The following is a 56,226-nucleotide window of genomic DNA, read 5'->3' on the forward strand; positions in this document are numbered from 1 at the left end:
GGCACGCAGGGCCCACAGGCCCCGGCCGACCTCGCCTGGCTGCGAGGCGTGGACGCCTACACGATGGGCGCCTATCCGCAGGCGGAGGAGGAGTTCCGCGCCGCGGTGCGGATCGATCCGGGGATGGCCGACGGCTGGCTCGGACTGCACGCACTGCGCGTCGACACGACGACCGCGCTGCTCAGGATGTTCCGGCACCGTGATCGCTTCGGCGAGCAGCGCACCCGGCACCGCCGCACGCTGAACTCCTGGTACTGGCTCGGCTGGTGGGTGCAACCGGTGCTGGAGAGTCCCCGTGACCTGCTCCTCGCCCACGCCTCGCACTGGCTGGACGGCCGGCACGTGCCCGAGCTGGACCGGGCGCTCGCCGGGCTCCCGCCGGTCGACACCGACCACCAGGTCCGCTTCCTGCACGCCTGCCGCGCCTACCTGGTCAAGGACTGGGAACGGCTGGTCCGGCACACCGACCCACTGCTCGACGATCCGCTGCTCGGCATCGAGGCGGGACTGTTCGGCGGCATGGCCCGGGTCCGGCTGGAGATGTACGGGCAGGCCGAACCGCTGCTGTCGACGGCGTTGATGCGCTGCCGCAGCGAGCAGCCGCAGCGCAAGGAACTGCGGTACTGGCTGGCCCGTGCCCACGAGGGCACGGGCCGTTCCGCGGCCGCGCTCCCCCTGTACCGGGCCGTCCACCGCGTCGACCCCGCCTTCATGGACACCTCGGCCCGGCTCGCCGCCATCGCCGAGGGCGACGGTTACGACGACCCCGCGGACCTCGCCGCCATCGCCCTCGGCGGGACCGGCCAGGACACCGTGGACGGGCCGGACGTCCTGGACCCGCTGTTCGGCACCGAGGGGCGGGACCTGAAGCTCACCGATCCGGCCGACCCGCCGCCCGTCGGCCCCCTGCCCTCGGGGACCGGCCCGGCCGTGCGCGAGAAGACGTCGGCGCCCCCGGTGCTGCCCGCCGGGCCCACCGACCCCGTCCTGCTGGAGGAGGCGCTCGCCGAACTGGAGCGCATGGTGGGACTGGAACCGGTGAAACGCCAGGTCAAGGCATTGTCGGCGCAGCTGAACATGGCCCGGCTGCGGGCCGGGCAGGGCCTGCCGGTGCAGCCGCCCAAACGGCACTTCGTCTTCTCCGGTCCGTCCGGCACCGGCAAGACCACGGTGGCCCGCATCCTCGGCCGCGTCTTCTACGCGCTCGGCCTGCTCGGCGGCGACCATCTCGTGGAGGCCCAGCGGGCCGACCTGGTCGGCGAGTACCTCGGCCAGACGGCGGTGAAGGCCAACGAGCTGATCGACTCCGCGCTGGGCGGTGTGCTCTTCGTGGACGAGGCGTACTCCCTGTCCAACTCCGGCTACGGCAAGGGCGACGCGTACGGCGACGAGGCCCTTCAGGTGCTGCTGAAGCGGGCCGAGGACAACCGGGACCATCTGGTGGTGATCCTGGCCGGCTATCCGGAGGGCATGGACCGTCTGCTCGCCGCCAACCCCGGCCTGTCCTCCCGCTTCACGACCCGCGTCGACTTCCCCTCGTACCGGCCGCTCGAGCTCACCTCGATCGGCGAGGTGCTCGCCGCGGAGAACGGTGACGTGTGGGACGAGGAGGCCCTGGACGAGCTGCGGTCGATCGCCGGGCACGTGGTGGAACAGGGGTGGATCGACGAGCTGGGGAACGGGCGCTTCCTGCGGACCCTGTACGAGAAGAGCTGTGCCTACCGTGATCTGCGGCTCTCGCTCTGCCCGGGGGTCCTGTCCCGGGACGACCTGTCGACGCTGCGGCTGCCGGACCTGATGCAGGCGTACGGCGAGGTGCTGTCGGGGAGAGGGCCGCGGGATCCGTCGGCGATGTGAGCCCGGTCCTGCCCCGCCCGTGGGGCGGTCCCCCTCCCCGTCGCCCCGTCGCCCCGTCGCCCCGTCGCCCCGGGGACCCGCGCCCCGGGGCGGTCGCCGGCGGCTAGGTGGCCATCGCCCCCTCCGGCGTTCCGGACACCGGTGGCCGGACCGGGGCCGGCCTGACCTCGGCCTGGGGCTTCGGCGCCACCCGGTGCGCCGGATCCCGTACCTCACCCACCAGCAGCTCCAGTACGTCCTCCAGCGCGACCAGGCCCAGCACCCTGCCCGAGCCGTCCGCCACCTGCGCCAGGTGCGTCGCCGCCCTGCGCATGACCGTCAGCGCGTCGTCCAGCGGCAGCTCCGAGCGGAGTGTCGTCATCGGACGCCACACCTGCTGCGGGACCGCCCGGTCGGAGTCCTCCACGTCGAGGACGTCCTTCACGTGCAGGTAGCCCATGAAGGCGCCGTTCTCCGCGGCGACGGGGAAGCGGGAGTAGCCGGTGCGGGCGGTGAGCTCGACGATCCGCCCCGGCGTGACCGACGGCTCCACCGTCACCAGGGACTCGCGCGTCAACAGCACGTCCGTCACCGGGCGGGAGCCCAGCTCCAGCGCGTCCTCCAGCCGCTCCTGCTCCTCGGGGTCGAGCAGGCCGGCCTGGCCGGAGTCCTCCACCAGCCGGTTGAGCTGCTCGCTGGTGAAGACGGCCTCGACCTCGTCCTTGGGCTCGACGCGGAACAGGCGCAGGATGCCCTGGGCGCAGGCGCCGAGGGCGACGGTGACCGGACCGCACAGCCGGGCGAAGGCGACCAGACCGGGGCTGAGCCACAGCGCGGCCTTCTCCGGGGCCGCCATGGCGAGGTTCTTCGGGACCATCTCACCGATGACGAGGTGGAAGAAGACCACGGCCGCCAGGGCGATGACGTAGCCCAGCGGGTGGATCATGCCGTGCGGCAGGTGGATTCCCTCGAAGACCGGCTCCAGCAGGTGCGCGACGGTGGGCTCGGCGACCGCGCCCAGGGTGAGGGAGCAGACGGTGATGCCGAACTGGGCCGCGGCCATCATCTGCGGCAGGCGCTCCAGACCGTGGAGGACCTGGCGGGCCCGCGCGGTGCCGAGCGGTTCGATCTGGCTGCGGCGGACCGAGACCAGGGCGAACTCGGCGCCGACGAAGAAGCCGTTCGCGAGCACGAGGAAGGCGGCGAAGACGAGTTGGAGGACGCTCATCGGGCGACCTCCGCCACGACGCCGGTGCGCACGAGCCGGATCCGTTCGGCCCGGTAGTGGCCGACCCGGCGCACGGCGAGCCGCCAGCCGGGCAGCTCGGCCCGGTCGCCGACGGCCGGGATGCGTCCGAGCAGGTCGGCGACGAGCCCGGCGGCCGTCTCGTACGGCCCCTCGGGCACGTCGAGACCGATGCGCCGGAGCGTGTCGACGCGGCAGCTGCCGTCGACGTCCCAAGCCGGCCGGCCGTCCTCGGGCGGCGCGGCGGCCAGTTCGGGGGTGTCCAGGCCGTCGTGCTCGTCGCGGACCTCGCCGACGATCTCCTCGACGATGTCCTCCAGGGTCACCACGCCGGCCGTGCCGCCGTACTCGTCGACGACGACGGCGATGGGCTGCTCGCTGCGCAGCCGGGCCAGGAGGGGCCGGACGGGCAGCGTCTCGGGGACGAGCAGCGCCGGGCGGGCGATCCGGCCGACCGGTGTGCGCAGCCGTTCGTGGACGGGGACGGCGAGGGCGTCCTTGAGGTGGACCATGCCGACGATCTCGTCGATCTTCTCGTGGTAGACGGGGAAGCGGGACAGGCCGGTGGCGCGGGTCAGGTTGACCACGTCCTCGGCGGTGGCCGACGCCTGGAGGGAACTGACCTTCACGCGCGGGGTCATGACGTGCTGTGCGGTCAGCTCGGCCAGGGAGAGGGTCCGCACGAAGAGGTCGGCCGTGTCCTGTTCGAGGGCGCCGGCCTGGGCGGAGTGGCGGGCCAGGGAGACGAGTTCGCCGGGGGTGCGGGCGGAGGCCAGCTCCTCGGTGGGTTCGACGCCCAGGGCGCGCACGAGACGGTTGGCGACCGCGTTGAGAGCGGCGATGACCGGCCGGAACAGGCGGGCGAAGGCGTACTGCGGGCCGGCGACGAAGCGCGCGACCTGCATCGGCCGGGACACGGCCCAGTTCTTGGGCACCAGCTCGCCGATCACCATCTGCGCGGCGGACGCCAGCAGCATGCCCACGACGACGGCGACACCGGAGACGGCGCCCCCGGGGACGCCGATCACGGTCAACGGGCCGTGCAGCAGCTCGGCGAGCGCCGGTTCGGCGAGCATGCCGACGACGAGGGAGGTGATGGTGATGCCGAGCTGGGTGCCGGAGAGCTGGAAGGACAGCTCCCTCAGCGAGTCGACGACCGTGCGGGCTCGTCGGTCGCCCTCGGCGGCGGCCTTCTCGGCGTCCGGGCGCTCGACCGTGACGAGGCCGAACTCGGCGGCCACGAAGAAGCCGTTGGCCAGGATGAGCAGGAACGCGGCTGCCAGGAGCAGCAGGGGGGTGGTCATGATGCCGCCGCCTCCGGAAGGAAGGGGGCGGCGCAGGTACTACAGGACGAACCGTCCATCGCCGGAGAGGGTCACTCCTCGGATAGCAGGACCCCCTGTGCGCCCGGCAGGGCACGACAGGGGCGGAGGCGCAAGGGGAACGCCTCCGCCACCAGATTAATCAAGACAGGGGCTCCGGCGGCAGGGTGGCGGCCCCGAGTCAGCCCTGATCTTGTCCGGGAGCCGTCTCGGGGTCGTGGGCCGACCTGGCCTCGGCGAGCGCGCGGAGCGTCCGCGCGTCGGTGATGGCCTGCTGTCTGTCGATGCCCGGCTGGATGCCGAGGGCCGGCAGGCTGGTGCCGTCGCTGAGGTCGAGGAACACCCAGGGGTCGCCCGGACGGAGGTTCACCCGGAGGATCTCCGCCCAGTCCAGGCGCCGTTTGCTCGCGATGTTCACCACGGTGACGCCGGACTCGTCGGCGACGACCCGCACCCGGGCGAGCTGGGCGAGCACCCAGAAGACGAGCGCGCCGGTGAGGATGAAGCTGAGCCGCTCCCCCGGACCGAGCTGTTCGAGGAGCAGCGCGATCGCGGAGATCACGACGAGGATGGCCGCCCCGGCCGTGAGCAGCACCACACGGGTGCGGCCGGGCCGGAAGGTGACGGGGAGGGCGGGCAGGTCGGACATCGCTGCGTATCCCCCCGGGTCAGAGGCGGCAGGCGTGGATGGCCGTGGTCAGGATGGCGCGGGCGCCGATGTCGTACAGGTCGTCCATGATCCGCTGGGCCTCCTTGGCGGGGACCATGGCGCGGACGGCGACCCAGCCCTCGTTGTGCAGGGGGGAGACGGTCGGCGACTCCAGGCCGGGGGTGAGCGCGACGGCCTTCTCCAGCTGCTCGACGCGGCAGTCGTAGTCCATCATCACGTAGGTCCGGGCGACCAGGACGCCCTGGAGGCGGCGCAGGAACTGCTGCACCTTCGGCTCGTCGGCGCCGGCGCCGGTGCGGCGGACGACGACGGCCTCGGACTTCATGATCGGCTCGCCGATGACCTCGAGGCCCGCGTTGCGCAGGGAGGTGCCGGTCTCGACGACGTCCGCGATGACCTCGGCGACGCCGAGCTCGATGGCGGTCTCGACGGCGCCGTCGAGGTGGACGACGGAGGCGTCGATGCCGTGGTCGGCGAGGTGCTTGGCGACGATGCCCTCGTAGGAGGTGGCGACCGTCATGCCGCCGAGGTCCTCGACGCCCTTCGCCGCACCGGGCTTGGTGGCGTAGCGGAAGGTGGAGCGGGCGAAGCCGAGCGGGAGGATCTCCTCGGCGTTGGCGCCGGAGTCGATCAGCAGGTCGCGTCCGGTGATGCCGATGTCGAGGCGGCCGGAGGAGACGTAGATCGCGATGTCGCGGGGGCGGAGGTAGAAGAACTCCACCTCGTTCTCCGGGTCGACGATCCGCAGTTCCTTGGACTCCCGGCGCTGCTGGTAGCCGGCCTCATGCAGCATCTCCGCCGCAGGGCCGGACAGTGAACCCTTGTTGGGGACGGCGATGCGCAGCATGAGACGGGCTTCCTTCGTTCGTACGGAAAACAGGTGCGGTTGACGGCTCAGAGGTGGGCGTAGACGTCGTCCAGGGAGATCCCGCGGGCGACCATCATCACCTGGACGTGGTACAGCAGCTGCGAGATCTCCTCGGCCGCCGCGTCCTTGCCCTCGTACTCGGCGGCCATCCAGACCTCGGCGGCCTCCTCGACGACCTTCTTGCCGATGGCATGGACGCCCTTGTCGACCAGTTCGGCGGTGCGGGAGGTGGCGGGGTCGCCGTTGGCGGCCTTCTGCTGGAGCTCGACGAAGAGCTCCTCGAACGTCTTCTTGGACATGGTGACGCCCACTTTACGCGCTGCGCCGGCCGGTCTAACGCCATGGTTCAGATACTGAGCGGAGAGTGGCCGCGGTCGCCACCGCCGCCGTCACCGCCTCGTGCCCCTTGTCCTCGCCGGAGCCCTCCAGGCCGGCCCGGTCCAGTGCCTGCTCCTCGGTGTCGCAGGTGAGGACGCCGAAGCCGACGGGGACGCCGGTCTCGACGGAGACCTGGGTGAGGCCCTGGGTGACGCCCTGGCACACGTAGTCGAAGTGGGGGGTGCCGCCGCGGATGACGACGCCGAGGGCGACGATCGCGTCGTAGCCGCGGCCCGCGAGGACCTTGGCGACGACCGGGAGTTCCCAGCTGCCGGGGACCCGCAGCAGGGTCGGTTCGTCGATGCCCAGGTCGTGCAGGGCGCGCAGGGCGCCGTCGACCAGACCGTCCATCACCTTCTCGTGCCACTGGGCCGCGATGACGGCGACCCGGAGGTCACCCACATTGCGTACGGACAGTTCCGGTGCGCCCTTGCCGCTCACGTCTCTCCTCGGTGCGTTCGTGCCGTCGTGCGGTGGTTACTGGTTGCCGCAGGGGGACACGGGGGCCGTGTCCAGCCAGGGCAGGTCGTGGCCCATCCGGTCCCGCTTGGTGCGCAGGTAGCGGATGTTGTGTTCGCCCGCCTGTACAGGCATCGGCTCGCGTGCGTTGACCTTGAGGCCGTGCCGCAGCAGGGCGTCCGTCTTCTCGGGGTTGTTGGTCATCAGGCGCACGCTGCGCACGCCCAGGTCCTCGAGGATCTGCGCGCCGGCGCCGTAGTCCCGGGCGTCGGCGGGCAGGCCGAGTTCGAGGTTGGCGTCGAGGGTGTCGTGGCCCTGCTCCTGGAGCTCGTAGGCCCGCAGCTTGGACAGCAGGCCGATGCCGCGGCCCTCGTGTCCGCGCAGGTAGACCACCACTCCCCGGCCCTCGGACTGGATGCGCTCCAGGGAGGCGTCGAGCTGGGGGCCGCAGTCGCAGCGCGCGGAGCCGAAGACGTCCCCGGTGAGGCACTCGGAGTGGACGCGGACGAGGACGTCCTCGCCGTCGCCGATCTCGCCGTGCACGAGGGCGACGTGTTCGACGCCGTCCACGGTGGAGCGGTAGCCGTACGCGGTGAAGGCCCCGTGGACGGTGGGCAGGCGGGTCTCGGCCTCGCGGCGGACGGTGGGCTCGGCGCTGCGGCGGTAGGCGATCAGGTCCTCGATGGAGATGATCGTCAGGCCGTGCTTGCGGGCGAACGGGATCAGCTCGGGCAGGCGCAGCATGCCGCCGTCCTCGCCGGCGATCTCGACGATCGCGCCGGCCGGGCGCAGGCCGGCGAGGCGGGCGAGGTCGACGGCGGCCTCGGTGTGGCCGTTGCGGACGAGCACGCCGCCGGGCTTGGCGCGCAGCGGGAAGACGTGGCCGGGGCGGACGAGGTCGGTGGGTTCGGCGGTGCCGCTCGCCAGGAGCCGCAGGGTGGTGGCGCGGTCGGCGGCGGAGATGCCGGTGGTCACGCCGTGCGCGGCGGAGGCGTCGACGGAGACGGTGAACGCGGTCTTCATCGACTCGGTGTTGTCGGCGACCATCTGCGGGAGCCGGAGCCGGTCCAGTTCGTCGCCCTCCATCGGGGCGCAGATCAGGCCGCGGCACTCGCTCATCATGAAGGCGACGATCTCGGGGGTGGCCTTCTCGGCGGCGATGACGAGGTCGCCCTCGTTCTCGCGGTCCTCGTCGTCGACGACCACGACCGGGCGGCCGGCCGCGATGTCGGCGACGGCCTGCTCGACCGGGTCCAGCGCGAAGTCCTCGGTGCTGTACAGGATCGGTGCCGTGCTCATGCCGGCGCTCCTTCCAGAGCGGGCCGCGCCGTGCGGGAGCGCAGCCACCAGTCGCGCATGCCCCACAGGACGAGCGCGCCGTAGATGACGTAGACGAAGCCGGAGAAGGCATAGCCGTTGGCGAAGTTCAGCGGGACGCCGACGAGGTCGACGAGGAGCCAGGCGAACCAGAACTCGACCATGCCGCGGGCCTGGGCGTACATGGCGACGATGGTGCCGACGAAGATGTAGGCGTCCGGCCAGGGGTCCCAGGACAGGGACGGGTGGGCCTTGAAGAGGAGGGCCACGGCGACCGTGCCCGCCGCGGCGGCGCCGAGCATCGCCGCGCGCTCGGTCCACGTGGCGAAGCGCGGGACGATGTGGCCGTCCTCGGACCGGCCCTTGCTGCGGTTCCACTGCCACCAGCCGTACAGGGCGACGACCATGACGACGGCCTGCTTGCCCGCGCTGCCGGTCAGGTGGCCGAAGAAGGCGCCGAAGAGGACCAGGCCGGAGAGGAACTGCACGGGCCAGCTCGCGATGGACCGGCGCCAGCCGAGGGCGAGGGCGGCCAGGCCGAGGATGTTGCCGATCATGTCCGACCAGAGGATGTGCTGGTCGAAGAGGACGAACGCCTCCGAGTTGAGCGAGTTCACTGCGCTGCTCCCTGGCTGCTCGCGAGCAGGCGCTCGACGTACTTGGCGACGACGTCCACCTCGAGGTTGACCGGGTCGCCGGGCTGCTTGAGCCCGAGGGTGGTCAGCGCGAGGGTGGTGGGGATGAGGCTCACGGTGAAGTGGTCGGCACCGGCGTCGACGACGGTGAGGCTGATGCCGTCGACGGTGATGGAGCCCTTCTCGACGACGTACCGGGAGAGGTCGGCGGGCAGCGAGATCTTGACGATCTCCCAGTGCTCGGACGGCTTGCGCTCCAGTACCCGGCCGGTGCCGTCGACGTGTCCCTGGACGATGTGGCCGCCGAGGCGGGCGCCGACGGCGGTGGGCCGTTCGAGGTTGACGCGGGATCCGACGGTGAGGGCGCCGAGGCTGGAGCGGTTCAGGGTCTCCGCCATGACGTCGGCGGTGAACTCGTCGCCCTCGTGCTCGACGACGGTGAGACAGACCCCGTTCACGGCGATGGAGTCGCCGTGCTTCGCGCCGTCGGTCACGACGGGGCCGCGCAGCCGGAAGCGGGAGGCGTCGCCGAGGTTCTCGACGGCGGTGACCTCACCCAGCTCTTCGACGATTCCGGTGAACACTTCCCGGGTCCTCCTGCCTCTTTCGGGCACGGACTCCGGGGCCTGTCGATGACGACAGAAAGTACGGGCGAGGACACCGGGGGCGACGCCGGACAGACTCGTCCGCGGACGAGCACGTATACGGCGGCGCGCACGAATGCCCGCCCGCCGCGCACTGCCTCCCATCCGGACTTTAACCGTCGGTCCAGGAATTTCACCTGGTCAACCGGCCGCTGGAAGCGACCGGGTCGCGGACTGTAACCGCCGGTTCGGACTTTCACCGACCCCGGAGTGCGCTGCTTTAGGTACAGGGTCAGTGTGCCACGCCCGATCGGCGCCCATACGGGTGAGCGGTGTGGGGTGGCTCACAGGCCGCCCCGGTGCGCCTCCCGGACGCCCGGCGCCGGGCCCGACTCCCCCTCGCCGAGCCCGACTTGAGATTGGTCCATACCTATTGACGTGCTGGTCTAGTCCTCTTTAGGGTCTGCGCAGCCCACCTGGAGAGGGGCCACCCGCGCCGCCCCGCCCACGACCGCGGGCGAGCCCCGCGCTGCTCGCGGCCGTCACCGCGGTCGCGGGCGTCGCCGCCGGCGGGCACACGCGGACGACGAGGCGGTGGAGGAAGGGCGAGGAGCCCGGAACCACCGGTGAAGGGGGTGCGGCAAGACCTCGGAACCTGCCGCCCCCGGCCGGACCGGCCCGGCGGCGGTGACGACGGCCCTTGCCCGCCGCCGGGCCTCCCAGCGGGCACGCGGGGGGCGTCACACCGCGGTGCCGCCCGTGCCGAACAGCTCCGCCTGGGCGGACTCGCGGGCCGTGAGCAGCGCCCCGCGCAGCACCGCGTCGCCGCCCAGGCTGCTCGGCCGCACCTCCGTGGGCAGGGGCGCCATCCGCCGCAGCCGTTCCCGCACCCGGGCCGCGAGCACCTCCCCGCCGGCCCGGCCGACCTCGCCGCCGAGGACCACGCATCCGGGGTCGAGGACGGCGACGACGGAGGCGGCTCCCACGGCGAGGCGTTCGGCGAGGGCGTCGAGGAAGCCGTCGGCGCCGCCGGGGCGCGCCTCGACCGGCTCCGCCGCCTCCACCGCGCCTCCCGGCTCCGCCGCCTCCACCGCCTCCACCGCCTCGCGCACGACCGACGCCGCCCCGGGTCCGTCGGACGTCGAGGGCCTGCCCAGGCCGTACTCCCCCGCGAGGCCCACGATCGCCGCCGCCCCGGCCAGGGAGTGGAAGCCGCCCTCGCAGTCCGTCGCCGAGGGCAGCCCGCGCGTCCCGGGCACCGGCAGGAAACCGATCTCACCGGTGCCGCCGGAGGCGCCCCGGCGCAGGGAACCGTCGAGGACGACCGCGGCGCCGGTGCCGTGACCGAGCCAGAGCAGGACGAAGGTGTCGCGGTCCCGGGCGGCGCCCTCGCGCTGCTCGGCCAGCGCGGCGAGGTTGGTCTCGTTCTCGACGCTGACCCTGGCCTCGGGCAGCCGTTCCTGGAGGGCGGCGACCAGACGGCGGTGCCAGGCGGGCAGGCCGGTGGAGTCGCGCAGTTCGCCGCTCGCCGGGTCGATCAGGCCGGGCGCGCCGATGCCGACCGTGTGCGGCCGGTCGACGCCGGCCTCCTCGACGACCCGTTCGACCAGCGTCACCGCCTGCTCGACGGCGGAGCCGGTGCCGGTGTCGCCGCCGATCGGCGCGGACGCCTCGGCGAGCACCCGGCCGAGCAGGTCGGACACCCGTACGGCGACGCCCTCCGTGCGCACGTCCAGGGCGGCCAGGTGGGCGCGGTCGGCGACGATGCCGTACAGCCTGGCGTTCGGGCCGCGCCGCCGTGCGCCCGCTTCCCCGACGACCTCGATCAGACCGGAGGCGCCGAGCCGCTCCACGAGGTCGGCGACGGTCGGCCTGGACAGTCCGGTGAGCTGTTTCAACTGCCCCGCCGTCAGGGGGCCTTCGTCCTGCAGCAGCCGCAGGGCGAGCCGGTCGTTGATGGCCCGGGCGGTGCTCGGGGATGCGGGCATGCGGGGAATCCTCCCACGGGGGCGCCGGTGCGCGACTCCGGCGCCTCTATTTATCAGGCAGGGTTCCTGATAGTTTACGTCGACGGGCGCGCCGCGCCGAGGGAACGGCGCCCCGCACGACACCGCACACCTGTCCGACGGACCGGAAGGGACGGCAATGAGCGAAGTGGCCCCCGCACTGCCGGACGTACGGCGAGCCCGCTACGCCGTGGCGGCCGTGTTCACCGTGCACGGCGCCGTCACCGGCTCGTTCGCCACCCGGGTCCCGTGGATCCAGGACCACGCCTCGGTGAGCGCCGGGCAGCTGGGGCTCGCCCTCGCCTTCCCGGCGTTCGGCGCCTCGGTCGCGATGCCCCTCGCCGGCCGGATCAGCCACCGGTTCGGCGCGCGGAGCGCCCTGCGCGGCCTGGTGGCCCTGTGGACGCTGTCGCTGGTCCTGCCGTCACTCGCCCCGAACCTGCTGACGCTCTGCCTGGCCCTCTTCGTCTACGGCGCCACGGCGGGCATGTCGGACGTGGCGATGAACGCGCTCGGGGTGGAGGTCGAGAACCGGCTCGGCCGGTCGATCATGTCCGGTCTGCACGGCATGTGGAGCGCGGGCGCGCTGATCGGCTCGGCCGGCGGGACGCTCGCCGCCCACCTCGGCGCGGACGCCCGGCTGCACCACGTCCTGGCGGCGGCGGTGCTGACCGCGGTGGGCGTGGCGGCGTGCGCCTGGGTGCTCGACCTGCAGCCCGCCGAGGACGAGGAGCCGCCTCCGCGGTTCGCCCTGCCGCCCAGGTCGGCGCTGCTCATCGGCGCCGTCGGGTTCTGCGCGGTGTTCGCGGAGGGTGCGAGCCTGGACTGGTCGGCGGTCTATCTGCGCGACCGGCTCGAGTCCTCGGCGGGCCTCGCCGCGGCCTGCACGACCGGCTTCACGCTCACCATGGCGATCGCCCGGATCGCCGGCGACAGGGTGGTGGACCGGTTCGGGTCCGTGAAGACGGTCCGCGTCGGCGGCGTCCTCGCGATCGCCGGCGGGCTGCTCATCGTCACGGCGGGCCATCCGGCCGTGGCGATGGCCGGGTTCGCCCTCATGGGACTGGGGATCGCCGTCGTGGTCCCGCTCTGCTTCGCGGCGGCGGGCCGCAGCGGCCCCCACCCCAGTCAGGCCATCGCGGGCGTCGCGACCATCACGTACACCTCCGGTCTGGTCGCGCCGAGCGCCATCGGCGGTCTGGCCCAGGCGACCAGTCTGACGGTGTCGTTCTGGCTGGTGACGCTGCTGGCCTGTGGGCTGGTGGGCTTCGCGGGGGTGCTGCGCGCGGGCGACCGCGACCGGCCGCGGGTCAGCCGGCCGGGCGAAGCAGTTCCCGGCCCGCGGACCTGAGGGTCTCGCTCCACGGCGCGGGACGCAGGGTCGCCGCGTCCAGCCGGACGAGCACCCGGGTGCCCTGCGCGTACGTCACCGCGCCGTCGGCCGAGCAGAACCGGAAGCCGTAGGTCAGACCGGTGGTGCCGAGCCGCTCCAGCCACAGGTGGACGGCGTAGACGCCCGGCTTGGTGACCGGGGCCTCGTAGGTGATGCGCAGTTCCTTGACGGCGTTGCAGGCGTCCCCGGCCGCCGCCCAGTCGCCCTCGAAACGCACGCCGTGCCCCTGCCACAGCTCGGTCCAGGCGCGCTCGACCATCAGCGGGTAGCGGGCGTTGTGCAGCAGTCCGAGCGCGTCCAGGTCGTCGAAGTGCACGGTGACGGGGATGAGCCGACCGTGGGACAGGGCGGGGGCGGTCGGGGCTTCGGCGGTCACGGTGGGCGCTCCTGGGGCTGCGGATACGGATGCATGGGACAACCATCCCTATCCTAAGCGGTCGCTCATCCTCCTGTTTCACGCGACAATGGGCCGGACATCGCACGGCACGAACGAAAGCGAAACCGCACCATGGATCTTGGCGTCCGCTGGAAACTGCACGGCGACGGACGCACCCCGGCGCCCGGCGCCGTGGTCCGCCCCGACGAGCGGCTCTCCTGGCCCCGTACGTTCGGGCTCGGCGCGCAGCACGTGGTGGCCATGTTCGGGGCGTCCTTCGTCGCGCCGGTCCTGATGGGCCTGGATCCGAACCTGGCGATCATGATGTCGGGCGTCGCGACCGCCGTCTTCCTGCTCGCCACCCGCGGCCGGGTGCCCAGCTACCTCGGCTGCTCCCTCTCCTTCGTGGGCGTCGCCGCGGTCATCCGCGCGCAGGGCGGCACCAGCGCCACGGTCACCGGCGCCGTCCTGGTCGTGGGGGTGGCGCTGTTCCTGGTCGGGCTGGCCGTGCAGCGCTTCGGCGCGCGGATCATCCACGCCACCATGCCGCCGATCGTGACGGGCGCGGTCGTGATGCTGATCGGCTTCAACCTCGCCCCGGTCACCGCCTCCACCTACTGGCCCCAGGACCAGTGGACGGCCCTGCTGGTCATGCTGTTCACCGGTCTGGCGGTGGTCTGCCTGCGCGGTTTCTGGTCGCGGATCGCGATCTTCCTGGGCCTGGTCTTCGGCTACGGCCTGTCGTGGGCGTCCGACCGGATCTTCGGCCGGATCCACTCGGCGGACGCGAGCGGCAAGGTCACCGACCACTGGCGGCTGGACTTCTCCGCCGTGGGCCGGGCCGACTGGATCGGTCTCCCCTCCTTCCACGCCCCGTCCTTCGAGTGGTCCGCGATCCTCGTGGCCCTGCCCGTCGTGATCGCCCTGGTCGCGGAGAACGCGGGTCACGTCAAGGCGGTCGGCGAGATGACCGGCACCCAGCTCGACGACAAGCTGGGCACGGCGATCGCGGCCGACGGCGTCGGCTCGGTGTTCTCCACCGCGGTGGGCGGCCCGCCCAACACCACCTACTCCGAGAACATCGGCGTGATGGCCGCGACCCGCGTGTACTCCACGGCCGCCTACTGGGCCGCCGCCGGCTTCGCGCTGCTGTTCGGCCTGTGCCCCAAGTTCGGCGCGGTGGTGGCCGCGATCCCGGGCGGTGTCCTCGGCGGCATCACCGTCATCCTCTACGGCATGATCGGCCTGCTGGGCGCCCAGATCTGGACCAACGCCGGGGTCGACCTGCGCAACCCGCTCAACCTGGTGCCGGCCGCCGCGGGCATCATCATCGGCGTCGGCAACGTCTCCCTGGAGTTCACCGACACCTTCTCCCTCAGCGGCATCGCCCTGGGCACCCTGGTCGTCATCACCGGGTACCACACGCTGCGCGCCTTCGCCCCCGGCCACCTCAAGCCGCAGGAACCCCTGCTGGACGAGGGCACGTCCTCGTACGACACGGAGGGCGGGCCCGGGGACGACCGGGGGCAGCACGGGGGTCACCGGGCGAGCTCATAGGCGTACGACGGGCTGAAGGCGCCCGCCGCCCCCTTGCAGCCGTCGGACTCGCCCGGCAGCTTCACCCACAGGTAGCCGTCGATGCGGGCCTCGCCGGTGTCGAGGGTGGGGGCCCGGCCGATCCTGCGCCCGTCCGGGTCGCACCACCGGCCGTCGGCGGGCGGGCCGGCGCCGTTGCGGCTGGTGTCGATGACGGCCCCCAGTCCGGCCCGGCCGCCGAGCGCGACGAGGGCGTCGAGGACCTTCCGGTCGTAGGCGACCTCGTCGGACGTGCGGCGGAAGTTGGAGACGTTGCTGAAGATCCCGGCGGAGGCGGCGGAGCCGGCGCCGGCCCGTTCCAGCAGGGCGGCCTGGTGCGCGGGGGCGTTCCAGTGCGAGTGGCCGGCGTCGTAGTACACGCGCGCCCTCGGGTTCGCCGCCGTCAGGACGCGGCCGGCTCGGGCCAGCGCGGCGAGACGCTCGGCGCGCGGGCCCTCCGGGAGACAGTCCGACTGGGCGATCGCGTCCGGCTCCAGGATCACGACGACCTCCCCGGAGCCGAGCCCGGCGGCGAACCGGTCGATCCAGCCGCCGTAGGCGGCGAGGTCGGGCGCCCCGCCGGCGGAGGCCCCGCCGCAGTCGCGGTCCGGGACCGCGTACGCCACGAGGACCGGCACCCGGCCCTCCGCGGCGGCGCCCGAGGTGACCGCGCGGACCCGGGAGGTGATCGTCTCCGGCGCGTACTCGGTGAACCACACGGCGGCCGGCCGGTGCGCGATGCGGGACTCGATGACGGCGCGGCGCCAGTCGCCCGGGTTGTCCCGGATCCAGTCCCGGACCTGGGACTCGGGATGGAGGTAGAGGGGAGCGCTCCGTCGCTGCTCCCGCAGGGGCGTCGACGGGGCCGTCGTCCGGACGACGGAGGGGACGGCGGAGGGCGAGGCCGGGGGCGAGGGCGTGGGGGACGCCGGGAGCGAGGACGGCGGTCGCGGGACCGGCACGCGGCTCGTCCCCGACCGGGCCCGGTCGGCGTCCGGTCCGCCCGCCGGGCCGTCCCCCTCGCCGGGCGCCGTGAACAGCCCGACCGCGACGGCCAGGGCGACCACGGCCGAGGCGACGGCCACCGCCGCTCCCCGCTTCTCCTGCAAGCCTCGCACCGTACGGTTCTTCCCTTCCCGCGCGACGGGCGCGTTCCCCCGTTCCGGGGAAGCACCGGGCCCGTCGGCCCGCGGGTCAGCCTAGGGCTGCGACTCTTCCCCCATGCCGCACTCGGAACAGTTCGCCCCTCCCCCGGACACTTCCGGCACCGCCCTCGACGGAGTGCTCGGCCGTCTGCGCGCCCTCGACGCGGCCCTGCCGCCCCGGGACGGGATCGCGGTCTTCAACCGCGTCTACCTCGCCGTCACGGAGGAGGTCGGCCGGCGTGTCGGCGCGGGCCGGTTCACCGACGCCCGCGCCGCGATCACGCTGGACGTCCGGTTCGCGGAGCGGTACCTCGCGGCGGTGGACGCGGCGGCCCGCGACCGCCGTCCGCCCGCCTGCTGGCGTCCGCTGTTCCTGTTCCGCCGCCATCCCGGCGTACGCCCGCTGCAGTTCGCGCTCGCGGGCGTCAACGCGCACATCGGTCACGACCTCGCGCTCGCCGTCGTGGACGCCTGCCGTAGCCTCGGCTGCGAACCGGACGACCTGGAGGACGAGTTCGACCGCGTGGGCGACCTCCTCGTCGCGCTGGAGGAGGCCATCCGCGAAGAGCTGATGCCGGGCCCCGACCTGCTCCAGATCGCCGATCCGCTCACCCATCTCCTCGGCTCCTGGAGCCTGGAGCGCGCCCGGGACGCCGCCTGGTCGGCCGCCCGCGCCCTGTGGGCGCTGCGCCGGCTCCCGGACCTCGCCGAGGAGTTCACCGACCGCCTCGACGCGGCGGTCGGCTTCGCGGGACGCATGCTGCTGACGCCGCTGCCCGCCCGGCCCGGAGCGCCCGGGTGAGCGCCGTCAGTCCTCCGGCAGCTCCACCGGCGCGATCTCGTCGTACACGTCGCCCGGCCCCGGGTTGGTCGCGTCGGTCGAGCCGCCGAAGTGGTGCATGACCCCCCACACCGCGTTCAGCGCGGTCTGCACGGCGCCCTCGGCCCAGCCGGCCGTCCAGGAGACGTCGTCGCCGGCGAGGAAGATGCCCCGCTTGTCCGCGGGCAGCCGGTCCTGCATGAAGTGCGTGAACAGGCGCCGCTGGTAGCGGTAGTGGCCGGGCAGGTTGGCCTTGAACGCGCCCATGAAGTAGGGCTCGTTCTCCCAGGAGACCGTCACCGGGTTGCCGATGATGTGCTTCCTGATGTCGACCTTCGGGTAGATCTCGCCGAGCGACTTCAGCATGACCTCCATCCGCTCGTTCGCGGACAGCGGCAGCCACTTCAGGCTGTCGTCGCACCAGGTGTAGGAGAGGCAGATGACGGCGGGCCTGTCGGGGCCGTCGTCGAGGAGGTAGGTCCCGCGGGTCATGCGGTCGGTGAGCGTCATCGACATGACGTCCCGGCCCGTCTCCTCGTCCTTGTCGAGCCAGAACGGCCGGTCGACCGGGACGAACAGCTTCGAGGACTCCATGTAGTGGGTGCGCTCGATGGCGGTCCAGTGGTCGATCGGGAAGAGCGAGTCGTCGCAGGCGATCTTGGAGAGCAGCATCCAGGACTGGGCGGTGAAGACGGCCGCCCGGTAGGTGCGGATGTCCCCGTCGGCGTCCGTCACCGTGATGCGGTTGCCGGCGGTGCGGTCGAGCCGGGTGACCGCCGGGCGGGGCTCGCCGTCCGCGTGGAGGGACTTCAGCGAGGTGCCGTACGGCCAGTGGACGATCTTCTCCGGCTCGCGCTCCCAGAGCCTGAGCGGCAGCTGCTGGGAGCCGCCGACGATGCCGCGGTGGTGGTCGTCGGCCTCGGTGTAGACGACGCGCAGGATCTCCAGGATGGAGTTGGGGAAGTCGGTGTCCCAGCCGCCGGTGCCGAAGCCGACCTGGCCGAAGATCTCGCGGTGCCGGAAGGACCTGAAGGCCTCGGAGTCGCAGAGGAAGCCGTAGAAGGTCTGGTTGTCGAGCTTCTCGACCAGCTTCGCCCAGATCTCGCGGATGCGCGGGACGTCACGCTCGCGCAGGGCGCGGTTCATGTCGGAGAAGTCGGCGCCCTCCTCGAGGCACTCGGCCCAGGCGTCGGCCACGTCGCGGTAGACCTGGGGCAGGTCGTCGAGGGTCTCGGCGTAGTGCGACTCGCCCTTGAGGTCGACGACGGTCGAGGGCGTCGCCTCGGCGAGGGGGTTGGGGAAGGGACGGGTCTGAAGGCCCACCAGGTCGATGTAGTGCTGGAGCGCCGTGGAGGACGGCGGGAAGCGCATCGCGCCCATCTCGGCGGTCAGGGAGTCGTCGCAGCCGTCGAAGCCGACGGTGCGCAGCCGCCCGCCGATCCGGTCGGCCTCGTACACGACCGGCTTCAGGCCCATCTTCATCAGCTCGTACGCGGCCACGATGCCGGACAGGCCGCCGCCGATGACCGCGACCTCGGCGCCGTGCTCGGTCGCCGGTATCTGGCCGAGGCCCGCCGGGTGCGCGAGGTAGTCGTCGTACGCGTACGGGAAGTCCGGGCCGAACATGGTGATCGGCGGCTGCTGCTCGTCGGTGTGCTCGACGGCGTTGGGCACCGTGGACGTCATGGGGTACGGACTCCTTGCGCGGGAAGCGGAAAGGCTGGGTGGGGGCGGGGGACTGTGCCGGGGGCCGGGGTCAGATCAGGGACCCGTAGAGGCCGGGGCGGCGGTCCCGCAGATACGGGTTCGCCTCGCGGGAGCCGGCCAGGAAGGCGGGGTCGGCGTCGGCGAGGACCAGTTCCTCGCCGCGTCCGGCGCGGGCCCGGGCGATGCCGTCCGGGCCCGCCAGCGTCGAGAGCCCGACGAACTCGAACTCGCCTTCGGCACCGACCCGGTTGACGTACGCGACGTACATCTGGTTCTCGAAGGCCCGTACCGGGATCACCGACTCGGCGACGAACTGGAAGGGGTGCATCTGGGCCGTCGGCACGACCAGCAGGTCCGTCCCGGCGAGCGCGTGGACGCGGACGTTCTCCGGGAACTCCACGTCGTAGCAGATCATCAGGCCGACGGTGAGGCCGCCCAGCTCCGCCTGGACGACCGGCTGGTCGCCCGGGGTGAAGTGGTCGCGTTCGAAGCAGCCGAAGAGGTGGGTCTTGCGGTAGTTGGCGAGCCGGGCGCCGTCGGCGGAGATCAGCTGGGCGGAGTTGAAGACCGCCTCGCGGGAGCGCTCCGGGTACCCGTAGGCGACCGCCAGCCCGTGCCGCGAGGCGATCTCGGCGACCGCGTCGGCGGAGTCGCCGTCGGCGGTCTCGGCGAGGCGGGCGATGTCGTCGCCGATCGCGTAGCCGGTGAGGAACATCTCCGGCGCGACGAGCAGCCCGGCGCCCGCGGCGGCCGCCCGGCCCGCGGCCTCGTCGAGGACCTTGAGGTTCTCGGCGACGGAGCCGGGGCGGCCGGAGCTCTGGAGCAGGGCGGTGCGCATGCGTGTTCCTCACCGGTACGGGGGGTTCGGGGGGCCACGTAGACGGTACGGGCGGCTCACCTGGGCGGACAAGAAGGAGCCGTTGCGCGCCGGTGAGCGGATCGTTGCGTCGGCCCGGCGCGCGGCGGCGATTCGTTGCGCGCCGCTCACCGGTGCCGGAGGAGCACCAGTGCCGTCAGCAGGTAGGGCAGGGCGAGCACGGCGAACACCGTGCCGTGCGCCGCCGGTCCGCCGAGCACCGCGTACGCGCCGTACACGGCGACCGTGACCAGTTCGGTGCCCAGGCCGGCGACGGATGTCAGGGTGGCCCGGCGGGAGTCGTCGATGCGGTGCTGGAGGCGGACGTCGGCGAGTACTCCCGCCAGCTGGAAGCAGCCGAAGGCCAGGCCCACGAGGGCGATGCCGGCCGGGGTCCGTGCCGCCGCGCCCACGGCCAGGGCGAGCGCGCCGCCGGCGAGCAGGACCGCCAGTCCGGTCGTGCCCAGGCGTTCGGCGGGGCCCGCCAGCAGGCTGCCGGCCGTGACCGGGACCCAGACCAGCAGGAGCAGATACGGCACCGTCCCGTCCGCCACACCGGTGTCGCGGATCAGGAGCGGGGTGTACTCGTCGAGCGCGCCCCACACCGCGGCGACGGCCGGCACCAGCAGCAGCGCGCCGCGCACGGACCCGTCCCGGTGGGCCCCGGCCAGTCCGGACCGCAGGGTCGCCGCCCGTCCCCCGCCCTCCCCGTCGGCCGTCGGCCGCACCCGGTGCTCCGGGAAGCACGTCGCCACCGCGGCGGCCGCCAGACAGGCCAGCACGCTCGCCGCGCCCACGACCGGGTAGCCGCCCTGGGCGAACACCGGACCGGCGAGGCCCATCGCGGCCGTCACGGCCACCAGCCCGGCGGCCCGGGCCCGGCCCATGACGCGCGCGTACCGGTCGGCGGCGCCCATCCGGTCCAACTCGTCGTAGACCAGCGCCTCCAGGGCGCCGGAGCCGAGGGCGCCGGCGACCCCGTACAGGACGAAGCCGACCGCGAAGGCCCCGTACGACGGGACGGTCACCCACAGGGCGAAGCCGGTGGCGGTGAGCAGCGGGCCGAGCCACAGCAGCGTCCGCCGGGAGACGGCGTCGGCCCACGCGCCGGAGGGGACCTCCAGCAGCACGCCGGTGACCGACCAGAGGGCGAACAGGGAGGAGATCTGCCAGAGGGACAGACCGGCGTCGCTGAACAGCAGCGCGTACACCGGGTAGAGCAGGACGAATTCGTCGAGGAACGCGTAGGCGTAGAGCGTGGTCGTCAGCCGACGGAGGTCGCCGGCGCGCGCACGCGCAGGTGAGAGAGTCATGGGGCCTTCCCGCAGGGACTGTTCGGACGCCGGGGGCAGGGCGTCCGAGGCGGCCCTCGGGAGGCACGGCTGGTGGATCAATGTCGCCAGGTCATGGCACCGAGCGTAGAGCGTCGCCCGTCCGGGCCACCACCGCTTTGACGCGGGTGGCCCGGACGGACGACGGAGGCCGTGGCGGGCGGCCCGGGGGCCTCAGGCGGGCGATCCGGAGGAGAAGCGCCGCAGCAGGGGCGAGAGCACCAGCACGGACTTCGTCCGCTCCACGAACGGCTCCCCCGCGATCCGCTCCAGCACACGCTCGAAGTGGCGCATGTCGGCGGCGAAGACCTGCGCGATCGCGTCCGCCTCCCCGGTGACGGTGGAGGCGGCGACGACCTCCTGGTAGCGCTCCAGGCCTCGCTGGATGGTGTCCGGCGAGGTGTTGCTGCGGCAGTAGATCTCGACGAAGCCCTCGGTCTCCCAGCCGAGGGCCGCCGGGTCGACGCGCACGGTGAAACCGGTGATGGCGCCGGTGGCGCGCAGCCGGTCCACGCGCCGCTTCACGGCCGGCGCGGAGAGGCCGACGAGCTGCCCGATGTCCGCGTAGGAGCGGCGGGCGTCCTCGGCGAGGGCGTGCACGATGCGTTCGTCGAGATCGTTCAGCACTGCGGTCGGTTCACTTCACTTCTGATGCTGCAGAGGGTGCGAGTCGGGAGCGGCGGTAGCCGTACAGGAAGTAGAACACGAGCCCGACCGCCATCCAGACACCGAAGACCACCCAGGTGACGGCGGACAGGCTGCCCATCATCCAGACGCAGAAGCCGAAGCCCAGCGCGGGCAGCACCGGCGACAGCGGGACGCGGAACGTGCGCGGCATCTCCGGGCGCGTCCGGCGCAGCACCACGACGGCCACGTTGACCAACGCGAAGGCGAAGAGGGTGCCGATGCTGGTGGCGTCGGCGAGCTGACCGAGCGGGACGGCGGCGGCCAGGACGCCGCAGAACAGGGACACGATCAGCGTGTTGGCGCGGGGCGCGCCGGTCTTCGGGTGGACGCGGGAGAAGACCTTGGGCACGAGCCCGTCCCGGGACATCGCGAAGAGGATGCGGGTCTGGCCGTAGAGCACGGTCAGGACGACGCTGGCGATGGCGACGACGGCGCAGAAGGCCAGCAGCGTGCCCCAGAAGCTCTGTCCGGTGACCTCGCGCATGATCTGGGCGAGCGCGGCCTCGGAGTCGGTGAAGCCGCGCCAGGGCTTGGCGCCGATGGCGACCGCGGCGACGAGGACGTACAGCGCGGTGACGATGACCAGCGACAGCATGATCGCGCGGGGCAGGTCGCGCTGCGCGTCCTTCGCCTCCTCGCCGGCGGTGGAGGCGGCGTCGAAACCGATGTACGAGAAGAAGAGCGTCGCCCCGGCGGCGCTGACACCGGCCATGCCGAGCGGCATGAAGTTCTCGTAGTTGCCCGAGCGGAAGCCCTGGACGCCGATCGCGCAGAACAGCACCAGCGCGGCGATCTTGACGACGACCATGACCGTGTTGGCGCGGGCCGACTCGCGGGCCCCACCGAGCAGGAAGGCCATCGCGAGCAGGACGACGATCAGCGCCGGCAGGTTGAAGACCCCTCCGTCACCGGGCGGCGCGGAGAGCGCGTCCGGGATGGTCACGCCGAGGGTCCCGTCGAGCAGCTCGTTGAGGTACTCGCCCCAGCCGACGGCCACCGCGGCCACCGACACGCCGTACTCCAGGACCAGACACCATCCGCAGACCCAGGCGATCAGCTCGCCCATCGTTGCGTACGCATACGAGTACGAGGAGCCGGAGACGGGGATGGTGCCGGCCAGCTCCGCGTAGGACAGGGCCGAGAAGAGCGCCGTGAGTCCGGCGATCACGAAGGAGAGGGTGACGGCGGGGCCGGCCTTCGGCACCGCCTCCCCGAGGACGACGAAGATGCCCGTGCCGAGCGTCGCGCCGATGCTGATCATGGTGAGCTGCCACAGCCCGAGGGAGCGCCTGAGGGATCCTCCCTCGCCCTGTCCACCCTCGGCGACCAGGCGTTCCACGGGCTTGCGCCGCATGAGGCGCGCGACGGGCCCCGGGGACGCGGGGGCGGTCTGACTGCGCTGTTGCGGGGGTGCGCCTTGGTCGAGCACGCGCTGACTCCTTTGTCGCTGCCGATCAGGGCGGCGGGGACCGCACGACAGCCCCGCGCGAGCGGGGGCCCATCGAGCGGGGTCCCTGCCACGCCACGTACAGCGCATGACCCTATGAGGCGGAGCGTTGCCGTTGTAATGCAGCAACCTTGCGCGTCACCGCACGATCGTTGCGTTCCTCACAGGCGGGCGGGTGTTCGTTGCGCGCGGACCGCGGACCGTTGCGCACCGGCCGGTCAGCGCAGTTCCCGGGTGAGGAAGGTGCACGGGTCGACGCATGCGTGCGGCACGCCGTCGACGTCCTCGTACGACCAGCGGTCGAGGTGGTCGGTCAGGGGCTCGTACCCCGGTCGTGCGTAGAGGGCGGCCGCGCGCGGGTTGTCCCTCGCGACGCCGATGCCCACGGCCGTGATCCCCCGTTGCCGGGCCAGGTCCTCGGCGGCGCGCACGGGCGCCGTGCCGATGCCCCGCGAGCGCAGTTCCTCGGGCCGCACGCCGAGCCCGCCGATCTCGGGGCAACCGGGCCGTGCGGCGCGCACGGCCGGGGCGTCGCAGCCGATCCGGCGCGTCTCCGCGTGGCCGACCGGTCGCCCGTCCGGCCAGGCGATCAGGCAGGTGCTCTCGCCCCGCTCCTGGCGTGCGAACCGGCGGGCGGGGAAGGACGTCGCCCCGGGCGCGCCGAGGTACTGGTCGAGGAGCGGCACGTCGGCGGCCCCGCAGACGGAGATCTCCCTGTCCGTGACCGCAGCCGCCCGGGCATGCGCGCGGCCCCCGGTTTTCCCGGTGCCCGGGTCGGCGGGGGCCTCGTGGGGGGCGCCGGATCAGTTCCAGCTGGCGTGCAGCGGCTTGCCCTCCGCGTAGCCGGCGGCGCTCTGGACGCCGACGATGGCCTTCTCGGCGAACTCCTCCAGGGAGGCGGCGCCGGCGTAGGTGCAGGAGGAGCGGACGCCCGCGATGATCGAGTCGACCAGGTCCTCGACGCCCGGCCGGGCCGGGTCGAGGAACATCCGGGAGGTGGAGATGCCCTCCTCGAAGAGGGCCTTGCGGGCGCGGTCGTACGCCGACTCCTCGGCCGTGCGGTTGCGCACGGCGCGCGCGGACGCCATGCCGAACGACTCCTTGTAGAGGCGGCCGCTCGCGTCCTGCTGGAGGTCGCCCGGCGACTCGTAGGTGCCCGCGAACCAGGAGCCGATCATCACGTTGGACGCGCCCGCGGCCAGCGCCATGGCGACGTCGCGCGGGTGACGGACACCGCCGTCGGCCCACACGTGCTTGCCGTACTTCCTGGCCTCGGCGGCGCACTCCAGGACGGCCGAGAACTGCGGCCGGCCGACGCCGGTCATCATGCGGGTGGTGCACATGGCGCCGGGGCCGACGCCGACCTTGATGATGTCGGCGCCCGCGTCGACCAGGTCCTTGACGCCCTCGGCGGAGACGATGTTGCCCGCGGCGATCGGAACCCGCGGGTCGAGGTCGCGGACCAGCTTGATCGCGTTGATCATCGACTCCTGGTGGCCGTGGGCCGTGTCGATGACGAGCGTGTCCACGCCCGCGTCGAGCAGCAGCTTGGCCTTGCCCGCGAAGTCGCCGTTGACACCGACCGCGGCGGCTATCCGCAGACGGCCCCGGGCGTCGGTGGCCGGCGTGTACAGCGTGGCGCGCAGGGCTCCCTTGCGGGTGAGGATGCCGACCAGCTTGCCGTCCGCGTCGACCGCGGGGGCGTAGCGCCGGTTGGCCGCGTCCAGGGTGTTGAAGGCCTCGCGCGGGTCGATGCCGGCGTCGAGGAGCAGCAGGTCCTTGGACATGATCACTTCGAGCTGGGTGAAGCGGTCGACGCCGGTGAGGTCCTCGTCGGTGACGACGCCGACGGGCCGGTGGTCCCCGTCGACGACGACACCCGCGTTGTGCGCGCGCTTGGGCAGCAGCGCCAGCGCGTCGGCGACGGTCTGGTGCGGGGCGAGCACGATCGGCGTGTCCAGCACCAGGTGCCGGCTCTTGACCCAGGAGATGACGTCGGTGACGACGTCGATCGGGATGTCCTGCGGGATCACCACGAGTCCGCCGCGCCGGGCCACGGTCTCGGCCATCCGGCGTCCGGCGACGGCCGTCATGTTGGCGACGACCAGCGGGATCGTCGTGCCCGTGCCGTCCGGGGAGGTGAGGTCCACGCCTTGACGCGACCCGACCGCGCTGCGGCTCGGCACCATGAAGACGTCGTCGTACGTCAGGTCGTACGCGGGCTGGATGTCGTTGAGGAAACGCACGTGCTGCACATCCCAGTCGATCAGAGGTGGCCCCCGGACAGGTCGGCCAGGGGGAAAAGCACGTACTTGATTGTCCCATGAAGACCGTCATGTCCGGCCCGGGGCGATCATCCAGGCCGGTCGGAGGGACCTCGGAGGAACATCCAAGGCCTACCCGCCGCGCAGGGCGGTCAAGCGCCCTGCTCACCCCCGAGAGCGAGCACGACGGAGAGCGCGGGCGCCCGGTCCACCGCCGAGGAGAACACCTCCTGCGCGATCTCCCACTGCTCCGGCCGCCCCTTCGCGTACGGCTGCCAGTTCCGTACGACGACGAGCAGCCCCTCGGTCCCGGGCCGGGCCGGGAGGTCGGTGAGGCTGTCGGCGAGGGCGTCCCAGTTGCGGCCGAACCAGTCGGGCAGCTCCAGGTCCCGGACGCAGCGGTCCATCAGGTCCGCCTTGTCCGCGACCCCGTCGAGGTCCAGCGTGAGTACCCGGTCCGTCATCTCGGCACCGCCTGAGCGAGTCGTGGTTCCGGCGACGGGGACGGCCCGGACGGCCGCCCCCTCTTTCCGACCGTCCGTCAGGCCCCGTCGGGGTCCGCCCGGTTGAGCGCCGGCTTCGGCGTCGGCCCGGCCGTCATCAGGTAGTCCGCGGCCGAGGTGTCCGTCACCAGGCTGGTGACGAGCCCGGACCGCAGCACGGCGTCGATCGCGGCCGCCTTGCGCTGCCCGCCCGCGATCGCGACGACCTCGGGGACGCGGCGGAGCTGGTCGGCCTTGACCGTGATGCACCGCTCGCCCAGGTCGCGCCCGACCCGGCGGCCCTCGGCGTCGAAGAGGTGCGCGGACATCTCGGCGGCGACGCCGAGCGAGGCGTAGTGCGCCCGCTCCTCGTCGCTGAGCATGTCGTGCACCGTCGAGATGCCCGGTTCCCAGGAGCCGATGGAGACACAGGCGACCGTGACCTTGTCGAAGTACTCGAAGGCCCGGGCGATCCCGGTCTGGTGGCGCAGCGCGGCCGCGGTGGCCGCGTCCGGCAGCAGCATCGGCGCGTAGATGGGGTGCGCGTCGCCGCCGGACACCTGGGCGGCGCGGCGGACGGCCTCGACCGAGCCGCGCTCGGCGGTCCCGGCGTCGTACACACCCGTCAGCTGCACCACCGTGCACGGCGGCAGCCGGTCCAGCGCCGCCGCCATGTGGATCGTGGACCGGCCCCAGGCCAGGCCCAGGACGTCCCCCTCGTTGACGAGCTCGCCGAGCAGGTCGGCGGCCACCTCTCCCAGGTTCTCGGGGTCGGGCGACTCCTCGACGTCGGCCGGGGACTCGACCACGACGGCGTGCCGGAGGCCGTAGCGGGCGCGGAGCGCGTCGGAGCGCTCGGCGTCCAGCTCGGCCGGCACGCGGATCTCGATGCGCACGAGATCCCGTTCGAGAGCGGTCTCCAGGACCCGGGCCACCTTGAAGCGGCTGACGCCGAACTCCTCCGCGATCTGGATCTTGGACTTGCCCTCGAGGTAGAAGCGGCGGGCCATGGCCGCCGCCTGCACCAGCTCAGCGGGTCCCATCCGCATGGCTGACCGGCCCGCCGACATACCCGACACGGCGATCTCCTCACTGCTGTTCACACTCTGGATTCGCCGTTCATCCTTGCAGATCCGGCGCGGTCGATCAGCCCTGATGAGAGCCGTTCATGCAGCTGTGGCTCAGTGGTCGCACGCCCACGACGCCTTGGCGGTGGCCGCTTCCGCCTGCGTGCGCAGTACACGGACCGCTTCGGCCGGGTCCTCGGCCCCGTAGACCGCCGATCCGGCCACGAAGACGTCCGCGCCGGCCTCGGCGCACCGCTCGATCGTGGCGGCCGAGACGCCGCCGTCGACCTGGAGCCACAGCTGCAGGCCGTGCTTGCCGATCAGCTCGCGGGTGCGGCGGATCTTGGGGAGCATGATGTCGAGGAAGGCCTGGCCGCCGAAGCCCGGCTCCACCGTCATGATCAGCAGCATGTCGAGCTCGGGCAGCAGGTCCTCGAACGGCTCGATCGGCGTCGCGGGCTTCAGCGCCATGGAGGCACGGGCGCCCTTCGCCCGGATCTCGCGCGCCAGGCGCACCGGCGCCGCGGCCGCCTCGACGTGGAACGTCACGGAGGAGGCGCCCGCCTCGACGTACTGCGGGGCCCACCGGTCGGGGTCCTCGATCATCAGGTGGCAGTCCAGCGGGGTGTCCGTCGCACGGGCCAGCGACTCCACGACCGGCACCCCGAGCGTGAGGTTCGGGACGAAATGGTTGTCCATGACGTCGACGTGGAGCCAGTCGGCTCCCTCGACCGCCTTGGCCTCGTCCGCGAGGCGGGCGAAGTCGGCGGACAGGATGCTGGGGTTGATCTGCGCGGCCATGACCCAAGCCTGCCATGCCCGGTGGGGGTTGGCGGCATCGGTCCCGGATCGGTGCGGCCGGGGAACGGCGCGACCCGTGCGCGGCCGGTCGGGCGGCTGTCCGCGCCCCGGCCACGCGGGTACCGCGCACGGCCGGGGGTCCCGCACCGCGAGGGTCGCGGAACCGCAGGTCAGCCGGTCCGGCGGAGGATCGCCAGATACATCGCGTCGGTCCCGTGCAGATGCGGCCACAGCTGCACGTCGGGCCCCTCGCCGAGGGCCGGTACGCCGGGCAGCAGGGGCCGGGCGTCGATCAGCTCGGCCTCCGGGTGCTGCTTGAGGACGTCGGCGACGACGGCCCGGGTCTCGGCGAGGTGGGGCGAGCAGGTGGCGTATCCGACGACGCCCCCGACCCGTACGGACTCCAGCGCGGTCCGCAGCAGCCCGCGCTGCAGGGGCCCGAAGCCGTCGAGGTCCTCCGGCCGGCGCCGCCAGCGCGCCTCGGGGCGCCGCCGCAGGGCGCCGAGCCCGGTGCAGGGCACGTCCATCAGCACGCGGTCGAAGGAGCCGGGCCGCCACGGCGGACGGGTCCCGTCGGCGGCGATGACCTGGTAGGGCCCGGGGTTGCCGTCGAGGGCCCTGGCCACGAGCCCGGCCCGGTGCGGCTGCTTCTCGGAGGCGAGCAGCACGGCGCCGCGCTGGGCCGCGAGGGCCGCCAGCAGCGCCGCCTTGCCGCCGGGCCCGGCGCATCCGTCGAGCCACCGCTCGTCGGGCCCGTCGAGCGGCGCGCCGGCCAGGGCCAGCGCCACCAGCTGGCTCCCCTCGTCCTGCACCCCCGCGCGTCCCTCCCGCACGGCCTCCACGGCCCCGGGCTCGCCGCCCTCCGTGAGCCGGACCGCGTACGGCGACCAACGCCCCGGCTCGGCGGCCTCCTCGCCCAGCAGTTCGTCGACCGTGGCCCGCCCGGGGCGGGCGACCAGGGTGACCTCCGGCCGCTCGTTGTCCGCCTCCAGCAGGTCCTCGATGCCGGCCCGCCCGCCGCCGAGGGAGTCCCACAGCGCGGAGACGACCCACCGCGGGTGCGAGTGCACCACGGCGAGGTGGTCCTCGGGGTCGTCGTCGTAAGGAGGCGCGACCCGCTCGATCCACGCGTCGAGGTCGTGCTGCGCGATCTTGCGCAGCACGGCGTTGACGAACTTGGCCCGCCCGTCGCCGAGCACCACCCGGGCCAGTTCGACGGAGGCGGAGACGGCGGCGTGCGTGGGGATCCGGGTCCCGAGCAGCTGGTGCGCCCCGAGGCCGAGCACGTCGAGCACGGGCGGGTCGACCTCGCGCAGCGGCCGGTCGACGCACGCGGCGATGATCGCGTCGTACGTCCCCTGCCGCCGCAGCGTGCCGTACACCAGCTCGGTGGCGAGCGCGGCGTCCCGCCCGTCGAAGTCCCCGCTCTCGCGCGCCTTGCGCAGCAGCGGCGGCAGCACCAGGTTGGCGTACGCGTCCCGCTCGTCCACGGCCCGCAGCGCCTCGAAGGCGAGGACGCGGACGGGGTCCTTCTTGGGCCGCCGGTGGGGCTTGCCGGTGGAACGCGGACGGGGAGGGCGGGGCTGGTCGCTCACGAAAAAGGTGCTCCGGATCGCAGGAAGGAAGACGCCCCCAGCGTACGTCGCACGGGTCGGGGGCCGTGCGGGACCGTCACGCCGCGGCTACGCCCCGACGCGCTCGCCGTCCGCGATCCGCACCCCGCGGGCCCAGTCGGCCGCCCGCATCGGCTTCTTGCCCTGCGCCTGCACCCACAGCAGCTCGACGGCGTACGAGCCGGTGCCGACGTGGACGCTGTTCTTGCCGACGGCCAGCGCGCCGGGGGCGAGGTCGTCGCGGCCCGGAACCGGCTGCACCTGGATCAGCTTCAGCCGCTCGCCCCGGAAGACCGTCCAGGCGCCGGGGGCGGGCGTGCACCCGCGCACCACCCGGTCCACGCGCAGCGCCGGGGCGCGCCAGTCGACGTGCGCGTCCTCGACGGTGATCTTCGGGGCGAGGGTGACGCCCTCGTTCGGCTGCGGCACGGCCTTCAGCGAGCCGTCCTCGATGCCGTCCATGGTGGCGGCGAGCAGCCCGGCGCCCGCGAACGCGAGCCGGGTCAGCAGGTCCCCGCTGGTGTCGGTGTGCCGGATCTCCTCCGTGACCGTCCCGTAGACCGGCCCGGAGTCGAGGCCCTCCTCGATGAGGAAGGTGGAGGCGCCGGTGATCTCGTCCCCCGCCATGATGGCGTGCTGGACGGGGGCCGCCCCGCGCCAGGCCGGCAGCAGCGAGAAGTGCAGGTTGACCCAGCCGTGGGCCGGGATGTCGAGGGCCGGCTTGGGCAGCAGGGCGCCGTAGGCGACGACGGGGCAGCAGTCCGGGGCGATCTCCTTGAGGCGCTCCAGGAACTCCGGCTCCCGCGGCCTGGCCGGCTTCAGCACCTCGATCCCGGCCTCCTCGGCCCGCTGGGCCACGGGAGACGCGACCAGCCTGCGCCCCCGCCCGGCCGGAGCGTCGGGCCGCGTGACGACGGCGGCCACGTCGTGCCGCCCGGAGGCGATCAGGGCGTCCAGAGCGGGAACGGCGACCTCGGGGGTACCGGCGAAGACGAGCTTCATGGGTGGGACGGGCCTCTCGGAGGGATCGGACGGCGGGCGACGCACAAGTTTATTGCGCCGGGAGGGGAAAGCCGCCGACGGCGCTGCTCCACGACGGGAGGCGGAAGAGGGCGAGGGCCGGAGGCCGGGCCGGGACCCCGCCGGAGGCCGGGCCGGGACCCCGCCGGACGCCGGGCCGGCACCCCCGCCGGGGGCATGGGCATATGCCCATACGCCCCCACACCGTGACCCGCGGAGCGAACCCGCGTTGGTCAAGAAAGAGTTGACCACACCGGACCGCTCCCCACAGCCGTCCGACCCTTTGTCTTCAACGCCGGTTCGAGAGGCTTGTTCATGGCCGACCACGCAACCCACGACGCCCAGGCCCGGGCCAGCCTGCACTTGCTGGTGCGGGACATCGAGCGGGTCCGCCGGCAGGTGGACGCGCTGCGTACCCTGACCGCTCAGTTGGGCAACGTCTACCGCCCGCGCCGCTCCGGCCCCTCCACGGGCTTCGTCGTCTACGGGCGCGCGCCCGCCCCCACGGTCCGCCTGGCGCAGGAGTTGCGGGACAGCGTCGAGACCCTGGTCACCGCGGCGGTCGACTTCGACCGCTCGCTCGGCTTCTCGTGGGACGCGGTGGGCTCCGCGCTCGGCGTCACCAAGCAGGCCGTCCACCGGCGCTACGGCTCCCGCCGCGCCGCGGCCCAGGCCGGCGCGGAGGCCGACCGCACGGCGGAGCAGCCGGGCACCCGCACGGTCAACGTCGGCGCCGGGATCGCCGCGGTGCCGACGGTCCCCGCCGCCCGCTCGATGCCGACCCAGCCGACGGCGGGCAGCCCGTCCCTGCGCGACGAGGCGAGGCCGTCGGCCGTCCCCGGCCCGCGCAACGGCTGACCCGGCCGGACCTCCGAACCGCCCCCTCGGCACCCGCCCGAGAGGGCAGCCGCATGCCGGGCCCCGCCACCGCGGCCACGAGCTCACCGGCACGGGCCGGACCGCACCGAGCGCGGGCACAGCACACCCGACACGGACACAGCACACCGGGCACGAGCACAGCCCGGGCCGACGGCGAGCGAGGTCCGCTCACCGCAAGCGAGGCCCGCCCGGTGCGCGCACAACCCACCGAGCACGAGCACAGCCCGGGCCGACGGCGAGCGAGGTCCGCTCACCGCAAGCGAGGCCCGCCCGGTGCGCGCACAGCACACCGAGCACGAGCCAGGCCTACTCGGTGCGAGCGAGGTCCGCTCACGGCAAGGAAGGCCCGCCCGGTGCGCGCACAACCCACCGGGCACGAGCACAGCCCGGGCCGACGGCGAGCGAGGTCCGCTCACGGCAAGCGGGGCCCGCCCGGTGCGGGCGCAACCCACTCGACGCGGGCCCACGCCGTGCGGACACCTCCCGCGGGGTGCGAGCGGCCCGCCTGCTGCCGCTGCGGGCGCTGCTCACCCGGAGCCGGCCTCACCCGGCCGGGCGGAACCAGCGCGGCCGACGGGATCCCCCGGTACCGGGTGTCCCGCCCCCCTGCCCGGCAGGTCTCCCACACGTCGGCCGGGCTGACCCGGCGTCGGACAGGTCCCGTCCGGTGTGCCGGGCAGGTCTCACCCGATGTCGGGCGGATCGATCCGCACCCACACCGGCGCTCCCCCGCTCCCCCGGGCCATCCGCGCGGCCTGCGCGGCCTTGAGGGCGGCGGCCAGCGCGGCCCCCCTCCCGGGCGGCACCCGGATCAGCGCCCGCTCCCACTGCTCGCCGGGCGGCGGCGCCCCCGGCCGCCGTGCCCGGCCCGCAGGGGTGACCGGCAGCGGCACGGGCCCCAGCACCTCGGCCTCCCGGGGCAGGTCCACGGTCCCCAGGAAGGCGGCCACGGCCTCCCCCTGCCCCGCCACCGCAGCCATCCGCGACACCGGCGGGAACCCCAGTTCGGCCCGCTCGGCGAGCTCCCGCACGGCATGGCCGACGGGATCCCACCGCACCAGCGCCTGCACCGGCCGCAGGGTCGGTTCGGCGACCACGACCACCGTCCCGCCCTCCCCCTGCGGCCGTACCAGCGAGGCGGCCGCGATCCACCGCCGCAGCGCGTCCTCGCCGGCCCGCAGGTCGGGCCGCGCGAGCATGGCCCAGCCGTCCAGCAGCAGGGCCGCCGCGTACCCGCCCTCGGCGACCGGCTCCGCGCCGGGCGTGCTCACGACGAGCGCGGGCGTCCCCGGCACGGTGTCCAGCACCTGCTCACGCCCCGACGTCCGCACCGGGACGGCGGGAAACGCCCGCCCCAGCTCCTCGGCGGTCCGCCGTGCCCCGACGACCTGCGCCCGCAGCCGGAAGCCCCCGCACTCCGGGCAGTGCCAGGCGCTCTCCTCCCGTCCGCACCACCCGCACGCCAGCGTCCCGCCGTCCCGCGCCTCCAACGGCCCGGAACAGTGCCGGCAGCGCGCCGGCGCCCGGCAGCCGGCGCACGCCATCCGCGGCACGTACCCCCGCCGCGGCACCTGGACGAGCACCGGCCCGTGCCGCAGCCCTTCCCGGACCGCCTGCCAGGCGAGCGTGGGCAGCCGGGCGGCCCGGGCCGCCTCGTCGCGCGCGAGGTCCTGGTCGCCCACGGTCCGCACCAGCGGAGCCGCACGCCGCACCTGCTCCCGGGCTGCGACCAGCGGCCGGGCCCATCCGCTCTCGACGAGCTGCGCGCCCTCGACGGTGCAGCTCCATCCCCCCAGGAGGAAGGCGCACCTGTCCTGCGCGGCCCGCAGCAGCAGCACGTCCCGCGCATGCGGCTGCGGGGCGTGCTGCTCGGCGTGGCTGTCGTCCCCGTCGTCCCAGACGGCCACCAGCCCGAGGTCCCGCACCGGCGCGAACATGGCGGCCCGCGTCCCGACGACGGCCCGCACCGACCCGCGCCGCACGGCGAGCCACTCCCGGTACCGCTTCTCCGGCCCGGCGTCGGCGGTGAGCAGCGCGTGCCGCCCCTCACCCAGCACACCGGTCAGCGCGCCGTCCACCCGGGCGGCGGCCCGTCCGTCGGGAACGACGACGAGGGCCCCGCGCCCGGAGGCCAGCGTCGCGGCGACGGCACGCGCCAGCTCCTCACTCCACTCGGGCCCGGGCAGCGCGTTCCACACGGCCCGCGGGGACGCCCCCGACGCCAGTGCCCGCAGGAAGACGTCCCCGCGCTCGTACCGCACCCAGGTTCCCGGCGCCGGCGGCCCCGGCGGGGGCAGCGGCGCGGGCGAGGGCCGCTGCTCGGCCCGGGCGCTGCGCGGCGGCACGGCCAGCTGCAGCACGTCCGCCAGGCTCCCCGCGTACCGGTCGGCGACGGCCCGCGCCAGCCCCAGCAGCTCGGGGCCCAGCACCGGCTCCGGCGACACCACCTGGGCGAGGGCGGCCAGCGGCCCGGAGTAGTCGGACGCGGCGAGCCGCTCGACCAGGAACCCGTCGATGAGCCCCCCGCCCTCGCGCCGCCCCTCACGCACCCGCCCGCGCCCGGCCCCGAAGCGCACCCGCACCCGCACCCCCGGCTGGGCGTCGGCGTCCAGCTCGGCCGGCACCGCGTAGTCGAAGTACCGGTCGAGATGCAGCGCTCCCTTGTCGACCAGCACCCGCGCGACCGGCAACCGCTCGGCCAGGGCGGCCCCCCGCCACGTCCGCGGCTTGGCCCGGGGCACCTTGGCCTGCCGCACGCTCTCCCGGATCAGCGCGAGCTGCTCCGGCGGCGCCCCCTCCCCGCCACCGCCCCCCTGCCCGTTCTCGCTGCTCACGCCTTGCATTCTTCCAAACGCCACTGACAACGGCCCCGACCCGGCCGGCCGCCGCCACCGTGCGGCTCCGCTGGTCGCGGACGCGGGCGAGGTCCTCGCGCGCACCGCGGCCGCAGGCCCGGGAGCCGCCGCGCGCCCGTCAGCGCCGCGGGCCGGTACGACACCGAGGCCCGGCGCCCCCGAAGGGGTGCCGGGCCTCGGGCACCAGCTGTCGCGGCGGGACTTACAGCCCCGCGGCCTCCCGCAGGGCGTCCACGCGGTCGGTGCGCTCCCAGGTGAAGTCGGGCAGCTCACGGCCGAAGTGGCCGTACGCGGCGGTCTGGGCGTAGATCGGGCGGAGCAGGTCGAGGTCGCGGATGATCGCGGCCGGACGCAGGTCGAAGACCTCGTCGATGGCCTTCTCGATCTTCTCCGGGTCGATCGTGTGGGTGCCGAAGGTCTCGACGAACAGGCCCACCGGCTCGGCCTTGCCGATCGCGTACGCGACCTGCACCTCGCAGCGCGCGGCCAGCCCCGCGGCGACCACGTTCTTGGCGACCCAGCGCATCGCGTACGCCGCCGAGCGGTCCACCTTGGACGGGTCCTTGCCGGAGAAGGCGCCGCCGCCGTGCCGGGCGAAACCGCCGTAGGTGTCGATGATGATCTTGCGACCGGTCAGGCCGGCGTCGCCCATCGGGCCGCCGATCTCGAAGCGGCCGGTGGGGTTGACCAGCAGGCGGTAGTTCTCGGTGTCGAGCTTGATGCCCTCGTCGAGGAGCGCCCTCAGCTCCGGCTCCACCACGAACTCGCGGATGTCGGGCGCCAGCAGGGACTCCAGGTCGATGTCCGACGCGTGCTGCGAGGACACCACGACCGTGTCCAGACGGACCGCCTTGTCACCGTCGTACTCGATGGTGACCTGCGTCTTTCCGTCCGGACGCAGGTAGGGGATGGTGCCGTTCTTGCGGACGTCCGACAGGCGCTTGGACAGGCGGTGCGCCAGGAAGATCGGCAGCGGCATCAGCGTCGGCGTCTCGTCGGACGCGTAGCCGAACATCAGGCCCTGGTCACCGGCGCCCTGCCGGTCCAGCTCGTCGTCGTCGCCCTCCACCCGGGACTCGTACGCCGTGTCGACACCCTGGGCGATGTCCGGGGACTGCGCGCCGATGGACACCGACACGCCGCAGGAGGCGCCGTCGAAGCCCTTCTTCGAGGAGTCGTAGCCGATCTCGAGGATCTTGTCGCGCACGAGCTGGGGAATCGGCGCGTACGCCGCGGTGGTGACCTCACCGGCCACGTGCACCAGACCGGTCGTGATCAGGGTCTCGACGGCGACGCGGGACGTCGGGTCCTCACGCAGCAGCGCGTCGAGGATGGTGTCGCTGATCTGGTCAGCGATCTTGTCGGGGTGACCCTCGGTCACGGACTCCGAAGTGAACAGGCGACGGGACACAACGCTCCCTGGGGTTGCAGCGGCTGCTGGCTGATCATTGGCGGACGCGACGGGAGCTGCGCCCGGCGTCGTCCGGGAACAGTTTATCGGTCGAGCCCGACCACCGGCCCACCCGTCTCGCCTCTCGGGAGCGCTGTGACCTGCGGCACGGGCATTCTGCCGAATGCCCAGTGCCGTTGGCCAGGGTCGCCACGCCCGAATCGAGCGGCGTACGAGGGAACGGCGAGCGCATCAAACAGTCAGCTCAGCCGTGCCGTCACCAGGTCCCACACGATTTCGGCCAGGGCTTCCTTGGGCCCGTGCGGCACCGGGGTCTCGCTGCCGTCGGCGCCCAGTACGACGGCCTCGTTCTCCTCCGAGCCGAAGGTCCTGCGCTCCCCCACCTCGTTCACCACCAGCAGATCGCACCCCTTGCGGCGCAGTTTCGTCCGGCCGTTGGCGAGGACGTCGTCCGTCTCCGCGGCGAAGCCGACGACCACCTGTCCGGGGCGGGCGCGGTCGGCGGAGAGCTCCGCGAGGATGTCCGGATTCCGTACGAGGACGATCGGGTCGGGGTCCTGTCCGTCCTTCTTCTTGATCTTGCCGGCGGCGTAGGTCTCCGGCCGGAAGTCGGCCACGGCCGCCGCCATCACGACCGCGTCGGCGTCGGCGGCCGCCTTCAGCACCGCCTCGCGCAGCTGCACGGCCGTCCCGGCCCGCACGACGTCGACGCCCGCGGGGTCGGGCAGGCCGGTGTTCGCCGCGATCAGCGTGACCCGGGCGCCCCGGGCGGCGGCGGTGCGGGCGAGGGCGTAGCCCTGCTTGCCGGAGGAACGGTTGCCCAGGAAGCGGACGGGGTCGAGGGGCTCACGGGTGCCGCCGGCGCTCACGACGACGTGCCGGCCGGCGAGGTCGGGCTCGCGCACGCCCCTGGCCAGCACACGGCGGCAGATCTCGAAGATCTCGGCGGGGTCGGGCAGCCGTCCCTTGCCGGTGTCGACGCCGGTGAGGCGGCCGACGGCCGGCTCGATCACGACGGCGCCGCGGCGGCGCAGCGTCGCCACGTTCTCCTGGGTGGCCGGGTGCTCCCACATCTCCGTGTGCATCGCCGGGGCGAAGACGACCGGGCAGCGGGCGGTGAGCAGGGTGTTCGTCAGCAGGTCGTCGGCCAGTCCGTGGGCGGCCTTCGCGAGCATGTCCGCGGTGGCGGGGGCGACGACCACCAGGTCGGCCTGCTGGCCGGTGCGGACGTGGGGGACCTCGTGCACGTCGTCCCAGACCTCCGTGGAGACCGGGTGCCCCGAGAGGGCGGACCAGGTCGCGGCGCCGACGAAGTGCAGCGCGGAGGCGGTGGGCACGACCCGCACGTCATGGCCGGATTCCGTCAGTCTGCGCAGCAGCTCACAGGCCTTGTAGGCGGCGATGCCACCGCTGACCCCCAGAACGACCTTCGGCTTGTCCACCGTCTCTCCCCGGACCTCGGAAAACGTACGCCGCGGCTCTCCCGGCGCATGTGTCCATGCTGCACCACGGCAGGGACGACCCCGCACCCCCGAGCAGACCACAGGCCCGGCAGTCGTGCTGCCGGGCCTGTGGAAAAACCACTTGCAAGCTGAAAATACTACTGAGCCGGTCCCTCGATGGCCTCGGACGTCAGCAGCCCCGCGTTGATCTCGCGGAGAGCGATCGAGAGCGGCTTCTCGTGGACGTGGGTGTCGACGAGCGGACCGACGTACTCGAGGAGGCCCTCACCGAGCTGCGAGTAGTACGCGTTGATCTGACGGGCCCGCTTGGCCGCGTAGATCACGAGGCTGTACTTCGAGTCGGTGGCCTCGAGGAGCTCGTCGATCGGCGGGTTGATGATGCCCTCGGGCGCGGAGATGGAAGAGGACACGCTCTACCTTCCGATGGATGGGAAAAGAATGGCCGTGATCACACGGTACGGATCACGCTGACCGCGATCACACAACATCCGTCAAGGCTAGCAGCTCACGCGCCACGTCCTCGACGGAGGTGTTGACCAGGGTCACGTCGAACTCCGGCTCGGCCGCCAGTTCGACCTTCGCCGCCTCCAGGCGGCGCTCGATCACCTCGGGCGGCTCGGTGCCCCGCCCGGTGAGCCTGCGCACCAGTTCCTCCCAGGAGGGGGGAGCCAGGAACACCAGCTGGGCCTCGGGCATGGACTCACGGACCTGCCGCGCGCCCTGGAGGTCGATCTCCAGGAGGACGGGCTCGCCCGCCTCCAGCCGCTCCAGCACGGCGGCCCGCGGAGTGCCGTAGCGGTTGCCGGCGAACTCGGCCCACTCCAGCAGTTCGCCGTTGGCGATCAGCTTGTCCATCTCGTCGTCGGTGACGAAGAAGTAGTGGACTCCGTGCTGCTCGCCGGGGCGGGGTGTGCGGGTCGTCGCCGACACCGAGAGCCAGAGCTCGGGGTGTTCCTTGCGCATATGGGCGACGACCGTGCTCTTGCCGACCCCGGAGGGGCCGGAGAGCACGGTCAGCCGCGGACGTGCGTCCGGGGGTTCGGGGGTCGTCCCCCGGGGTGTTACTGCCATGCAGCGATTATTCCAGTTGTCCCGCGGTGCCCGGGACTCTCCGCCCGGAGCACCCCGGACTCACTTGGCGGTGTCGCCGAACTCACGCTCCAGGGACGCGATCTGGTTGGACCCGAGGCCGCGCACGCGACGGCTCTCGGAGATGCCGAGTCGCTCCATGATCTGCTTGGCGCGGACCTTGCCCACGCCGGGAAGGGACTCGAGCAGTGCGGAGACCTTCATCTTGCCGATGACGTCGTTCTCCTGGCCCTGCTTGATGACCTCGTGAAGGGAGGCGCCGGAGTGCTTCAGTCGATTCTTGACCTCGGCCCGCTCCCGGCGAGCCGCGGCGGCCTTTTCGAGCGCGGCTGCGCGCTGTTCGGGGGTAAGGGGCGGAAGAGCCACGCCTACGTCACCTCGGATGTCGAACTGTCGGATACGGACCGGTGAGGAACCTAGTCGCCCCACACCTGGGGAGCCACGAGCAACACGCTTGCCCGTTCACTCTCCGTCGGAGACTAGCGGCCAACTCAGCCAGAGTCAGCGAGAACAGCGGAAAAGTCCTGGTCAGCCTCCGCCAGGACGGATATTTAGGACATAATGCCCCGGATTTGAGAATGTATCCAGGCTCAAGCCGGCCCCCGGCCGCCCGCCGGAACCCCCGGTCGGGCGGCCGGCCGGACTCAGCCGGCCGCGACCGCGGCCCTGACCTCTTCCGCGAACCGCTCCGCGGCGTCACGCAGAGCGACGACGTCGGGACCGTGGCGCAACACTCCACGGCTCACGTTCGGCACGACGTTGCGCACCGCCGCCCCGAAGACACGGCGGAGGTCGCCCGCGGTCGCCCCCTGCGCCCCGATGCCGGGCGCGAGGAGGGGGCCGTTGATGTCGAGGTCGTACGTAGACAGGTCGCCCAGCGTGGCGCCGACGACCGCGCCGAAGGAGCCCAGCGGCTCCTCCCCCGCGTTCTCGGCGGCCAGGTGGGCCAGCATCGTCGCGCCCACGGTCCGCCCGTCGGCCCGCACCGCGTGCTGCACCTCGCCGCCCTCCGGGTTGGAGGTCAGCGCCAGCACGAACAGCCCGGCGCCGCTCTCGCGCGCCAGCGCGACCGCCGGGCTGAGCGAGCCGTACCCGAGGTACGGCGAGACGGTGAGGGCGTCCGAGAACAGCGGGGCGTCCTTGTGCAGGAACGACTCGGCGTACGCGGCCATGGTGGAGCCGATGTCGCCGCGCTTGGCGTCCATCACCACCAGGGCCCCGGCGGCCCGCGCCTCGGCGACCGACTTCTCCAGGACGGCGACGCCCCGCGAGCCGAACCGCTCGAAGAAGGCGCTCTGCGGCTTCAGGACGGCCACCCGGTCGGCCATCGCCTCGACGACCGTCCGGCTGAACCGCTCCAGGCCGGCGACGTCGTCGTTCAGGCCCCATTCGGCCAGCAGGGACGCGTGCGGGTCGATCCCGACGCAGAGCGGGCCGCGCTCGTCCATGGCCCGGCGCAGGCGCGCGCCGAAGGGCTCCAGGGTCATGCCGTGCTCCTCACGTCGGCGCCGACGGCGTCGGCCAGGGTGGCGTACGGGCTCGTGCGCAGGCGTGCGGCGAGGCCCTTGTGGATCGCCCGGGCCCAGAAGGGCCCTTCGTAGACGAAGGCGCTGTAGCCCTGGACGAGCGTGGCGCCGGCGAGGATGCGCTGCCAGGCGTCCTCGGCGTTCTCGACGCCGCCGACGCCCACGAGGGTGATGCGGTCGCCCACGCGCGCGTAGAGGCGGCGCAGCACCTCCAGGGAGCGCGCCTTCAGCGGCGCGCCGGACAGTCCGCCGGTCTCCTCGACCAGGGCGGGGTCGGACCGCAGGCCGAGGCCCTCACGCGCGATGGTGGTGTTCGTGGCGATGATGCCGTCCAGGCCGAGCTCGACGGCCAGGTCGGCGACCGCGTCGACGTCCTCGTCGGCGAGGTCCGGGGCGATCTTGACGAGCAGCGGCACCCGGCGCGTGGTGACCGTGCGGTCGGCGGCCTCGCGGACGGCGCTCAGCAGCGGGCGCAGCGACTCGGTGGCCTGGAGGTTGCGCAGTCCCGGCGTGTTCGGCGAGGAGACGTTCACGACGAGGTAGTCGGCGTACGGCGCGAGCCGCTCGGCCGACTTCACGTAGTCGAGGACGGCCTCGGCCTCCGGGACGACCTTGGTCTTGCCGATGTTGACGCCCACGACCGTCCTGAAGACGGGCTCGCGGGAGGCCAGGCGGGCGGCGACCGCCAGGGAACCCTCGTTGTTGAAGCCCATGCGGTTGATCAGCGCCCGGTCCGGCACCAGCCGGAAGAGCCGCTTCCTGGGATTGCCGGGCTGCGGCTCCCCGGTGACCGTGCCGATCTCGACGTGGTCGAAGCCCAGCATCGACATGCCGTCGACGGCGACGGCGTTCTTGTCGAAGCCGGCGGCGAGTCCGAAGGGGCCGTGCATGCGCAGCCCGAAGGCCTCCGTGCGCAGCTCCTTGTGGCGGGGGGCGAGGGCGGCCGCGGCGAAGGTGCGCAGCACGGGGACGCGGGCGGCGAGGCGGATCCACCGGAAGGCCAGGTGGTGGGCCTGCTCCGGATCCATCCGGGCGAACACCAGACGGAAGAAAAGCTTGTACATCTCAGACGTGTCCTCATACGGAGGGGGACACCGTTTCCGGTGTCCCCCTCGTGGGCTGCTAGTCGCGGGCCGCGGTCAGGTGTTCCGCGTGTTCCTGGAGCGAGCGGACGCCCACGTCGCCGTGGTTGAGGGCGTCGATGCCCTGGACGGCGGCGGCGAGCGCCTGGACCGTCGTCAGGCACGGCACGGACCGCGCCACGGCCGCCGTGCGGATCTCGTAGCCGTCGAGGCGGCCGCCGGTGCCGTACGGGGTGTTGACGATGAGGTCGACCTCGCCGTCGTGGATGAGCTGGACGATGGTCTTCTCGCCGTTCGGGCCGGTGCCCTCGGACTGCTTGCGCACGACGGTGGCGTTGATGCCGTTGCGCTTGAGGACCTCGGCGGTGCCGGAGGTGGCGAGCAGCTCGAAGCCGTGGGCGACCAGCTCGCGCGCCGGGAAGATCATCGAGCGCTTGTCGCGGTTGGCGACCGAGATGAACGCGCGGCCCTTGGTCGGCAGCGGCCCGTAGGCGCCCGCCTGCGACTTGGCGTACGCCGTGCCGAAGACCGAGTCGATGCCCATGACCTCGCCGGTGGAGCGCATCTCCGGGCCGAGGACGGTGTCGACGCCGCGGCCGGAGGTGTCGCGGAAGCGGGTCCACGGCATCACGGCCTCCTTGACGGAGATCGGCGCGTCCAGCGGCAGTTCGCCGCCGTCGCCGGTGGCCGGGAGCAGACCCTCGGCGCGCAGCTCGGCGACGGTCGCGCCCAGGGAGATCCGGGCGGCGGCCTTCGCCAGCGGCACCGCGGTCGCCTTCGAGGTGAAGGGGACCGTGCGGGACGCGCGCGGGTTGGCCTCCAGGACGTAGAGGATGTCGCCGGCCATCGCGAACTGGATGTTGATCAGGCCGCGCACGCCGACGCCCTTGGCGATGGCCTCGGTCGAGGCGCGCAGGCGCTTGATGTCGAAGCCGCCGAGCGTGATCGGGGGCAGGGCGCACGCCGAGTCGCCGGAGTGGATGCCGGCCTCCTCGATGTGCTCCATGACACCGCCGAGGTAGAGCTCCTCGCCGTCGTAGAGCGCGTCGACGTCGATCTCGATGGCGTCGTCGAGGAAGCGGTCGACGAGGACCGGCCGGGTGGGGCTGATCTCGGTCGACTCGGCGATGTAGGAGGACAGCCGGGTCTCGTCGTAGACGATCTCCATGCCGCGGCCGCCGAGGACGTACGACGGCCGCACGAGGACCGGGTAGCCGATCTCGTCCGCGATGGCCTTGGCCTCGGCGAAGGTGGTGGCCGTGCCGTGCTTCGGGGCCGGCAGGCCCGCCTCGGCGAGCACCTGTCCGAAGGCGCCCCGGTCCTCGGCGGCGTGGATGGCCTCCGGGGAGGTGCCGACGATCGGCACGCCGTTGTCCTTCAGCGCCTGCGCGAGGCCCAGCGGCGTCTGGCCGCCGAGCTGGACGACGACGCCGGCGATCGGGCCGGCCTGCGCCTCGGCGTGGACGATCTCCAGCACGTCCTCGAGCGTGAGCGGCTCGAAGTACAGCCGGTCGGAGGTGTCGTAGTCGGTGGAGACGGTCTCCGGGTTGCAGTTGACCATCACGGTCTCGTACCCGGCGTCGGACAGCGCGAAGGAGGCGTGGACGCAGGAGTAGTCGAACTCGATGCCCTGGCCGATGCGGTTCGGGCCGGAGCCCAGGATGATGACGGCCGGCTTCTCGCGCGGCGCGACCTCGCTCTCCTCGTCGTAGGAGGAGTAGAAGTACGGCGTCTTCGCGGCGAACTCGGCGGCGCAGGTGTCGACCGTCTTGTAGACCGGGCGGACGCCGAGGGAGTGCCGGACCTCGCGGACGACGTCCTCGCGCAGTCCGCGGATCTCGGCGATCTGGAGGTCGGAGAAGCCGTGCCGCTTGGCCTCGGCGAGCAGTTCGGCGTCCAGGCGGTCGGCGGCGGCCAGCTCGTCGGCGATCTCCTTGATCAGGAAGAGCTGGTCGACGAACCAGGGGTCGATCTTCGTGTAGTCGAAGACCTCCTCCGGGGTGGCGCCCGCGCGGATGGCCCGCATGACGGTGTTGATCCGGCCGTCGGTGGGCCGGACGGCCTCGCGCAGCAGCTCGTCCTTGTCGCCGGGGTCGCCGACGAAGGTGAACTGGCTGCCCTTCTTCTCCAGCGAGCGCAGCGCCTTCTGGAAGGCCTCGGTGAAGTTGCGGCCGATGGCCATGGCCTCGCCGACCGACTTCATGGTCGTGGTCAGCGTGGAGTCGGCCTGCGGGAACTTCTCGAAGGCGAAGCGCGGGGCCTTGACGACCACGTAGTCGAGCGTCGGCTCGAAGGAGGCCGGGGTCTCCTGCGTGATGTCGTTCGGGATCTCGTCGAGGGTGTAGCCGACGGCGAGCTTGGCGGCGATCTTGGCGATGGGGAAGCCGGTCGCCTTGGAGGCGAGCGCCGAGGACCGCGACACACGCGGGTTCATCTCGATGACGATGACCCGGCCGTCCTCGGGGTTCACCGCGAACTGGATGTTGCAGCCGCCGGTGTCGACGCCGACCTCGCGGATGACGGCGATGCCGATGTCGCGCAGGATCTGGTACTCGCGGTCGGTGAGCGTCATCGCGGGGGCGACGGTGATCGAGTCGCCGGTGTGGACGCCCATCGGGTCGAAGTTCTCGATGGAGCAGACGACCACGACGTTGTCGTGCTTGTCGCGCATCAGCTCCAGCTCGTACTCCTTCCAGCCGAGGATGGACTCCTCCAGGAGCACCTCGGTGGTCGGGGAGAGCGTGAGGCCCTGGCCGGCGATGCGGCGCAGCTCCTCCTCGTCGTGGGCGAAGCCGGAGCCGGCGCCGCCCATGGTGAAGGACGGGCGGACGACGACCGGGTAGCCGCCGAGGGTGTCGACGCCCTCGAGGACGTCGTCCATGGAGTGGCAGATCACCGAGCGGGCGGACTCGCCGTGCCCGATCTTGCGGCGGACCTCCTCCACGACCTCCTTGAACTGGTCGCGGTCCTCGCCCTTGTGGATGGCGGCCACGTTGGCGCCGATCAGCTCGACGCCATACTTCTCCAGGACGCCGTTCTCGTGCAGCGAGATGGCGGTGTTGAGGGCCGTCTGGCCGCCCAGGGTGGGCAGCAGGGCGTCGGGCCGCTCCTTGGCGATGATCTTCTCGACGAACTCCGGGGTGATCGGCTCGACGTAGGTGGCGTCGGCGATCTCCGGGTCGGTCATGATCGTCGCCGGGTTGGAGTTGACGAGGACGACGCGCAGGCCCTCGGCGCGCAGGACGCGGCACGCCTGGGTGCCGGAGTAGTCGAACTCGGCGGCCTGGCCGATGACGATCGGGCCGGAGCCGATGACCAGGACGGACTGGATATCGGTGCGCTTAGGCACGCTGGCCCTCCATCAGGGATACGAAGCGGTCGAACAGGTAGGCGGCGTCGTGCGGGCCGGCGGCCGCTTCGGGGTGGTACTGGACGGAGAAGGCCGGCTGGTCGAGCAGCTGGAGCCCCTCCACGACGTCGTCGTTCAGGCAGACGTGGGAGACCTCGGCGCGGCCGAACTTGGTCTCGCTGACCTTGTCGAGCGGCGCGTCCACGGCGAAGCCGTGGTTGTGCGCGGTGACCTCGACCTTGCCGGTCGTACGGTCCTGGACCGGCTGGTTGATGCCGCGGTGGCCGTACTTCAGCTTGTAGGTGCCGAAGCCGAGGGCGCGGCCGAGGATCTGGTTGCCGAAGCAGATGCCGAACAGGGGCGTCCTGCGCTCCAGCACCTCGGTCATCAGCGCGACCGGGCCGTCGGCGGTGGCCGGGTCGCCGGGGCCGTTGGAGAAGAACACGCCGTCGGGGTCCACGGCGTACACCTCGTCCGCGGTGGCCGTCGCCGGCAGGACGTGCACCTCGATGCCGCGCTCGGCCATGCGGTGCGGGGTCATGCCCTTGATGCCGAGGTCGATCGCGGCCACGGTGAACCGCTTCTCGCCGACCGCCGGGACGACGTACGCCTCCTGGGTGGCGACCTCCTCGTAGAGGCTCGCGCCCTTCATGTGCGGCTGGGACTGCACGCGCGCGACGAGCTCGGTCTCGGGGCCGAGGGCCTCGCCGGAGAAGATGCCGGCGCGCATGGAGCCGCGCTCGCGCAGGTGGCGGGTGAGCGCCCGGGTGTCGATGCCGGAGATGCCGACGACGCCCTGGGCGGCCAGCTCGTCGTCGAGGGAGCGCTTGGCGCGCCAGTTGGAGGGCACGCGCGCGGGGTCGCGCACGACGTAGCCGGAGACCCAGATGCGGCCTGACTCGTCGTCCTCGTCGTTCCAGCCGGTGTTGCCGATCTGCGGGGCGGTCGCCACGACGATCTGACGGTCGTACGACGGATCGGTCAGGGTCTCCTGGTAGCCGGTCATGCCGGTGGAGAACACCGCCTCGCCGAAGGTCTCCCCCACGGCCCCGTAGGCGCGGCCGTGGAAGACCCGGCCGTCCTCCAGGACGAGTACGGCGGGAGCCGCCTTGTGCCTCTGGGAGGCGGTCCCCTGGATGGAGGTCGTCATCGTTCGGCGCCTTCCCTGGTGGTTGTTTCGATCATGGAGTTGATGGCGTCGACCCACTCGCCGTGCTCGGCCGCGTGGTCCGAGCGGAAACCGGAGTCGATCAGTTTGTCGCCGTGCGCCCAGGTCACCACGAGCAGTCCGCCCTCGGTGAGGACCTTGCCGGCGATGCCCTTGCCGAGCACGGCCTCGCGCAGGGCTCCGGCCGGGATGAAGAAGTCGGCCGCCCCGGGGCGTACGACGTCCAGTCCCGCGTCGGTCAGCGTGAGCTCGACCCGGCTTCGGGTGCCCAGGCCGTGCGCCACGATGCGGTCGAGCCACTGTCCGGCGGTGGTGGAGCCGTGGTAGCGGCCGCTCATGGTCAGTCTGGCGGGACCGGGGTCGTCCGGCGCGCCAGGCAGCTCGGGCAGATCGCCCTGGAGGGTGCCGCGCCACTTCCAGCCCTCGCGCATCAGCCAGTAGACGAGCGCGACGAACAGGGCGAGGCCGACGACCCAGCCGATGCGGGCGGCCCAGTCGGTCACTTCGGCCGATTCCTTCTCGGCCGCGAGCAGGATTACAGGTGTCACGTGAGCTTCCCGTCGACGAGCGTGGCCTTGCCCCGGAGCCAGGTGTGCGTCACACGGCCCGGCAGCTCACGCCCCTCGTACGGGGTGTTGCGGCTGCGCGAGGCGAAGCCCGCGGGGTCCACCGACCCACGGTATGCCGTGTCGACGAGCGTGAGGTTGGCGGGCTCACCTGCCGAGACGGGACGCCCGTGGCCCTTCGCCCGGCCGATCCGCGCCGGCTGGAAGGACATGCGGTCGGCGACCCCGGCCCAGTCGAGGAGCCCGGTCTCCACCATGGTCTCCTGGACCACCGACAGCGCGGTCTCCAGGCCGACCATGCCCATGGCGGCCGCGGCCCACTCGCAGTCCTTGTCCTCGTGCGGGTGGGGGGCGTGGTCGGTGGCGACGATGTCGATGGTGCCGTCGGCGAGCGCCTCGCGCAGCGCGAGCACGTCACGCTCGGTGCGCAGCGGCGGGTTGACCTTGTAGACCGGGTTGTAGCTGCGCACCAGCTCGTCGGTGAGGAGCAGGTGGTGCGGGGTGACCTCGGCGGTGACCCGGATGCCGCGGGACTTCGCCCAGCGGACGATCTCGACCGACCCGGCGGTCGACAGGTGGCAGATGTGGACGCGGGAGCCGACGTGCTCGGCGAGCAGGACGTCCCGGGCGATGATCGACTCCTCGGCGACGGCCGGCCAGCCGCCGAGACCGAGCTCGGCGGAGACGACGCCCTCGTTCATCTGGGCGCCCTCGGTCAGCCGCGGCTCCTGCGCGTGCTGGGCGACGACCCCGTCGAAGGCCTTCACGTACTCCAGCGCCCGCCGCATGATCACGGCGTCGTCGACGCACTTGCCGTCGTCGGAGAAGACGGTGACGCCGGCCGCCGACTCGTGCATGGCGCCCAGCTCGGCGAGCTTCCTGCCCTCCAGGCCGACGGTGACGGCGCCGATGGGCTGCACGTCGCAGTAGCCGTGCTCCTGCCCGAGCCGGTAGACCTGCTCGACGACGCCGGCGGTGTCGGCGACCGGGAAGGTGTTGGCCATGGCGAACACGGCCGTGTAGCCGCCGGAGGCAGCCGCGCGGGTGCCGGTCAGGACGGTCTCGGAGTCCTCGCGGCCGGGCTCGCGCAGATGGGTGTGCAGGTCGACCAGGCCCGGCAGCAGCACCTTGCCGCCGGCCTCCACGACCTCGGCGCCCCCGGCGGACAGCCCGCTGCCCACGGCCTCGACGACCTCGCCGTCGATCAGGACGTCCTGCGGCTCGCCGCCCAGCACCCTCGCACCACGGATCAGGATCTTGCTCATGGTCGCTTACTTCTCCTCGGTGGTACCGGTGGTACGGGCGTGGCTGACGGCGGGTTCGTTCCCGCCCAGGAGCAGGTACAGGACGGCCATGCGGATGGACACGCCGTTGGCGACCTGCTCGACGACGGTGCAGCGGTCGGAGTCGGCGACCTCGGCGGTGATCTCCATGCCGCGGACCATGGGCCCGGGGTGCATCACGATCGCGTGCTCGGGCATCCGCGCCATGCGGTCGCCGTCCAGGCCGTAGCGGCGGGAGTACTCCCGCTCGGTGGGGAAGAACGCCGCGTTCATCCGCTCGCGCTGGACGCGCAGCATCATCACCGCGTCGGACTTGGGGAGCGTGCTGTCGAGGTCGTAGGAGACCTCGCAGGGCCAGGTCTCGACGCCGACCGGCACCAGGGTGGGCGGGGCGACGAGGGTGACCTCGGCGCCGAGGGTGTGCAGCAGGTCGACGTTGGAGCGGGCGACCCGGCTGTGCAGGACGTCTCCGACGAGGGTGATGCGCTTGCCGGACAGGTCCCGGCCCAGCCCCGCGTCCCGGCCGACGAGCCGGCGGCGCATGGTGAAGGCGTCGAGCAGGGCCTGGGTGGGGTGCTGGTGGGTGCCGTCACCGGCGTTGACGACGGCCGCGTCGATCCAGCCGGAGTTGGCCAGGCGGTAGGGGGCGCCGGAGGCGCCGTGCCGGATGACGACGGCGTCGACGCCCATCGCCTCCAGCGTCTGGGCGGTGTCCTTCAGGGACTCGCCCTTGGAGACGCTGGACCCCTTGGCGGAGAAGTTGATGACGTCCGCGGACAGGCGCTTCTCGGCGGCCTCGAACGAGATCCGGGTGCGCGTGGAGTCCTCGAAGAAGAGGTTGACGATGGTGCGGCCGCGCAGGGTCGGCAGCTTCTTGATGGGCCGGTCGGCGACTCGGGCCATCTCCTCGGCGGTGTCGAGGATGTGGACGGCGTCGTCGCGGGTGAGGTCGGCGGCCGAGATGAGATGACGCTGCATCTGTCAGGCTCCGTAAGACATTCGGGAGTTTTCGGGCATGCGGGCGCATGGCGGCACGCACGCGGGGGCGTACGCCGGACTGCTACTGCTGCGCGCCCGGAGCGGTCCGCTGCGCACCGAGCAGCACGGTGTCGCGACCGTCCTCCTCGGCGAGCTGGACCTTGACCGTCTCCCGCAGCGACGTGGGGAGGTTCTTGCCGACGTAGTCGGCGCGGATGGGCAGTTCGCGGTGGCCGCGGTCGACGAGGACCGCGAGCTGCACCGCGCGCGGGCGCCCGATGTCGTTCAGGGCGTCGAGGGCGGCGCGGATGGTGCGGCCGGAGAAGAGCACGTCGTCGACGAGGACGACCAGCTTGCCGTCGATGCCGTCACCGGGGATGTCGGTGCGGGCCAGCGCACGCGGCGGGTGCATGCGCAGGTCGTCGCGGTACATGGTGATGTCGAGGGAACCGACCGGGATCGTGCGGTCGGTGATCTGCCCGAGCTTGGCGGCGAGCCGCTGGGCGAGGAAGACGCCCCGGGTCGGGATGCCGAGGAGCACCACGTCGTCGGCGCCCTTGGCGCGTTCGACGATCTCGTGGGCGATGCGGGTCAGGACCCGCGCGATGTCGGGGCCCTCGAGAACGGGCCGCGCATCGGAGTGCTGCGGCTCGCGCCGCGTGTCCTGCTTGTCCATACGAAACGGACCTCCTTCTCCGCCTCACGGGACGGACCTTAAAGGACGTCGGAATTGCGCCATCCACGGTAGCAGGCCGGGAGGACACCCCTGATCACCCCCTCGGCGCAACCCGTCGGCGATACCACGGAAGCGTCGGTGTGGACCATTCGGCTTGACGCAGAAGAATCACGCTGCGTAACCTCACAGTGAGTTACCAACCGCGCGGCATGGAACTACGCCGGCCGCGTCGACCCAGTGCCGGGGAGCCATATGTCCAGCGAATACGCCAAACAGCTCGGGGCCAAGCTCCGGGCGATCCGCACCCAGCAGGGCCTTTCCCTCCACGGTGTCGAGGAGAAGTCCCAGGGACGCTGGAAGGCGGTCGTGGTCGGTTCGTACGAGCGCGGCGACCGCGCCGTGACCGTGCAGCGCCTTGCGGAGCTGGCCGATTTCTACGGCGTCCCGGTGCAGGAACTGCTGCCGGGCACCACCCCGGGCGGCGCCGCGGAGCCCCCGCCGAAGCTGGTCCTGGACCTCGAGCGGCTGGCCCACGTGCCGGTCGAGAAGGCGGGCCCCCTGCAGCGGTACGCGGCGACGATCCAGTCGCAGCGCGGTGACTACAACGGCAAGGTGCTCTCGATCCGCCAGGACGACCTGCGCACGCTCGCCGTCATCTACGACCAGTCGCCGTCGGTCCTGACCGAGCAGCTGATCAGCTGGGGCGTGCTGGACGCGGACGCGCGTCGCGCCGTCTCCCACGAGGAGAGCTGAGCACCGCGGCGTCTCAGCAGAAACGTGCCGCCGGGGCGGCCGGGCCAGGAGGGTTCCGGCCGCCCCGGCGGCGTTGTGGGGGCGTGTGAGCCCCTGGGGGCACGAAGATGCCGAAGGGCCCGCGGAGTCGCTCCGCGGGCCCTTCGGCGTCGGTTCACGCCCCGGCGTCGGTTCACGCCTCCCGGCGCAGCGAGGGCTTCAGCTCCTTCAGCCGGCCGAGCAGGCCGTTGACGAACGAGGGCGACTCGTCCGTGGAGAACTCCTTCGCCAGCTGCACCATCTCGTCGAGGACGACGGCGTCGGGGGTCTCCTCGACCCAGATCAGCTCGTAGGCGCCGAGCCGCAGGATATTGCGGTCGACGACCGGCATCCGGTCGAGCGTCCAGCCGACCGAGTACTGGGCGATCAGCTCGTCGATGCGCTTCGCGTGTTCCGCGTAGCCCTCGACCAGCTGCATCGTGTACTCGCTCACCGGCGGCTGCCGGGTGTCGTCGCGGGAGAGCCGGATCCAGTCCGCGAGGACCGTGAGGACGTCGGCCCCGCGCTGGTCGCCCTCGAAGAGGATCTGGAAGGCGCGCTTGCGGGCCGTGTTGCGGGCGGCCACGGTTAGCTGTTCACCCGGCCGAGGTAGTCGCTGGTACGGGTGTCGACCTTGATCTTCTCACCGGTGGTGATGAAGAGCGGGACCTGGATCTGGTGGCCGGTCTCCAGGGTGGCGGGCTTGGTGCCACCGGTGGAACGGTCGCCCTGGACGCCCGGCTCGGTCTCGGCGATGGTCAGCTCGACGGCGGCCGGCAGCTCGACGAAGAGCACCTCGCCCTCGTGCTGCGCGACGACCGCGGTGAAGCCCTCGACGAGGAAGTTCGCGGCGTCGCCGACGGCCTTCGGGTCGATGTGCAGCTGGTCGTACGTCTCCATGTCCATGAAGACGAAGTACTCGCCGTCCTTGTACGAGTACTGCATGTCGCGCTTGTCGACAGTGGCCGTCTCGACCTTGACGCCGGCGTTGAAGGTCTTGTCGACCACCTTGCCGGACAGCACGTTCTTGAGCTTGGTGCGCACGAAGGCCGGGCCCTTGCCGGGCTTGACGTGCTGGAACTCGACGACGGACCAGAGCTGGCCGCCTTCGAGCTTGAGCACCATGCCGTTCTTGAGGTCGTTCGTGGAAGCCACGGTTGCGGAATCTCCTGGACTGACGTGGACGACCCCGGGGGCACGCACCTGCCTATAGTGCGAGCAGCTCCTTGGTCGTGATGGTGAGTAGCTCGGGTCCGCCGTCCGCCTCGGGGCGCACGACGAGCGTGTCATCGATCCGGACACCGCCCCGGCCCGGGAGGTGGACCCCCGGTTCGACGGTGACCGGCACGCAAGCGTCCAGTTTACCCATGGCCGCGGGAGTCAACTGCGGGTCCTCGTCCATTTCGAGTCCGACCCCGTGCCCGGTGAGCACCGGGAGGCCCGCCGCGTACCCCGCGGAGTCCAGCACCTGGCGTGCGGCGCGGTCCACGTCCCGGTAGGCGACGCCGGGCGCCAGGCTCTCGCGCCCGGCCCGCTGGGCGGCGAAGACCAGGTCGTACAGCTCGACCTGCCAGTCCGCCGGAGAGGTGCCGATCACGAAGGTGCGGCCGATCTCGCACCGGTAGCCCCGGTAGGTCGCGCCCAGGCAGACGGAGAGGAAGTCGCCCTCCTCCACCCGCCGGTCGGTCGGCCGGTGCCCGCGCCGGCCGGAGTGGGCGCCGGTGCCCACGGAGGTGGGGAAGGCCCGGCTGTCGGCGCCGTGGTCGACGAGGCGGCGCTCCAGTTCGAGGGCGAGGTGCCGTTCGGTGCGGCCGACGAGGATGGACTCGAGCAGTTCCCCGAGGGCCTGGTCGGCGATCTCCGCGCCGATGCGCAGGCAGGAGATCTCCTCCTCGTCCTTGACCACCCTGAGCTGCTCGACCGCGCCGTCGAGGTCGCCGAGGCGCAGGCCCGGCGCGGCCGAGCGCAGGGCGCGGTGGCGCGCCACGGTGAGGTGGTGCTCCTCGACCGCGAGGGAGTCGGCGCCCTCGGCCGCGGCGATGTCCGTGGCGGCCACGGCGGCGTCGCCGCCGGTGCGGTCGAGGACGTGCACCCGCAGGTGCTCGTCCGGCCGGCCCTCGGTGGCGGGATCGTCGGGCGGGCCCGCGCACACCAGCAGGTCCTCCTGTCTGCCCAGGAGCAGGACGGCGCCCCGGGGCGCCGCACCCGCGAGGTACCTCACGTTGGCGGGGCGGGAGACGAGTGCTGCCGCGTTGCCGGACGCGTTGCAGCGCTCCCGCAGGCGGGCTCGGCGGGACGCGTACACCTCTGACATGAGTCGAGCGTAGGAGCCGTGGCCGGATCGTGCCGGTCGGGAGGGGCCGAGTGGGGTGGCCGGGCGCGGGCACGGCCCGCTCAGCGGGCCCCTACCACTTCGGGGGACTCGCGATCGCCCTGGCCAGGACGTCGTCCAGCACCCGCGCCGTCGTCGGTACGTCGAGCTGGGAGTTGTCGATGATCGGGAGGCCGGAGCCGTACCAGCCGGCCATGCGGCCGTGGATGCGGGCGACCTCCTCGTCGGTGAGGCGGCGGTTGCCGGAGCGCTCCGCGTTGCGCTCGAGGACGACTTCGAGGCCGGGGAGGAGGACGACCGGGAGCAGGCCCGGGCCCACATGGCGCTTCCAGCCGCCGAGGCCGACGGCCGGGCGGTCGGGGAAGATCGCGTCGTCGAGGATGCAGGAGATGCCGTTGGCCAGGAAGTTGCGGGCGGCGAAGCCGCAGGTGCGGCGGGCGAGGCGGTACTGGGCCTCGGAGTTGTCGTTCCACCCGCGCTGCGGGTCGGCGAAGCCGGAGCGGACCCATTCGCGCACGTCGTCGAGGCTGATGTGGGCGGTGGGCACCCGGCGGTGGTCGGCCCAGTACTTGGCGACGCTGGTCTTCCCGGCGCCCGCGGGCCCGATGAGCAGCACCGCGAGGGTCGTGGCCGCCGGGTCGGGGGCGGTGGCGGCGGGGGACGCGCTGGGCACGGCGACGGGGCCGCCGGGGGGCAGCGTGACGTGGCCGGTGGTGTCGGGGGCCGGCGGGACGGGTGCGTGCTGCGGGGCGGGGGGATGCGGTACGGGCGGGACCGGCGGCTGGGGCAGCGGCGGGACCGGGCCGGAGGGAGGCGCTCCGGTGAAGCCCGGCGCCGGGTGCGGCGGGGGCCCGGGGGCGGTCCGGGGCGGGTTGCCGCCCGGGGGGTGCGGACCCGGGTGGTGTGCGGCCGGTGACCAGCCGACGGCCGGTCCGTGCCCCGGCTGGTGGGGCGGCGGCAGCGGAGAGCCCACTGCGTGCTGCATCCGGTTGCACTCCGTCTCGTTGCTTCTGGCTCGGTTCACCTCCGGGGCGCTGTCAGCCGGTGTCCGGCTCTCCCTCCCCCGGGAGGGCGTGGGAGGGCCCCTCCCGAACGGTACCGCCCCCGGTCGTCGTTTGGTGAACGGCCGGGGGCGGTCCGAAGTGCCCGGCGGGAAAAGCGGATCGGGCGGAAGGGAATCCCGGGGACCTACTCGCCCACTTCGCCGTACGCGGCGAGCAGGACCGCCGGGTCGGGACCCTCCAGGACGGTGGGCCTGCCCAGGCCGTCGAGGACGATGAAGCGCAGGAGGTCGCCGCGGGACTTCTTGTCGACCTTCATGGTCTCCAGCAGCTTGGGCCACTGGTCGTAGCGGTAGTGCAGCGGGAGGCCCACCGACTGGAGGACGGTGCGGTGGCGGTCGGCCGTGGCGTCGTCCAGCCGGCCGGCGAGGCGGCCGAGTTCGGCGGCGAAGTGCATGCCGACGGAGACGGCGGCACCGTGGCGCCACTTGTACCGCTCGTTCTTCTCGATGGCGTGGGCCAGGGTGTGGCCGTAGTTGAGGATCTCCCTGAGGCCCGACTCCTTCAGGTCGGAGGAGACGACGTCCGCCTTGACCTGGATGGAGCGCTCGATCAGTTCGGCGGTGTGCGGGCCGGCCGGGGTGCGCGCGGCCTCGGGGTCGGCCTCGATGAGGTCGAGGATCACCGGGTCCGCGATGAAGCCGGCCTTGATGATCTCCGCGAGCCCGGACACGTAGTCGTTGACCGGGAGGGAGTCCAGCGCGGCCAGGTCGCACAGCACGCCGGCCGGGGGGTGGAAGGAGCCGACGAGGTTCTTGCCCTCGGCGGTGTTGATGCCGGTCTTGCCGCCGACGGCCGCGTCCACCATGGCCAGCACCGTCGTCGGGACGGCGATCCAGCGCACCCCGCGCAGCCAGGTCGCCGCGACGAACCCGGCGAGGTCGGTGGTGGAGCCGCCGCCGACGCCCACCACGACGTCGGTGCGGGTGAACCCGGACTGCCCCAGCGCCTTCCAGCAGTAGGCGGCGACCTCGGCGGTCTTGGCCTCCTCCGCGTTGGGCACCTGGACGGCGACGGCCTCGTAGCCCTGCTCGGCCAGGTCGGCGCGGAGCGCGTCGCCCGTCTCGGCGAGCGCCTCGGGGTGGATGACGGCGACCCGCTTCGCCCGGTCACCGATCAGTCCGCCGAGCTCACCGAGGAGCTGACGGCCGATCAGCACCTCGTAGGGGTCGGAGCCGGCGCTGCCGCCGACCCGGATCCTCGTCACCTGACTGGACATGTCGCCCTCCGGCCGGGGTTCCGGGGCTTGTCCCCCGGGAGATGCGGTCTTCACTTCCAGCGCGTCCAGGACGGCCCGGGTGACCTCCTCGGGCGTGCGGCCGTCGGTCGGCACGACGGCCGTGGCGACCTCCTCGTAGAGGTGCCGCCGCGCCTCCATCAGCTCACGCCACTGCTTGCGCGGGTTGACCGCGAGCAGCGGACGGGCCGCGTTGAGGCCGGTGCGCCGCACGGCTTCCTCGACGTCCATGGACAGGTACACCACCCGGAGCCCGGACAGCAGGGCGCGCGTGTCCGCGTCCAGGATGGAGCCGCCGCCGAGCGCCAGCACGCCGTCGTGCCCGGTGAGCGCGCGCCGCACGGCCTGCTTCTCGACGGCCCGGAAGGCGGGCTCGCCGTCCTCGACGAAGATGTCGGCGATGGCACGCCCCTGCTCGGCGACGATGTCGTCGTCGGTGTCGCGGTAGGCGACCCCGAGCCGGTCGGCCAAGTGCTGCCCGACGGTGGACTTGCCGACGCCCATCGGCCCGATCAGGACGACCAGCGGCCCGCTCATCGGACGGGGAGGTGGTCGAGGTAGGACCGGACGTTGCGACGGGTCTCGGGCACCGAGTCACCGCCGAACTTCTCCGCCACCGCGTCCGCGAGGACGAGGGCGACCATCGCCTCGGCGACGATGCCGGCCGCCGGCACCGCGCACACGTCGGAGCGCTGGTGGTGGGCCTGGGTGGCCTCGCCGGTGGCGACGTCCACGGTCTGCAGGGCGCGCGGCACGGTCGCGATCGGCTTCATGGCCGCGCGGACCCGCAGCAGCTCACCCGTGGTCAGGCCGCCCTCGGTGCCGCCGGCGCGGCCGGTGGCCCGCCGGATGCCCTCAGGGGTCTGCACGATCTCGTCGTGCGCCTTGGAACCCGGCACCCGGGCCAGCTCGAAGCCGTCGCCGATCTCGACGCCCTTGATCGCCTGGATGCCCATGAGGGCGCCGGCCAGCCGGGCGTCCAGCTTCCGGTCCCAGTGCACGTGCGAGCCCAGGCCCACCGGCACGCCGTACGCGAGCACCTCGACCACGCCGCCGAGGGTGTCCCCGTCCTTGTGGGCCTGGTCGATCTCCGCGACCATCGCCTTCGACGCGTCGGCGTCCAGGCAGCGCACCGGGTCGGCGTCCAGCTTCTCGACGTCGGCCGGGGTCGGGTAGACGCCGTAGGGCGCCTTGGCGGCGGCCAGCTCCACGACGTGCGAGACGATCTCGATGCCGGCCGTCTCCTTCAGGTACGACCGGGCGACGGCGCCGAGGGCGACGCGGGCGGCCGTCTCGCGCGCGGAGGCGCGCTCCAGGATCGGGCGGGCCTCGTCGAAGCCGTACTTCTGCATGCCGGCCAGGTCGGCGTGGCCGGGCCGCGGGCGGGTCAGCGGCGCGTTGCGTGCGGAACCCTCCAGCACAGCCGGGTCGACCGGGTCGGCCGCCATGACCTGCTCCCACTTGGGCCACTCGGTGTTGCCCACCATGATCGCGACCGGGGAGCCGAGGGTGAGACCGTGCCGGACGCCGCCGAGGAAGGTGACCTCGTCGCGCTCGAACTTCATGCGCGCGCCGCGCCCGTAGCCGAGCCGGCGCCTCGCCAGATGGTCCGCCACCATCTCCGTGGTGATCGGCACGCCGGCGGGAAGGCCCTCCAGCGTCGCCACGAGTGCGGGACCGTGGGACTCCCCCGCGGTCAGCCAGCGCAACCTGCTCAACGGTGCTCCTCAGTGCTCGCGCCTGGTACTGCCCTGCGTACGCGCGTCCTCGCGCACGGCAACGGCGTGACCGGGTGCGCGACCCAGGTCCGCCACCTACGATCCTCCCACGTCCGCGCCCCGGAACCGGCCGCCGGTCCATCAGGCGGACGCGGCGGCGCCGGGAGCGGGCTCAGCGCGCGTCGTCCGCCCGCGGCTGCGGGGCGTACGCGCCGAGGAAGTCGGCGCCGCGGGGACCCGTCGCCGCGGGGGCCTGCGGAGCCTGGTGCTGCTGGTTCGGCCGGGGAGCGTAGGGGCCGAGGAAGTCGGCGCCCCTCGGGCCGGTCCCCGCCGGGGCCTGCGCGGGAACGCCGGCCCGCACGGCACGCCGGTGGTCGATCCTGCGCTTCAGCTTGAGGATCCACGACGCGACGACGACGAGCACGACCAGTGCGAGCACCGTGATCTGCACCCAGTCGGGCAGGAACCGCAGGACGAGCTCGAAGATCTCGCCCTTGCCCGACGCCAGCGGCACCCCGGCGGACACGTTGGACATGTACCTGACTCCCCCCACGCCGTGTTCGGCCCCTGCGGACCCCACCGGATCCTAGCGGGAGGCGAGCATGTGTTCGCCCGCTTTTCGCATGGCGTCCACGGGCGCCGGGGACCGCCCGGTCATCTGCTCCACCTGGAGCACCGCCTGGTGCACCAGCAGGTCGAGCCCGCTCACCACGGCACCGCCGAACATCGACCAGCGGGCGGCCAGCTCGGTGGGCCAGGGATCGTAGAGCACGTCGAACAGGGTGGCGGGCCGCTCCGGCACCGCGGCGGCGAGGGCGTCCGTCGTCCCGGCGGGCGTGGTCGCGACGACCAGCGGGAAGCTCAGGGCCTCGGCCGC

52 protein-coding genes and 1 riboswitch (2 of these 53 running past the window's edge) are annotated in these 56,226 nt (G+C 73.0%); of the genes, 6 read left to right on the plus strand and 46 right to left on the minus strand.

Annotation, left to right across the window (positions count from 1 at the left end):
• On the plus strand, positions 1 to 1,857 hold the 3' portion of the coding sequence (locus tag ACH4F6_RS18075) for an AAA family ATPase (RefSeq protein WP_397961182.1). 9 nt of this gene lie to the left of the window's left edge; 1,857 of the gene's 1,866 nt are visible here — the last part of the coding sequence; the start codon falls outside the window, past its left edge; it ends in the stop codon at positions 1,855 to 1,857.
• 103 nt (positions 1,858 to 1,960) lie between these two features.
• Here ACH4F6_RS18075 and ACH4F6_RS18080 read toward each other — a convergent pair whose 3' ends face one another.
• From ACH4F6_RS18080 to ACH4F6_RS18125, 10 genes are all read right to left on the minus strand, one after another.
• Complete coding sequence (locus ACH4F6_RS18080) at positions 1,961 to 3,064, minus strand: hemolysin family protein (protein WP_397961183.1); 1,104 nt, start codon at positions 3,062 to 3,064, stop codon at positions 1,961 to 1,963.
• On the minus strand, positions 3,061 to 4,386 hold the full coding sequence (locus tag ACH4F6_RS18085; RefSeq protein ID WP_397961184.1) for a hemolysin family protein: 1,326 nt from the start codon (positions 4,384 to 4,386) through the stop codon (positions 3,061 to 3,063). Before ACH4F6_RS18085 ends, ACH4F6_RS18080 begins: the two co-directional genes overlap by 4 nt.
• Before the next feature lie 199 nt (positions 4,387 to 4,585).
• Entirely contained in the window at positions 4,586 to 5,053 is a 468-nt protein-coding gene (locus tag ACH4F6_RS18090; RefSeq protein ID WP_397961185.1) for a PH domain-containing protein, read from the minus strand.
• A gap of 19 nt (positions 5,054 to 5,072) precedes the next feature.
• The gene (hisG, locus tag ACH4F6_RS18095; RefSeq protein WP_397961186.1) at positions 5,073 to 5,921 is read right to left on the minus strand and encodes an ATP phosphoribosyltransferase; all 849 of its coding nucleotides are present in this window, start codon (positions 5,919 to 5,921) and stop codon (positions 5,073 to 5,075) included.
• Between the two features lie 47 nt (positions 5,922 to 5,968).
• The gene (locus ACH4F6_RS18100; RefSeq protein ID WP_397961187.1) at positions 5,969 to 6,241 is read right to left on the minus strand and encodes a phosphoribosyl-ATP diphosphatase; all 273 of its coding nucleotides are present in this window, start codon (positions 6,239 to 6,241) and stop codon (positions 5,969 to 5,971) included.
• 34 nt (positions 6,242 to 6,275) lie between these two features.
• Entirely contained in the window at positions 6,276 to 6,761 is a 486-nt protein-coding gene (ribH, locus tag ACH4F6_RS18105; RefSeq protein WP_397961188.1) for a 6,7-dimethyl-8-ribityllumazine synthase, read from the minus strand.
• Positions 6,762 to 6,797: 36 nt separating this feature from the next.
• Positions 6,798 to 8,078 (minus strand): bifunctional 3,4-dihydroxy-2-butanone-4-phosphate synthase/GTP cyclohydrolase II, encoded by a 1,281-nt coding sequence (locus ACH4F6_RS18110; RefSeq protein ID WP_397961189.1) that lies wholly within the window; start codon positions 8,076 to 8,078, stop codon positions 6,798 to 6,800.
• Entirely contained in the window at positions 8,075 to 8,713 is a 639-nt protein-coding gene (locus tag ACH4F6_RS18115) for a nicotinamide riboside transporter PnuC (RefSeq protein WP_397961190.1), read from the minus strand. Before ACH4F6_RS18115 ends, ACH4F6_RS18110 begins: the two co-directional genes overlap by 4 nt.
• On the minus strand, positions 8,710 to 9,315 hold the full coding sequence (locus ACH4F6_RS18120; RefSeq protein WP_397961191.1) for a riboflavin synthase: 606 nt from the start codon (positions 9,313 to 9,315) through the stop codon (positions 8,710 to 8,712). Before ACH4F6_RS18120 ends, ACH4F6_RS18115 begins: the two co-directional genes overlap by 4 nt.
• 147 nt (positions 9,316 to 9,462) lie before the next feature.
• Positions 9,463 to 9,593: riboswitch (FMN riboswitch) on the minus strand.
• Between the two features lie 462 nt (positions 9,594 to 10,055).
• Positions 10,056 to 11,303, minus strand: coding sequence for an ROK family transcriptional regulator (locus ACH4F6_RS18125; RefSeq protein ID WP_397961192.1), 1,248 nt, complete (start codon positions 11,301 to 11,303; stop codon positions 10,056 to 10,058).
• A gap of 157 nt (positions 11,304 to 11,460) precedes the next feature.
• On the opposite strand from ACH4F6_RS18125, the gene ACH4F6_RS18130 reads away from it, so the two are divergent.
• The gene (locus tag ACH4F6_RS18130; protein WP_397961193.1) at positions 11,461 to 12,672 is read left to right on the plus strand and encodes an MFS transporter; all 1,212 of its coding nucleotides are present in this window, start codon (positions 11,461 to 11,463) and stop codon (positions 12,670 to 12,672) included.
• On the opposite strand, the gene ACH4F6_RS18135 is transcribed toward ACH4F6_RS18130, so the two are convergent.
• On the minus strand, positions 12,632 to 13,090 hold the full coding sequence (locus ACH4F6_RS18135; protein WP_397961195.1) for an acyl-CoA thioesterase: 459 nt from the start codon (positions 13,088 to 13,090) through the stop codon (positions 12,632 to 12,634). The two genes, ACH4F6_RS18130 and ACH4F6_RS18135, sit on opposite strands and share 41 nt — an antisense overlap.
• Positions 13,091 to 13,222: 132 nt before the next feature.
• Between ACH4F6_RS18135 and ACH4F6_RS18140 the strand changes: the two genes are divergently transcribed.
• The gene (locus ACH4F6_RS18140) at positions 13,223 to 14,647 is read left to right on the plus strand and encodes a uracil-xanthine permease family protein (protein ID WP_397961196.1); all 1,425 of its coding nucleotides are present in this window, start codon (positions 13,223 to 13,225) and stop codon (positions 14,645 to 14,647) included.
• On the opposite strand, the gene ACH4F6_RS18145 is transcribed toward ACH4F6_RS18140, so the two are convergent.
• The gene (locus ACH4F6_RS18145; RefSeq protein ID WP_397961197.1) at positions 14,629 to 15,774 is read right to left on the minus strand and encodes a glycoside hydrolase family 6 protein; all 1,146 of its coding nucleotides are present in this window, start codon (positions 15,772 to 15,774) and stop codon (positions 14,629 to 14,631) included. The two genes, ACH4F6_RS18140 and ACH4F6_RS18145, sit on opposite strands and share 19 nt — an antisense overlap.
• Positions 15,775 to 15,886: 112 nt before the next feature.
• Between ACH4F6_RS18145 and ACH4F6_RS18150 the strand changes: the two genes are divergently transcribed.
• On the plus strand, positions 15,887 to 16,612 hold the full coding sequence (locus ACH4F6_RS18150) for a DUF5995 family protein (RefSeq protein ID WP_397961198.1): 726 nt from the start codon (positions 15,887 to 15,889) through the stop codon (positions 16,610 to 16,612).
• Between the two features lie 6 nt (positions 16,613 to 16,618).
• On the opposite strand, the gene ACH4F6_RS18155 is transcribed toward ACH4F6_RS18150, so the two are convergent.
• From ACH4F6_RS18155 to fmt, 12 genes are all read right to left on the minus strand, one after another.
• Positions 16,619 to 18,316: a flavin monoamine oxidase family protein gene (locus ACH4F6_RS18155; RefSeq protein WP_397961199.1), complete on the minus strand. Its 1,698-nt coding sequence runs from the start codon at positions 18,314 to 18,316 to the stop codon at positions 16,619 to 16,621.
• A 70-nt stretch (positions 18,317 to 18,386) separates the two neighbouring features.
• Positions 18,387 to 19,175 (minus strand): carbon-nitrogen hydrolase family protein, encoded by a 789-nt coding sequence (locus ACH4F6_RS18160; RefSeq protein ID WP_397961201.1) that lies wholly within the window; start codon positions 19,173 to 19,175, stop codon positions 18,387 to 18,389.
• Between the two features lie 146 nt (positions 19,176 to 19,321).
• A complete protein-coding gene (locus ACH4F6_RS18165; protein ID WP_397961202.1) occupies positions 19,322 to 20,506 on the minus strand; it encodes an MFS transporter in 1,185 nt (394 codons plus the stop codon).
• Between the two features lie 192 nt (positions 20,507 to 20,698).
• On the minus strand, positions 20,699 to 21,151 hold the full coding sequence (locus tag ACH4F6_RS18170; protein WP_397961203.1) for an Lrp/AsnC family transcriptional regulator: 453 nt from the start codon (positions 21,149 to 21,151) through the stop codon (positions 20,699 to 20,701).
• 10 nt (positions 21,152 to 21,161) lie between these two features.
• Positions 21,162 to 22,640 (minus strand): amino acid permease, encoded by a 1,479-nt coding sequence (locus tag ACH4F6_RS18175; protein ID WP_397961204.1) that lies wholly within the window; start codon positions 22,638 to 22,640, stop codon positions 21,162 to 21,164.
• A 236-nt stretch (positions 22,641 to 22,876) separates the two neighbouring features.
• Entirely contained in the window at positions 22,877 to 23,344 is a 468-nt protein-coding gene (locus tag ACH4F6_RS18180) for a GNAT family N-acetyltransferase (protein ID WP_397961205.1), read from the minus strand.
• 117 nt (positions 23,345 to 23,461) lie between these two features.
• Positions 23,462 to 24,904, minus strand: coding sequence for a GuaB1 family IMP dehydrogenase-related protein (locus ACH4F6_RS18185; protein ID WP_397961524.1), 1,443 nt, complete (start codon positions 24,902 to 24,904; stop codon positions 23,462 to 23,464).
• 170 nt (positions 24,905 to 25,074) lie between these two features.
• The gene (locus tag ACH4F6_RS18190; protein WP_397961207.1) at positions 25,075 to 25,386 is read right to left on the minus strand and encodes a barstar family protein; all 312 of its coding nucleotides are present in this window, start codon (positions 25,384 to 25,386) and stop codon (positions 25,075 to 25,077) included.
• A 77-nt stretch (positions 25,387 to 25,463) separates the two neighbouring features.
• The gene (locus ACH4F6_RS18195) at positions 25,464 to 26,507 is read right to left on the minus strand and encodes a sugar-binding transcriptional regulator (protein WP_397961208.1); all 1,044 of its coding nucleotides are present in this window, start codon (positions 26,505 to 26,507) and stop codon (positions 25,464 to 25,466) included.
• Between the two features lie 78 nt (positions 26,508 to 26,585).
• Positions 26,586 to 27,272: a ribulose-phosphate 3-epimerase gene (rpe, locus tag ACH4F6_RS18200; RefSeq protein WP_397961209.1), complete on the minus strand. Its 687-nt coding sequence runs from the start codon at positions 27,270 to 27,272 to the stop codon at positions 26,586 to 26,588.
• A 170-nt stretch (positions 27,273 to 27,442) separates the two neighbouring features.
• The gene (locus ACH4F6_RS18205) at positions 27,443 to 28,867 is read right to left on the minus strand and encodes an RsmB/NOP family class I SAM-dependent RNA methyltransferase (RefSeq protein ID WP_397961210.1); all 1,425 of its coding nucleotides are present in this window, start codon (positions 28,865 to 28,867) and stop codon (positions 27,443 to 27,445) included.
• Positions 28,868 to 28,954: 87 nt separating this feature from the next.
• Positions 28,955 to 29,887: a methionyl-tRNA formyltransferase gene (fmt, locus tag ACH4F6_RS18210; RefSeq protein ID WP_397961211.1), complete on the minus strand. Its 933-nt coding sequence runs from the start codon at positions 29,885 to 29,887 to the stop codon at positions 28,955 to 28,957.
• 333 nt (positions 29,888 to 30,220) lie between these two features.
• Here fmt and ACH4F6_RS18215 point away from each other — a divergent pair, with 333 nt between their 5' ends.
• Positions 30,221 to 30,763 carry a hypothetical protein gene (locus ACH4F6_RS18215; protein WP_397961212.1) on the plus strand — a complete coding sequence of 181 codons (543 nt, stop codon included), beginning with the start codon at positions 30,221 to 30,223 and terminating at the stop codon, positions 30,761 to 30,763.
• 704 nt (positions 30,764 to 31,467) lie between these two features.
• Here ACH4F6_RS18215 and ACH4F6_RS18220 read toward each other — a convergent pair.
• From ACH4F6_RS18220 to pyrR, 14 genes are all read right to left on the minus strand, one after another.
• The gene (locus ACH4F6_RS18220) at positions 31,468 to 33,618 is read right to left on the minus strand and encodes a primosomal protein N' (protein WP_397961213.1); all 2,151 of its coding nucleotides are present in this window, start codon (positions 33,616 to 33,618) and stop codon (positions 31,468 to 31,470) included.
• A gap of 223 nt (positions 33,619 to 33,841) precedes the next feature.
• Complete coding sequence (gene metK, locus ACH4F6_RS18225; RefSeq protein ID WP_397961214.1) at positions 33,842 to 35,050, minus strand: methionine adenosyltransferase; 1,209 nt, start codon at positions 35,048 to 35,050, stop codon at positions 33,842 to 33,844.
• A 239-nt stretch (positions 35,051 to 35,289) separates the two neighbouring features.
• Complete coding sequence (gene coaBC / locus ACH4F6_RS18230; RefSeq protein ID WP_397961215.1) at positions 35,290 to 36,492, minus strand: bifunctional phosphopantothenoylcysteine decarboxylase/phosphopantothenate--cysteine ligase CoaBC; 1,203 nt, start codon at positions 36,490 to 36,492, stop codon at positions 35,290 to 35,292.
• A gap of 158 nt (positions 36,493 to 36,650) precedes the next feature.
• Positions 36,651 to 36,923 carry a DNA-directed RNA polymerase subunit omega gene (gene rpoZ / locus ACH4F6_RS18235; protein ID WP_003977348.1) on the minus strand — a complete coding sequence of 91 codons (273 nt, stop codon included), beginning with the start codon at positions 36,921 to 36,923 and terminating at the stop codon, positions 36,651 to 36,653.
• A gap of 67 nt (positions 36,924 to 36,990) precedes the next feature.
• Positions 36,991 to 37,584 carry a guanylate kinase gene (gmk, locus tag ACH4F6_RS18240; protein WP_397961216.1) on the minus strand — a complete coding sequence of 198 codons (594 nt, stop codon included), beginning with the start codon at positions 37,582 to 37,584 and terminating at the stop codon, positions 36,991 to 36,993.
• A gap of 60 nt (positions 37,585 to 37,644) precedes the next feature.
• On the minus strand, positions 37,645 to 37,968 hold the full coding sequence (locus tag ACH4F6_RS18245; RefSeq protein WP_189936491.1) for an integration host factor: 324 nt from the start codon (positions 37,966 to 37,968) through the stop codon (positions 37,645 to 37,647).
• 278 nt (positions 37,969 to 38,246) lie between these two features.
• The gene (gene pyrF / locus ACH4F6_RS18250) at positions 38,247 to 39,089 is read right to left on the minus strand and encodes an orotidine-5'-phosphate decarboxylase (protein ID WP_397961217.1); all 843 of its coding nucleotides are present in this window, start codon (positions 39,087 to 39,089) and stop codon (positions 38,247 to 38,249) included.
• On the minus strand, positions 39,086 to 40,192 hold the full coding sequence (locus tag ACH4F6_RS18255) for a quinone-dependent dihydroorotate dehydrogenase (RefSeq protein WP_397961218.1): 1,107 nt from the start codon (positions 40,190 to 40,192) through the stop codon (positions 39,086 to 39,088). Before ACH4F6_RS18255 ends, pyrF begins: the two co-directional genes overlap by 4 nt.
• A gap of 58 nt (positions 40,193 to 40,250) precedes the next feature.
• A complete protein-coding gene (carB, locus tag ACH4F6_RS18260) occupies positions 40,251 to 43,559 on the minus strand; it encodes a carbamoyl-phosphate synthase large subunit (protein ID WP_397961220.1) in 3,309 nt (1,102 codons plus the stop codon).
• Positions 43,552 to 44,709 (minus strand): glutamine-hydrolyzing carbamoyl-phosphate synthase small subunit, encoded by a 1,158-nt coding sequence (gene carA / locus ACH4F6_RS18265; protein WP_397961221.1) that lies wholly within the window; start codon positions 44,707 to 44,709, stop codon positions 43,552 to 43,554. The genes carB and carA overlap by 8 nt, the downstream gene beginning before the upstream one ends.
• On the minus strand, positions 44,706 to 45,275 hold the full coding sequence (locus tag ACH4F6_RS18270) for a hypothetical protein (RefSeq protein ID WP_397961223.1): 570 nt from the start codon (positions 45,273 to 45,275) through the stop codon (positions 44,706 to 44,708). Before ACH4F6_RS18270 ends, carA begins: the two co-directional genes overlap by 4 nt.
• A complete protein-coding gene (locus tag ACH4F6_RS18275) occupies positions 45,272 to 46,558 on the minus strand; it encodes a dihydroorotase (RefSeq protein WP_397961224.1) in 1,287 nt (428 codons plus the stop codon). Before ACH4F6_RS18275 ends, ACH4F6_RS18270 begins: the two co-directional genes overlap by 4 nt.
• Before the next feature lie 6 nt (positions 46,559 to 46,564).
• Positions 46,565 to 47,554 (minus strand): aspartate carbamoyltransferase catalytic subunit, encoded by a 990-nt coding sequence (locus tag ACH4F6_RS18280; protein ID WP_397961225.1) that lies wholly within the window; start codon positions 47,552 to 47,554, stop codon positions 46,565 to 46,567.
• 82 nt (positions 47,555 to 47,636) lie between these two features.
• Complete coding sequence (pyrR, locus tag ACH4F6_RS18285; RefSeq protein WP_397961226.1) at positions 47,637 to 48,230, minus strand: bifunctional pyr operon transcriptional regulator/uracil phosphoribosyltransferase PyrR; 594 nt, start codon at positions 48,228 to 48,230, stop codon at positions 47,637 to 47,639.
• 252 nt (positions 48,231 to 48,482) lie between these two features.
• Between pyrR and bldD the strand changes: the two genes are divergently transcribed.
• Positions 48,483 to 48,983 carry a transcriptional regulator BldD gene (gene bldD, locus ACH4F6_RS18290; protein ID WP_009313753.1) on the plus strand — a complete coding sequence of 167 codons (501 nt, stop codon included), beginning with the start codon at positions 48,483 to 48,485 and terminating at the stop codon, positions 48,981 to 48,983.
• Between the two features lie 172 nt (positions 48,984 to 49,155).
• On the opposite strand, the gene nusB is transcribed toward bldD, so the two are convergent.
• From nusB to ACH4F6_RS18330, 8 genes are all read right to left on the minus strand, one after another.
• Positions 49,156 to 49,587 carry a transcription antitermination factor NusB gene (nusB, locus tag ACH4F6_RS18295; protein ID WP_397961227.1) on the minus strand — a complete coding sequence of 144 codons (432 nt, stop codon included), beginning with the start codon at positions 49,585 to 49,587 and terminating at the stop codon, positions 49,156 to 49,158.
• 2 nt (positions 49,588 to 49,589) lie between these two features.
• A complete protein-coding gene (gene efp / locus ACH4F6_RS18300) occupies positions 49,590 to 50,156 on the minus strand; it encodes an elongation factor P (RefSeq protein WP_397961228.1) in 567 nt (188 codons plus the stop codon).
• Positions 50,157 to 50,208: 52 nt separating this feature from the next.
• Entirely contained in the window at positions 50,209 to 51,315 is a 1,107-nt protein-coding gene (locus tag ACH4F6_RS18305) for an aminopeptidase P family protein (RefSeq protein ID WP_397961229.1), read from the minus strand.
• Between the two features lie 91 nt (positions 51,316 to 51,406).
• On the minus strand, positions 51,407 to 52,318 hold the full coding sequence (locus ACH4F6_RS18310; RefSeq protein ID WP_397961230.1) for a Pro-rich N-terminal domain-containing protein: 912 nt from the start codon (positions 52,316 to 52,318) through the stop codon (positions 51,407 to 51,409).
• A gap of 203 nt (positions 52,319 to 52,521) precedes the next feature.
• Positions 52,522 to 54,168, minus strand: coding sequence for a 3-dehydroquinate synthase (gene aroB, locus ACH4F6_RS18315; protein ID WP_397961231.1), 1,647 nt, complete (start codon positions 54,166 to 54,168; stop codon positions 52,522 to 52,524).
• Positions 54,165 to 55,349 carry a chorismate synthase gene (aroC, locus tag ACH4F6_RS18320; protein ID WP_397961232.1) on the minus strand — a complete coding sequence of 395 codons (1,185 nt, stop codon included), beginning with the start codon at positions 55,347 to 55,349 and terminating at the stop codon, positions 54,165 to 54,167. The genes aroB and aroC overlap by 4 nt, the downstream gene beginning before the upstream one ends.
• Before the next feature lie 172 nt (positions 55,350 to 55,521).
• Positions 55,522 to 55,884 carry a hypothetical protein gene (locus ACH4F6_RS18325; protein WP_397961233.1) on the minus strand — a complete coding sequence of 121 codons (363 nt, stop codon included), beginning with the start codon at positions 55,882 to 55,884 and terminating at the stop codon, positions 55,522 to 55,524.
• 51 nt (positions 55,885 to 55,935) lie between these two features.
• Positions 55,936 to 56,226: the 3' portion of a shikimate dehydrogenase gene (locus ACH4F6_RS18330; RefSeq protein WP_397961234.1), read on the minus strand. 558 nt of this gene lie beyond the right edge of the window; the window shows 291 of its 849 coding nt (coding positions 559-849); its start codon lies beyond the right edge, outside the window; it ends in the stop codon at positions 55,936 to 55,938.

It is taken from the genome of Streptomyces sp. NPDC017936 (assembly GCF_044328485.1).
In the GTDB taxonomy this organism is placed as follows: Bacteria; Actinomycetota; Actinomycetes; order Streptomycetales; family Streptomycetaceae; genus Streptomyces.

What these genes read in the sequence shown, in the direction of transcription:
- ACH4F6_RS18080 (WP_397961183.1), bottom strand. Translation starts at nt 3,064, where the DNA reads ATGAGCGTCCTCCAACTCGTCTTCGCCGCCTTCCTCGTGCTCGCGAAC.
- ACH4F6_RS18085 (WP_397961184.1), bottom strand. Translation starts at nt 4,386, where the DNA reads ATGACCACCCCCCTGCTGCTCCTGGCAGCCGCGTTCCTGCTCATCCTG.
- ACH4F6_RS18090 (WP_397961185.1), bottom strand. Translation starts at nt 5,053, where the DNA reads ATGTCCGACCTGCCCGCCCTCCCCGTCACCTTCCGGCCCGGCCGCACC.
- hisG (WP_397961186.1), bottom strand. Translation starts at nt 5,921, where the DNA reads ATGCTGCGCATCGCCGTCCCCAACAAGGGTTCACTGTCCGGCCCTGCG.
- ACH4F6_RS18100 (WP_397961187.1), bottom strand. Translation starts at nt 6,241, where the DNA reads ATGTCCAAGAAGACGTTCGAGGAGCTCTTCGTCGAGCTCCAGCAGAAG.
- ACH4F6_RS18110 (WP_397961189.1), bottom strand. Translation starts at nt 8,078, where the DNA reads ATGAGCACGGCACCGATCCTGTACAGCACCGAGGACTTCGCGCTGGAC.
- ACH4F6_RS18125 (WP_397961192.1), bottom strand. Translation starts at nt 11,303, where the DNA reads ATGCCCGCATCCCCGAGCACCGCCCGGGCCATCAACGACCGGCTCGCC.
- ACH4F6_RS18130 (WP_397961193.1), top strand. Translation starts at nt 11,461, where the DNA reads ATGAGCGAAGTGGCCCCCGCACTGCCGGACGTACGGCGAGCCCGCTAC.
- ACH4F6_RS18140 (WP_397961196.1), top strand. Translation starts at nt 13,223, where the DNA reads ATGGATCTTGGCGTCCGCTGGAAACTGCACGGCGACGGACGCACCCCG.
- ACH4F6_RS18150 (WP_397961198.1), top strand. Translation starts at nt 15,887, where the DNA reads ATGCCGCACTCGGAACAGTTCGCCCCTCCCCCGGACACTTCCGGCACC.
- ACH4F6_RS18155 (WP_397961199.1), bottom strand. Translation starts at nt 18,316, where the DNA reads ATGACGTCCACGGTGCCCAACGCCGTCGAGCACACCGACGAGCAGCAG.
- ACH4F6_RS18160 (WP_397961201.1), bottom strand. Translation starts at nt 19,175, where the DNA reads ATGCGCACCGCCCTGCTCCAGAGCTCCGGCCGCCCCGGCTCCGTCGCC.
- ACH4F6_RS18165 (WP_397961202.1), bottom strand. Translation starts at nt 20,506, where the DNA reads ATGACTCTCTCACCTGCGCGTGCGCGCGCCGGCGACCTCCGTCGGCTG.
- ACH4F6_RS18190 (WP_397961207.1), bottom strand. Translation starts at nt 25,386, where the DNA reads ATGACGGACCGGGTACTCACGCTGGACCTCGACGGGGTCGCGGACAAG.
- rpe (WP_397961209.1), bottom strand. Translation starts at nt 27,272, where the DNA reads ATGGCCGCGCAGATCAACCCCAGCATCCTGTCCGCCGACTTCGCCCGC.
- fmt (WP_397961211.1), bottom strand. Translation starts at nt 29,887, where the DNA reads ATGAAGCTCGTCTTCGCCGGTACCCCCGAGGTCGCCGTTCCCGCTCTG.
- ACH4F6_RS18215 (WP_397961212.1), top strand. Translation starts at nt 30,221, where the DNA reads ATGGCCGACCACGCAACCCACGACGCCCAGGCCCGGGCCAGCCTGCAC.
- gmk (WP_397961216.1), bottom strand. Translation starts at nt 37,584, where the DNA reads ATGGCAGTAACACCCCGGGGGACGACCCCCGAACCCCCGGACGCACGT.
- pyrF (WP_397961217.1), bottom strand. Translation starts at nt 39,089, where the DNA reads ATGACCCTGGAGCCCTTCGGCGCGCGCCTGCGCCGGGCCATGGACGAG.
- ACH4F6_RS18255 (WP_397961218.1), bottom strand. Translation starts at nt 40,192, where the DNA reads ATGTACAAGCTTTTCTTCCGTCTGGTGTTCGCCCGGATGGATCCGGAG.
- carA (WP_397961221.1), bottom strand. Translation starts at nt 44,709, where the DNA reads ATGACGACCTCCATCCAGGGGACCGCCTCCCAGAGGCACAAGGCGGCT.
- ACH4F6_RS18275 (WP_397961224.1), bottom strand. Translation starts at nt 46,558, where the DNA reads ATGAGCAAGATCCTGATCCGTGGTGCGAGGGTGCTGGGCGGCGAGCCG.
- ACH4F6_RS18280 (WP_397961225.1), bottom strand. Translation starts at nt 47,554, where the DNA reads ATGCAGCGTCATCTCATCTCGGCCGCCGACCTCACCCGCGACGACGCC.
- pyrR (WP_397961226.1), bottom strand. Translation starts at nt 48,230, where the DNA reads ATGGACAAGCAGGACACGCGGCGCGAGCCGCAGCACTCCGATGCGCGG.
- bldD (WP_009313753.1), top strand. Translation starts at nt 48,483, where the DNA reads ATGTCCAGCGAATACGCCAAACAGCTCGGGGCCAAGCTCCGGGCGATC.
- ACH4F6_RS18305 (WP_397961229.1), bottom strand. Translation starts at nt 51,315, where the DNA reads ATGTCAGAGGTGTACGCGTCCCGCCGAGCCCGCCTGCGGGAGCGCTGC.
- ACH4F6_RS18310 (WP_397961230.1), bottom strand. Translation starts at nt 52,318, where the DNA reads ATGCAGCACGCAGTGGGCTCTCCGCTGCCGCCGCCCCACCAGCCGGGG.
- aroB (WP_397961231.1), bottom strand. Translation starts at nt 54,168, where the DNA reads ATGAGCGGGCCGCTGGTCGTCCTGATCGGGCCGATGGGCGTCGGCAAG.
- ACH4F6_RS18325 (WP_397961233.1), bottom strand. Translation starts at nt 55,884, where the DNA reads ATGTCCAACGTGTCCGCCGGGGTGCCGCTGGCGTCGGGCAAGGGCGAG.